The organism is Pseudomonas sp. B10 (genome assembly GCF_900156235.1).
In the GTDB taxonomy this organism is placed as follows: domain Bacteria; phylum Pseudomonadota; class Gammaproteobacteria; order Pseudomonadales; family Pseudomonadaceae; genus Aquipseudomonas; species Aquipseudomonas siliginis.
In genome coordinates this window covers 1,427,844-1,484,341 of record NZ_LT707063.1, presented here as the reverse complement: position 1 = coordinate 1,484,341, position 56,498 = coordinate 1,427,844, and the positions used below count along the sequence as shown (strand labels likewise).

Sequence of the window (56,498 nt, the reverse complement as noted above, 5' to 3'; positions counted from 1 at the left end):
TTGAATCAGCAGTTGGCCGAATTCATTGCCACGCAGCTGGCCGAGGTGGTTCGTTGAAGTTACGTTTTGCAGCTGTGTTGTTATTGCCCTGCGGTCTGGCTCACGCCGAGCCGCGCATCACCCAGAATGACTTCGGTGGCGCCGGTCTGTTGCAGACGCCGACGGCGCGCATGGCTCCGGCGGGGGAGTTGAGCGTCAACGCCAACCGCACCGACCCGTACAGCCGCTACAGCGTGTCGTTGCAACCGCTGGACTGGCTCGAAGGTTCGTTTCGCTACACCGCTATCACCAACCGGCCCTACGGCTCGGAGGCCCTCAGCGGCAGCCAAAGCTACAAGGACAAGGCGGTCGACGCCAAAGTGCGCCTGTGGCAGGAAAGCCACTGGGCACCGGAAGTGGCGCTGGGCTTCCGAGATATCGGTGGTACCGGTTTGTTCTCCAGCGAATTCTTCGTCGCCAACAAGCGCTTCGACAATTTCGATTTCAGTGCCGGCATCGCCTGGGGCTACATCGGTAATCGCGGCGACTTCGACAACCCGCTGGGCTACGTCAGCAATCGCTTCGATACGCGCCCGGCGCTGGAAGGCACCGGTGACGTCAACTCCGGCGCGTACTTTCGCGGCAAGCCTTCACTGTTCGGTGGCGTGAGCTACCAGACGCCGTGGGATCGGCTGAGCCTGAAGCTTGAATTCGAAGGTAACGACTACAAGAACGAGCCGAAGGACAACGAGATCAAACAGGACTCGCCGATCAACCTTGGCGCTGTGTTCAAGGTGACCGATTCGATCGACCTGAGCGCTGCCTGGGAACGGGGCAATACGGCGATGTTCGGCGTGACCTTTCACACCAATTTCGTCAGCCGCAAGGCGCCGGCCAAGACCTACGATCCGACCCCAGAACCGCTGCCGGCGAAGGCGCCGACGACCTCGATGGAACAGGTCAACTGGGCCGATGTGTCGCGGCGTTTGCAGCAGAATGCCGGATACAAGGTCGAGCGCATCAGCCAGCGCGATTCCGAACTGATCGTCTATGGCGAGCAGCAGCGTTATTTCCATTCGTCCAAAGCCGTTGGCCGCGCGAGCCGGATTCTCGACAACAGCGTCAACGACGACATCGACTGGTTCACCGTGGTCAACAAGCGCTATGACTTGCCGCTGGAAGAAACCAGCCTGCCGCGCCAGACCTTTCGCGAAGTGATCAACAACGAAGAACCGTTGGAGGCGCTGCACCGCACCACCGAAATCAACCCGGCGATGCCGCACAACGAGAAAACCCTCTACACCGAAGCGCCGCAGCATTTCAGCTATGGCGTGGGGCTGGGCTTCAAGCAGAACGTCGGCGGCCCGGATGGTTTGCTCTATCAATTCAGTGCTGATGCGGACGCGGAATATCGCTTCAACCGCAACACTTGGTGGAGCGGTTTGCTCAGCGCCAACCTGGTCAACAACTTCGACAAATTCGTCTACGACGCGCCGAGCGGATTGCCCCGCGTGCGCACGGATTTGCGCCAGTACCTGACCACGTCAAACACGACCATGCCGTTGTTTCAGCTCAGCCATGCCGAGCAGCTGGACAAGGATCTGTACGGCATGGTGTACGGCGGCTATCTGGAGTCGATGTTTGCCGGCGTCGGCGCGGAAGTGTTGTTCCGCCCGACCGGCGAACGCTGGTCGCTGGGCGCGGACCTGAACTGGGTGCGCCAACGCGATTTCGATCAGGGTTTTGCCTTGCGCGATTACTCGGTAGTGACCGGGCATATCACCGGCTATACCGACCTGCCGTTCGATACGCTGGCGGCGGTCAGTGTCGGTCGCTATCTGGCCGGGGATTGGGGCACCACCGTGGACATCTCGCGCGAGTTTTTTAACGGCGTGCGCGTCGGTGCCTGGGCGACCATCACCACGGCCAGCAGCGCGGAATATGGCGAAGGTAGTTTCGACAAAGGCCTGTACCTGTCGATCCCGTTCGACGAAATGATGAGCATGTCGACCATGCGCCGCGCCAACCTGGTCTGGGCGCCACTGACCCGAGATGGCGGCGCCAGACTGAGCCGCAGCTATCAACTGCACTCGATGACGGATAGCCGGGAAGGGGACATGTTCTATCGCAACTTCGAGAAGATTACCGAGTAAGCGCCAGGGTCCGGGCGCAACTCGAACCCTGTGGGAGCTGGCTTGCCAGCGATAGGGCCGCTCAATTACAACTCCATTGCCTGGGCTAACGCTATCGCTGGCAAGCCAGCTCCCACATGCGGCTTGTGTTACACCGCAATTATCGACCCAATCCCTAATCCCTGTGGGAGCTGGCTTGCCAGCGATAGGGCCGCTCAATTACAACTCCATTGCCTGGGCTAACGCTATCGCTGGCAAGCCAGCTCCCACAATGATCCTGCGTGGTTGAGCAATACCGGTGTGCCAAATCCCGCCCACAAAAAAGGGGACTTTCGTCCCCTTGTGATCTGCAGCGCTGAGCCTCAGTAAATATCCTTCGACAACAACGTAAACGGCGTCTTCACGAGGATCTTCAGATCCAGCCACAACGACCAGCTGTTGATGTACTGCAGGTCGATCTCGACACGCTTTTGCATCTTGTCGATGGTGTCGGTCTCACCGCGGCAGCCGCTGATCTGTGCCAGGCCAGTGATGCCCGGTTTGATTCGGTGACGCGCCATGTAAGCGAGGATCTTGCCCGAGTAGTAATTGTTGTGCGCCACCGCATGCGGCCGTGGCCCCACCAGCGCCATGTGCCCCTGCAACACGTTGAACAACTGCGGTAGCTCGTCCAGCGAAGTACGGCGAATAAAACGGCCTACTGCGGTGATGCGCGAGTCATTACGGCTGGCCTGTTTCACTTCACGGTCATCGTGCACACGCATCGAGCGGAATTTCCAGACCTTGATCACCTTGCCGTTCCAGCCATGGCGGTCCTGCTTGAAAAACACCGGGCCGGGCGAGTTGATTTTCACCGCCAGAGCGATGATCAACAGCAGCGGACTGAGCGCGATGATTGCCAGGAGTGCCACGGTTTTCTCAACCAGACTCTTGCTCAGGGCAGCGGTGGGGCGGCTGGTCAGCGGACTTTCGTTCAAGTAGATCGCCGGTAGGCCGTCCACGACTTTCACCGAGTGGTTGAGCAGGGTCAGGCTGTTCAAGTCCGGCACCCACACCACATCGACGTTGGCCCCGAGCAAATCGACATACATCGCTTCGATTTTCGCGGCTTCGCAAAGCGGCAGTGTGATGTACAAACGACGGATGTCGTGAGCTTCGATCAGTTCGAGCAACTCGTCCTGAGCGCCAACGACACGCGGTGCGTCGGAAGCGAGAACCGGTTTGTCACCGTTGCTGACCAGACCGATCAGCGGCAGGTTTTCCAGTTGGCTGAGCTTTTTCGCCAAGCCCAACGCCAGTTCGCCGGTGCCGACAATCAGCGTGCGGTGTTCGCTTTTACGCGAACGCTGGTAGTACTTGGAAAACGCATGCAGCGGCGCGTAGAGGAACGCCTGACCGAGGAAGCCATACACCGCCCAGCTGAGAATCACCTGACGGGAAAACAGCTCATCGGCCTGGCAGACAAACGCGATGCACGCCAGCGCGGCCATGGTCATCGACCAGCCCATGAACAAGCGGCCGAGGCCGGTCAGGTAGTTGTCGCGTTTGCGATAAACGCCGCTGAATGTGTAAGCCGGAACCGAGGCCAGGACGGCGAGGGTGGCGCACATTCGGTAGTAGAACGCGACGGTGCCGGTGTGCTGTTCAGCGAGGATGAACAGCAGCGTCACAACGAAAGCCTGTGCCAGCGCCCATTGGCCCCAAAAGGTCAGTCCCTTGAGGCCCGTGCTTCGATTAATACTGAGAGAAAGATCCATACGATATCCCCAAAAGACGTCCATTCAGGTTTCAACAGTTGAAAGCCGAGTTGTTATGCAGACTTATTGTTTTTGTTTTAGCGAGTGTCTTGAGGTAACAACATCGAGAGCCGAACTGTCGTCAGCCAATAGACTAAGTTATTGTCGGGAATGGTGTCTGACGAGTTCTAACAAGATGGCACAATGCCAACTTTTTAATAATTAAATAGATGGCTGTTAGAAAAGGTCGTAGAGAGGGGGATGAAAAAGCGGGGACGTATTTGTTACTGTTGAAGGGTGGAGGCAGGGAAGCTTTTATCGAATCAGGGAGGAAAACCAAACAGAGTGCTCTTCTTGTTGTTGTAGTCGCACTTTATATCTGTTTGTCTCGGTTTGTGTGTCGCTTGTGATTAAGCGACGACTTCCTGGATCAGGCAATATCCGCGATTTCTTACGGCTCGGAACAATCGCTCGCCATTACTCGCACTCTTGAACTTGTCCTGCAATCGGCTCAGGCACATTTCCAGGCCACGGTATTGCTCGGGTTCCCGGCCAATGCTGATGATCAAGTCATCACGACTGACCACGCGCTCTTCATGGCTCAGCATTTTTCTGACCAGAGCGGTTTCCAGGCCAGTCAGGCTGATCGCAACATTGTCCTTGAGCAGAACGCCTTGTTCATCGTCAAGATGCCAAGTGTCGCTGCAAGGCTCAGTGCTCTCGCTGACATTGGAGATATGCGCGCGTTCTGCACTGCGGGTCGGGAAGCTTTGAAACGGATTGTCTGTCTGCGCGGCTCGCCATTCATTTTCGAGAGTGGCCAGTATGCGTTGAGTATCATGCTCGATACTGCGCGCAACATTCTTTCGGCTGAGGCTTGGGTAACTGAACTCCATGACCATCGGGGCGGAAGAGGGCGAAGCAACACCTTCAACAAACATTTGTGCCTGCGACGTGCCAAACGAATTGAAACGCTCACTGGACAAGATGCTTTCCAGTTCACGTTGCGACGTTGTGCTGTGCGTCACAACAACAAAATATTTTCTGGGGAGGGTTGTACTCGTTTCCATGTCTCTCTCCTAAATACACACCAAAATTGGCTAAAAGATAAATCGGCAGGCGAGCAATGACTTCCTCGGAAGTAATCGTAGGCAGGGTTCTGGCCGAAAATGGCCATCGATAAATTCCACTCGATCTGCTGCTATGTTATGGAGTTTTATTGTTATGTGGCGTGATGCCGTGCTCATTCAAGTGCTTGAGTTTTAATAAGTATGAGGCGCAATTGGAACGGTATGGCTGCATCAGACGATCCTTCGTACGTATGCAAAAGGGAAGACTGCCCGAGACTCAGGCAGTCGATATCAGGCCCCGCATCAGGCGATAGCCGTAGCCGCGGATGCTCTGAATCGCGTTTGTACCATACATGTCCTTGATTTTTCCACGCAAGCGACTGATTGATTTTTCCAGTGCCCGAGGGTCGTAGAAATTGGCGTTGAGGCCCATGATGCTGGCGATTTCATCATGACTCAGAATGTGATTGCCGGTGTGCGCAAAGGCCTCGAGAATCTTCATTTCGGCGAAAGAGATATCCAGTTTGCGCCGACTGTCCATCAGGCAGATCCGTGTCGGATCAAGCGTGAGATTGATATCTCGTTGCCAGTCTTCGCTGCTGAAGAACTCCGCCAGCAAGTCTTCGCTGTCATCGCTCAATGTGTTGAGCTTGATACAGGCATCCGCCCCGGCGAGGAAATATTTGATCTTGTTTACGGCGCCGCGGCCGGTGACAATTGCGCAAATAAGCGGCTTCAAGTTGTCATCGCGCAGGTTCTGCACCAGGGCCAGATTTTCTTCGATAGCTTGTGGATTATCGATGATGACGAAAATGGCGCGGTAGGAACCTATGTAGCCGTGCTGTTTATATGAACTAGTGAAAGCACCTGTTTCCAGGGTCATATCGGGCTGCGCGTGCTTTGCGATCAGCGATCTGAAATGATCAGCCACACCCAGTGTACGACCCAGCGCAAGAACACCGGATTCATCATTTGTCGGGCGCGGACTTCTCGTCGCCAAGTTCCCTGAGAGCATCATGCGTTGACTCGAATTAGGTGCTGACATCGGGATGTTAAAGCACCGGTTCTTATCTGTGACTGACAATTGGTAACATTTGCGCGGATTTTAGACGTGTCTCCCGAGATTTCTAACAATAACTAAGCTTTTCAATCTTTTAGTTGATTTTCTCGTGGTTGTGAACTAGCGCGTAGATGATGGCTATATGCAATGGTGCCACTATTTTGAGCTTGTGGCGATGGCTTTGTCTATGTCCTTTTGCCACTGATTGGCCATGTCAACAATGTGTGAGGTTGATCACACTTCATATCTGAACTGAAATATTTGTTGTAATAGATGTAAATTTTTTCCGTTTAGTTCGTCGGCCGACGATTACTAACAGCTCTTGAGTCTAACTCTGCATAAACCCTATTCTTCCGGATCGGCGAATCGCTGTATGCATTACTTCAGATACTCAACCCCTGAGTGTTATTGAACCGGTCGCTCACCCTGAGTGCTCTGACGGAGGATTAATGGATTTCTGGACCCTTTTCCAGGTATTGATATTGGGCGCGGTAGAAGGCTTGACCGAGTTCTTGCCCATCTCGAGTACCGGCCACCAGATTATTGTCGCCGACCTGCTCGAGTTTGGCGGCGAACGCGCCATGGCGTTCAACATCATTATTCAACTGGGGGCCATTCTTGCTGTGGTCTGGGAATTTCGTCCGAAGATCTTCGAAATCGTCAAAGGCCTGCCCACCGAGCGCAACGCGCAACGTTTCACTCTTAATCTGCTGATCGCGTTTTTCCCGGCCGTTATCCTCGGCGTGTTATTCGCCGACGCGATTCATGAATACCTGTTCAACCCGATCACCGTTGCGGTGGCCCTGGTTGTTGGCGGCATCGTCATGTTGTGGGCCGAACAGCGCAGCCATGTAGTCAGCGTCGAACATGTCGACGACATGCGCTGGTCCCACGCGTTGAAGGTCGGTTTCGTACAATGCCTGGCAATGATTCCCGGCACCTCGCGCTCCGGCTCGACCATCATCGGCGGGCTGCTCTTCGGCCTTTCGCGCAAAGCCGCCACCGAGTTCTCGTTCTTCCTCGCCATGCCGACCATGGTTGGTGCCGCCGTTTATTCCGGCTACAAATACCGCGACCTGTTCCAACCCAACGACCTGCCAGTCTTCGCCCTCGGCTTCGTCACCGCGTTCATCTTCGCCATGATCGCCGTGCGTGGCCTGCTGAAATTTATCGCCAACCACAGCTATGCCGCGTTCGCGTGGTACCGGATCGGTTTTGGTTTGTTGATTCTGGCAACCTGGCTGTTTGGCTGGGTCAACTGGACCGCCGCAGCGGCCGCCTGATCACTGCGCGCTGATCAACGCCGCCACGGCAAGATCGTTTAACGTCGAATCCGACGACTCCTGACGAAAGCGCTGCAAGGCCGAGGTAAAATACGCGGCTTGCAGCATGCCGTCGCTGGCCAGATAGAGTCGCGCGTCTTCTTGCTCCTCGGCAGAGTAAACACGCTTGTGACTGTCGGTCGTTTCCTGGCTAGAGGAAATAGGTGCGAGGATCAAAGACACCAAAGTGAAGCCGGAAAGCTGCGTCACCTCCCACGGCGTATCGGTACGGCCCATGCAAAAGCCATCGCAGTGCGCATAAACGTTGGAAGTGAAGCTGAACAAAGCGAGGAGGGTGAAACGCTTGAAACCTGAAAAAATAAACGCGGGCATAAACAAAAGACATCCTGTCAGTACATCAAAATACCGGGCAACGCTCATGCGCCGCCCGCACACTCAAACCATCAATCAACGACCTTCAAGCAACTCAGCCGCCTGATCCAGCAACGCCAACGGATCCTTGGCCTTGTGAATATCCACCGACAACAACTGACGAAACTTGCGCGCCCCCGGGAACCCGGTGCCCAGGCCCAGCACATGCCGCGTGATGTGATGCATCGCACCACCGGCCAGCAGATGTTCGGCGATATACGGCCGCAATTGCGCCAGCGCCTCAGCCCGACTGATCACCGGCGCGGTACTGCCGAACAGTTGCTGATCCACCTCCGCCAGCAAATACGGATTGTGATAAGCCTCACGCCCGAGCATCACGCCATCGAAGGTCTGCAAATGCTCATGGCAGGCCTCCATCGTCTTGATCCCGCCGTTCAGCACAATTTCCAGCTCCGGAAAATCCGCCTTCAGCTGCGCCGCCACGTCATAGCGCAACGGCGGAATGTCACGATTCTCCTTCGGCGACAACCCCTCCAGAATCGCAATTCGCGCATGCACGGTAAAACTCGTGCACCCTGCATCGCGCACGGTGCCGACGAAATCACACAGCTCGGCATAACTGTCGCGCCCGTTAATGCCGATCCGGTGCTTCACCGTCACCGGAATCGACACCGCATCACGCATCGCCTTCACACAATCCGCCACCAACTGCGGATGCCCCATCAGGCAGGCGCCGATCATGTTGTTTTGCACACGATCACTCGGGCAGCCGACGTTGAGGTTCACCTCGTCGTAGCCGTGTTCCTGGGCCATGCGCGCGCAGGCGGCGAGATCGAGCGGAACACTACCACCGAGCTGCAACGCCAGCGGGTGCTCGGCTTCGTTGTGACGCAGGAAACGTTCGTGATCGCCGTTGAGCAGAGCGCCGGTGGTGACCATTTCGGTGTAGAGCAGGGCGTTCTTCGACAGGAGGCGTAGGAAGTACCGGCAGTGGCGGTCCGTCCAATCCATCATCGGGGCGACAGAGAAGCGGCGGGAGAGTGTGACGGGTTGTAGGGACATGTGAGGAATCTGGATCAAGAAGGCGAAGGCGCAAGAGTTTATCAGGTCTGCGAACAGGCAAAGGCTTGCGAGGCGCTGTTTGTGGTTTGAACTGGGCTCCGACGCGCTCGGCCTGATGGGAGGAAGTGTATTTCTGCCTGTTTTCTGTCCTTCAGTATCCGTTTAAACGATTGCGCAGGCGCTTGTTTAAATCTGACTGGTGAAAGTCATCCGAAGCCTACCTTGTCTTGCGCCTCCCCCTACACCTAAGACAGAATCCGCCGGCTTGTGCGTCTAGCCTGCGGGTTTTATCGTCTCCGGGTCACTGAAAACAGTGATCGGGTTTGGTAGCCCGTCTCCGTCAGAAGCACAAGACTACTGTCTTGCGAGGGCGTTTCTCGTCTTCGTTTTATGGTGGTCATGTGCGGGGTGTCTTCGGATGCGCCGGGGTTCCCGACGACCGGTCTACCAAGCTGCGTATGGCCTCCACCCTTCGTTTGGTAGCGAGAGTGATGGCTCCTTTTCGTTCATCCGTCAGGAGTTGTACAGCGTGCAATTGCGCACGACCGGTTATTTTTCCGCTAAATAACCCCCTCTGCATTGCCCGTAGCGCCCTATCGGCTCAATAGGCCGGGCGCTTGATTGTTAGCTATTTACGTGAAGAGAATTTATGTCTACTCCTGATAAGCCGAAGTTGCCGCTGCAAGCATTTGTGATGTCGTGCCTAGTGGCCGGCTGGGGTCTGGTGTATGCCGGTCAGGTGAAGTGGGCGGTGCGTGTTGCCGCTTTGCTCTATCTCGGTGTGATTTTACTTGGTGTCTGCGGGGTGCCTGCCACCCCAATGGGCCTGTATGTCTTCGCTACGTTTATCGTCCTGGTGAAACTCGGCTCGGCCACGGCGGCTGCGATATCGGTGCGTAGAAACGACCGTCCGGTGAACAGCCCCAGCACCCGTTTCCATGTGCTTTACGTGGTGGCGCTGGTCATCTTTACGCTGGTTCTTTTCGGTCCATTGCGAGGCCCGACGCTAGGGTTCAAGACTTACTTGATCCCCTCCGGCTCGATGGTTCCGACCCTTTCGATCGGTGACTATATCGTCACCAACATGCGCATCGACGAGCCGCAGGTGGGCGACATTGTGGTGTATCGCTACAACGGCACGGAGGCGGTCAAACGTGTGGCGGCAGTGGGTGGCGATACCTTGTCGATTGTTGACGGTAAGGTCATTCGCAACGGCGAAAACATGGGGCTGTTCTTTGCGCCGCCAGAGCGCGTGAAGGATCCTCGTTATCTGCAAACGCCGCAGACGGTGGTCGATAAAGATCATGTTTATCTGCTCGGCGATAACCGCGACAGCAGTAACGACAGCCGCTTTATGGGTCAGGTCGCAGTCCAGGACATTACCGGTAAAGTCACCGGTATCTGGTATTCATCCGATCGATCGAGGATTGGCACAGCCTTTCAATGAACACAAAAGCCGTCACCTTAAGGTGACGGCTTACGCTTGCAGATCTAGCCAAACTGACTCGCCGACTCAACCGCAGATTTCGGCTTCCTCAACCGGGTCCGCTGGTAAGCAATCCAAACCATCACTGCATGGCCCTCATGGCAATCTGCGTGCACCCATGCCCACCACACGCGACATACCACACACCGGACGCGTCGAGGCAGTGATTGCGTGGCCAGGCATTTGAATCCGCATTTTCAACCCCATTTTACGCCAATAGCGATGTGCCACAAATCGTGATGGCAATGCGTCATCACGCCACTCAAAAAGTTCAACGTTTATACAAAAATATAAAGTTGTACAAGTTTTCCCAAAATTAATAGCATCCCTCCAGACACCTTTGCTGAAACGATAAATCCAGCGCGTAAATGCTCTGTTTTCGACGTGACGGGTTTGCCTCCCGGTGCTCACATCGGGGATTTATCGACGCGTCCACCAGCATCGGCATTTGCATTGCCGGGACAGCTGGACCGTCCCGTATTACGGCTTGGATGACGACCCCCGAATGTCTGGACGGTGACTGTGGTTACCGGAGATCAATTTTTGTGCCTGGCGTTTCGCGTCAGGACGTTTGAGGCTGAATATGGCAGTAGCATCGAATTTCCTCGGTGACATCAAAGTTTCCCGCAAGCTGGGAACCGGCTTCGGCATTCTTCTGCTGGCCGTTTTGGCGGTTGCCTTCATTGGCTATAACAGCAACAGCGTGCTGGTTGATCGCTTGAGTACGACGCGTCTGATCGGCACGTTGAATGACGCTACGCAAAATATGCGCCTGTCCGAGAAACAGTACGAAGCCGCCGCTGACGCAGCGTTCGCCGAGTCCTATAACGCTCAGTTGAATGTCTTGCAGGGTCTTGTGAGCAAGGCGCTGGACACCTTGACCCGCGCTGAAAACCAGCAAGCTTTGAAGGCTTTGCAAACCACGGTTGTTGCCTACGACCTGAAGGTCAAACGGCTGATCGCTGCCGATCAGTCGACCACGGATGCGCTGAAACCGCTGACGGCGCTGTCGGACAAGTACGCGCAAACTTTTGCCGGCATGCTTGAAGGCACCACGACCAGTGCCTTGGCGTCTGCCGATGGTGAACGCGTTCGGGAGCTGCGCACGGTGGCCGATTTGCGCAATGGCATGACCACTTTTCGCCTGATGTTGCGTCGTTACATTGCGGTGCCCAACGACGTGAACAAAAAACTGCTGATGGAAACCATCGATACCTTCTTGAGTGATATCAGCAAGGCGCGCACCAGCCTGCCGACGGCGCTGTCGAGCCAACTGGAAGAAGCCCACGCCGGCATGCGGCGTTATCGCGAAGTACTGGTGGAAGTGGCCGGGCTGTTTGAGCAGAAGCAGAACATGCGCGAGCAGGTCGACCAGCAAAGCAAGGCGATGGACAAGATCATGAGTGGCCTGATGGACACCCAGCAGCGCCTTGCGCGTGAGGATCAGCATTCGGCTTTTATTCAGATGGCGGTATTGACTGCGCTGGCGCTGGTGATCGGGCTGTTGGCTTCGGTGGTCATCTCGCGCCAGATCACTGCGCCGCTGGCGCTGACGGTTGATCTGGCACGACGCATTGCCAAAGGCGACCTGACGGTCCAGGCCAGGTCTGCGCGCAAAGATGAGTTGGGCGATCTGCAAAATGCGATGCAGGAGATGGCGCAGAACCTGAACACGCTGGTGCAAGGTATCGGCAATGGCGTCACGCAGATTTCCACCTCTGCGGAAAAGCTCTCGGCCATGAGCGAGCAGACCAGCGCAGGTGTACGTCAGCAAAAAAGTGAAGTGGATCAAGTTGCCACGGCGATGCACGAAATGGCTTCGACGGTGCAGGAAGTTGCGCGTAACACCACCGATGCCTCAGCTGCCGCGACCCTCGCCGATCAGCAGGCGCGCCATGGCAGCACGGTGGTGAAGCAGGCGACGGTGCAGATCAGCGAACTTGCCATGGCCATTGAAGAGTTGGGCGGTGCGATGAATGTGCTGACTCAGGACAGCGAGCAGATCGGCAAAGTCATCGATGTGATCAAAGCCGTCGCCGAGCAGACCAATCTGCTCGCGTTGAACGCTGCTATCGAAGCCGCGCGGGCGGGTGAGCAGGGTCGTGGTTTTGCTGTGGTGGCAGACGAAGTGCGCTCGCTGGCGCAGCGCACGCAGGACTCGACCAAGGAAATCGAAGCGCTGATCGTCACCCTGCAACAAGGCACGCAAGCGGCCGCGACGCTGATGACCTCAAGCCGCGAGCGCACCCTCGATACGGTGGTACTGGCGCAGAAAGCCGAATTGGCGATTACCGAGATCAATCAGTCCATCGGTACGATCCAGGAAATGAGTCTGCAGATCTCGGCCGCCGCCGAGCAGCAAAGTGCCGTGGCCGACGAAATCAACCGCAGCATTGTCAGTGTGCGTGATGTGGCTGACCAGTCGGCTGTCGCCAGCGAAGAAAGCGCGGCGGCGACGATCGAATTGGCATCACTGGGGCAGGACCTGCAGCGAATGACCGCGCATTTCCGCACCTGATCTTTTCAACTTGGCGCACGCGGTACCTTCAACTATTCAGGCGCCGCAGGGCTACAGTTATTGCCTTGTTTGCAGATAACTGAGGCCAGCAGCTGTTTTATTTATCGCCATGGAAGGTTGCACGCCGTCATCAGGTGGTTCATGACCGACTTTCCAAAATCAATAGTGTCTCCCGGTGGCTGCCAGGGCTGTAGGAACAAAGGTGTGCCAGAGATGGATTTCGCCTTCGCTTTCCAGCCCATTGTGGACCTGCGCGATCAAACGACGTTTGCCCATGAAGCGTTGGTTCGCGGCGTGAACGGTGAAGGCGCCTTGTCTGTCCTGGAAAAGGTGGACGATCAGAACCGTTATCGATTCGATCAACTGTGTCGTGTGCGGGCGATTTCCACGGCGGCTGACTTGGGCATGACGCAGTACCTGTCGATCAACTTTCTGCCGAATGCCGTTTACCGGCCGGAGATGTGTATTCGCAGCACGCTGGAAGCGGCGCGCACATACGGCTTTCCGCTGGAGCGGCTGATCTTCGAGGCTGTGGAAGGCGAACACGTCGAAAGCAACAAACACTTGATGAATATCTTGCGTGAGTATCGTGAGTTTGGTTTCAAGACGGCCATCGACGACTTTGGCGCAGGCTATTCCGGCCTTAACTTGTTGGCGGATTTTCAACCGGACCTGATCAAGCTGGATATGGCGCTGATCCGCAATATTCACCGTGACCGCGTACGCCAGACCATCGTGCGCAACGTGGTGAACATGTGTAGAGAGTTGGGCGTGGAAGTGATCGCCGAGGGCATAGAAGAGGCCGAGGAAAGAGACTTTCTCGCCGATTGCGGCATCTATCTGATGCAGGGCTACTGGTTCGCCAGGCCCGCCTTCAAATCATTGGCGCAGATCTCGACGAGTGCGTGGCAGGGGAGATCATCCAATCCGCGATCTTGTGCAAAACATTGATCACCACCAACACTGGCTGCCGTGGATGCCCTGCGCCTGAATGCCGGTTGTTCTGCGGTCACGGGTTGCGTCGGGTTTCCAGCAGCGTAAATAGCCCCATGCCTGCGAGCATCGCCAATACGAAAACGATTGCCTGCCAGTGGCCCGTCAACAGGATGGTCACTGCCGGGCCAGGGCAGATGCCGGCTATCCCCCAACCGACCCCGAACAGCAGGCTGCCACCAACCAGTCGTCGGTCCAGCTCTTTTCGGGCGGGTAGTTGCATGGGGTTGCCCAGTACGGATTTGCGTTGCCGGCGTGCCCAGGTCAGCGGGCCGATAGCGATGGCAATGGCGCCCACCATGACCAATGCCAGCGAGGGATCCCAGGCCCCGGCCACGTCGAGGAACGCCAGGACTTTCGTCGGATTGGCCATGCCCGCCAGAAGTAACCCGACGCCGAACAGCAGGCCGGCCAGGAATGCATTCAGTTTGAGCACGTTCAAACTCCCGTCAGATGGCGCAGGACAAACACGGTGAAGAACCCGCTGAGCATAAAGCAGGCAGTGGCGAGCATCGAACGTGGCGAAAGGCGCGATATGCCGCAAACGCCATGGCCGCTGGTGCAACCTGAGCCGTAGCGTGTGCCAAGCCCTACGAGTAACCCTGCGAGAATCAGCCCTGACCAGCCGCTCTGGAACTCGATCGGCGGTAACGCCTTGAACAATCCCCAGAGCAGTGGCGCGGCCAGCAGGCCAAGGATGAACAGCGCCTTCTCACTGGCGCCTTCACGGTTGCGTTGCAGCAGGCTGCCGATCAGGCCGCTGATGCCGGCAATACGCCCATTGCCGACCACGAACAGACTCGCGGCCAGGCCGATCAGCGCGCCGCCGGCAAGGGAAGACCAAGGCGTGAAATTGAGCCAGTCGACATTCATGGGACGCCTCGAGAGCAGTAGCGGTTGATGTGCGGTTTGCCTCTCGGCAGAAGCGAACGTGTCGCTTTGATTTCAGTGTAGGCCTTGCCTGCTTTTTGAATCACGGCTGCCACTTCTCCACCGCGTGCATTGAGCGAACCGTTCCCTCAACGCGCGCGGTGGCCGGGTTCAGTGGCTTATTGCGGCACCGCAATCCACTCACTCAACGTCTGCTGATACTTGCCAGTGACCTTGCTCAAATGCAGCCACTGATCGACATACAGTTTCCAGCTGATGTCGTCGCGCGGCAGCAGGTAAGCCTTCTCGCCGTATTGCATGTATTGATGCGGATTCACCGCGCACAAGCCGGGTTTCAGTTTCTGCTGATACAGCGCTTCCGAGGCGTCGGTGATCATCACGTCGGCTTTGTTGTCGAGCAGTTGCTGGAAGATCGTCACGTTGTCGTGCAGGGCCAGTTGCGCTTTGGGCAGGAAGGCGTGGACGAAGGCTTCGTTGGTGCCGCCGGCAGGTTCGACCAAGCGCACGTTGGGCTGGTTGATCTGGTCGATGGTCTGGTATTTGGACTGGTCGGCGCAGCGCACCAGCGGGATCTTGCCGTCGGTGTCGAGGGTGTTGCTGAAGTAGGCTTTTTTCTGCCGTTCGAGGGTGACCGAGATGCCGCCCATGCCGATGTCGCACTTGCCGGCCTGCATGTCGGGCATCAGGGTTTTCCAAGTGGTCTGCACCCATTGCACCTTGACGCCGAGACTGTCGGCCAGTGAGCGGGCCATGCTGATGTCGATGCCTTCGAAGTCGCCGTCGCTGCGCTTGAAGGTGTAGGGCTTGTAGTCGCCGGTGGTGCAGACGCGCAACTGGCCTTGTTGATGAATGCTGTCGAGGTGGGACGAGGCCGGGTCGGCGTGAGCGCCAGTCGCCAGGGTCAGCAGGCCGCCGAGGATCATCGTGCTTTTTAGTGTTGTCATTGAGATCGGGCTTTTGAAAGGGAAGGTGGTCCAGTGTAGTGAAAGCCTTCCACGGGTGTCATCCCGGGTCCGGACTCAATGTGCCCAGCCACGCCACCAGCGCCACGATCAGCAGGGCAAGGGCCAGCTCCATCGCCACACTGCGCCGCAGCGCGTTCGCGGCGATGAGGTACTGGCCGTCGCGCAGCGATTGTTGCAGTGACGGTCCAAGATGAAAGCGGTTCAACGCAGCCAGCACCAGCATCACGGCAAACGCCAGCACCTTGATCGTAAGCAGCTGCCCGTAGGTGCCGAACAGCACTCCGTCGAGCCTTGGGCCGACGATGAAGAGATAATTCATCACGCCGGTGACCGACACCGTCAGCACGATCAACGCGCCCACCCATTCGAAGCGTTTCACTGCATCGGCGAGCAGGCGAAGGCGTGTGTCACCGATCCGCCCGCTCGCCATCAACACCAGCGCCAGCAAGGCACCCAACCAGGCTCCCGCCGCAAGCAAGTGCAAGATGTCGCTGAGAAAGTGCCAGAATCGCAGCCATCCTTCGTCCATCGCTCCGTGCCCGCTCCATGCCAGCGAAGCGAGGGCAATGGCGCCTGCCAACGACGCTGGCCACAGACTCGGCCGGATCACTACGATGGCCAGCGCTGTCATCCGCAGCGCCCACGCCAGGCCAACGTCCGTTTCCAGCAGCATCATCTGCAGGTGCGGCCACAACGCCGCGAGCTGGGTTTCGCCACTCATGGCGCGGGTCATCAGCACCAGCCCGGCCATTGACAGCAATGCCCCTGTGACTGCCATGCCACGCAATAACCGACGGAACGGCAGCAACGTGTTGAAGCTGTACAAGCCAAACAACGCCAGCCCGAACAACAGCAGCAAATCCACATACAAGGCGAACCGCAGGATGATGTTGAGCAGGTCCGCCATTGTTCACTTCACTTTGAACGTGACGTTACCGGTGATCGGGTGCGTGTCGGCGGACACCGCGCGCCACTGCACCTGATAGGTGCCGGCAGGCAGCGGGGCGAGCGGGGTGATCAGCATGGTTTTCGGATCGCTGCTGGCGCTGACTTTGGCTTTCATCGGCATCGGCGAGTGAGCCATGCCACCCATTTCGGTCATTACCAGTTTGGCCCCGGAGAATTGCGTGACCAGATTCTCGGAAAAGTGCAGCTCGATCCTGTTCGGCGCGGCACCTTCCGCGCCTTCGGCTGGCGTCGACGAGAGCAGTTTCGGATGGGCCTGGGCGAGGGCGCTCAGGAGCAATCCGCTGGCGAATACGAGGGGCAGGGTTAATGTGCGCATGCAAGGTCTCCGGTTTGTTTTTTTAGAAGAATTCAGAACCACAGCCTGACCCCGAGGACCAGGCGCGCCTCACTGCGATCCTCGTCTTCTTCGCGGGCGTAGTCGGCGGTGTTGCCGTAAGTGCGATTCCACGTCACGCCGATATAAGGCGCAAATTCGCGGCGGATTTCATAACGCAACCGCAGGCCCGCCTCGGTATTGGACAACCCTGAGCCGATGCCTCGCTGCGGATCGTTTTTGCCGTAGATATTCAGTTCAGCGGTCGGCTGCAGGATCAGTCGATTGGTCAGCAGGATGTCGTAGTCGCCCTCCAGCCGTACCGCGCTCTGGCCGCCCTCGCCGAGGAAAGCCGTGGCTTCGGCCTCGAAGTTGTACAGCGCCATGCCCTGCACGCCGAACGCGGCCCAGGATTGCGGTGCGCCGGGTTTGAAGTCCTGACGCACGCCGCCGACCACGTCCCACCACGGTGAAATGGCGTGGCCCCACAGCGCTTGAATTTCCGCGTCTTCGGTCTTGCCGTTGTTGCGCTCGCCTTCAGAGCGCAGCCACAACCGATCGGTATCCCCGCCGATCCAGCCGGACAGATCCCAGGCCACAGCGCTGCCGTCATCGGCGTTCTGCCATTCGAGTTTGTCGGCAAGAAAGTAGCTGTTTATAACGCTGTCATGCACCTGATGACCGCCGGGGCTGGTGAACACCGCAGCGCGGTCGGCGTCGGTCACGGGCGGAATCGGCGTGCGGCTTTCGCTGGGCGCGGCGGGCTGCATCATGCCGTCGTCCATGCTTTGCATTGCCGAATGATCCATCCCGGGCATCTGGCTGTGGTCCATGCCGTGCATGGCGTCGGCGGCCATGGCGGAGGTGCCGGCTAGCAGCAGCGGAAACACGCTGAGTCGAGTCATGATGGACCTCTTCATTCTTCCACCCGCACTTCGCGGAACATGCCCGTTTCCATGTGATAAAGCAGATGACAGTGATAGGCCCAGCGGCCGAGGGCGTCGGCGGTGACGCGATAGCTGCGGCGGCTGCCGGGCGGCATGTCGATGGTGTGTTTGCGCACCTGAAAGTTGCCGTTTTCGTCTTCCAGATCGCTCCACATCCCGTGAAGGTGGATCGGGTGGGTCATCATGGTGTCGTTGACCAGCACCAGGCGGATGCGCTCGCCGTATTTCAGCCGTAAAGGCTCGGCATCGGAGAATTTGATGCCGTTGAACGACCAGGCGAATTTCTCCATGTGGCCGGTCAGGTGCAGCTCTATCGTGCGGCTCGGATCGCGGCCGTCCGGGTCTTCGAAGGTGCTGCGCAGGTCGGCGTAGGTCAGCACTCGGCGGCCGTTGTTGCGCAGGCCGAGGCCTGGGTCGTCGAGCTTTGGCGCGGTGACCATGGCCTGCATGTCCACCAGCGGATTGTTGTTTTCACTGTCGGGATGGGCTTGCATCGGGCCCATGCTGGAGTGATCCATGGCGCTCATGTCCATGCTGCCGTGGTCCATGCCGCCCATGCCCATGTCGTCCATGCTCACCAATGGACGCGGATCCAGCGCCGGCACTGCTGCCGACATGCCGGCGCGTGTGGCGACAGTGCCACGGGCGTAACCGCTGCGATCCATCGCCTGGGCGAAGAGGGTATAGGCCTCGGTTTCAGGTTCAACGATCACGTCATAGGTCTCGGCCACTGCGATGCGCAGTTCATCGACGCTGACCGGTTTGACGTGCAGGCCATCGGCAGCCACCACTGTCATTTTCAATCCCGGAATGCGCACATCGAAATAGGTCATGGCCGAGCCGTTGATCAGGCGCAGACGCAGTTTTTCGCCGGGACGGAACAGCCAGGTGAAGTTGTCATCGGGGGCCTGGCCGTTGATCAAAAAGGTATACGTGGCGCCACTGACGTCGGCGATGTCGGTGGGGTTCATGTTCATTTGCGCCCACATCGTGCGATCGGCAACCGTGGCGCCCCAGCCTTTTTCGCTGACATCGTTGATGAAGTCGCCAACGGTGCGTTTGTGGAAGTTGTAGTAGTCGGACTGTTTTTTCAGGGTCTTCATCAGGCTGGCCGGGTCTTCGTCGGTCCAGTCGCTGAGCATCACCACGTAGTCGCGATCGTAATGGAAGGGCTCTGGCTCCTTGGCCTCGATGACAAGCGGCCCATAGACGCCGGCCTGCTCCTGTAAGCCGGAATGGCTGTGATACCAGTAGGTGCCGTGTTGCCGAACCTTGAACTGGTAAACGTACACGCCCCCCGGTTCGATGCCATGGAAACTCAGACCCGGTACGCCGTCCATGTTCGCCGGCAGCAGAATGCCGTGCCAGTGAATCGAGGTGTCGGCGGTGAGCCGGTTACGCACCCGCAGCGTCACGGTATCGCCTTCGCGCCAGCGCAACAGCGGGCCGGGCAGGCTGCCGTTGATGGTCATCGCTGTGCGTGCGGAACCCGTGAAATTGACCGGAGTTTCGCCGATGAACAACTCGAATTCGTTGCCGCTCAGTTCGTTGACGGGCGCGGCGCCGTTCAGCGCCCAGACCGGTGTCCGCCAGAGCCCGAGGCCACCGAGCAAGCTACCGGCGGCCAGGCCTTTGACAAAAGTGCGTCTTGTGAGAATGGAAGGCATGCGCTGGAAATCCCCGTCTGGCTCATGACAGAGAGACTAGCCAGCCCCGGCTTTCAGTTGGCTGAGGCAAACATTACAGTTTTGTCAGTTAACCCGGGCGGCTTACAGGCCCAGCCCTTGCTGCACTACTTGCAGCAGATTGTTTTCCGTCAGCGCAATCGCATCCAGCTCCTGGCCGGTCTCGATAGTCTGCAACCACCAGTGGCTCTCGCCATGCTCGTCGACCGTGCGCAGCAACGACTGATCGCGCCCCGGCACCTTGATCTCGACACGTCCGCAACCGTCCTCGGTAAACCGCGCAATCGGATCGAACATCAAACTGTGATGGTTGGCTTCGATCATCAACTGGTCGATCGCGTAGTCGTGGCTTTCGCCGTCCGGCGAACTTTCGCAAACGTGCGTAGGATTTCGCCGAATCTTCAGTCCTACTTCGGTGACTGGCTGCAGCCAGCCCTCGATGCGGTGGTACAAGTCGTACACCTGAGCAGGCCAGCAATCGATTTCCAGCGCCGCATCAGCCTGGGTATGCCGTGTCTGCTTGAGTCTGGCGGCGAGTTCGTCTGCTTTACTCATGTCGGTTCCCTTGTTGGATGTCTGCCTGTTCAGCGTAGACCTTTGCACGGCGCAGGGCCTTGCCTTGCGTCATGCGCTTGCAATACAAGCGTGTCGAAATCAGCACTGGCCAGGTCTGGCCAACAACGAAAACCACGGACGCAGGCGTCCCAAGGAACGGGTTAATGAAAAAGCTGTTTACAATTCTGGCGCTGATCGCGCTGACGGCCGGTAGCATCGGCACGAGTTCGGCGCGTCAGCCGGCATCGATGAAAGCGCAGGCCGAATCGGTGGCGGGGGTGTTCGACTACTACCTGCTGGCGCTGTCCTGGTCGCCGACCTTTTGTCTGACGCACAAGGACGATGCGCAGTGCACCGGCAAGGGTTACGGTTTTGTCCTGCACGGTTTGTGGCCGCAATACGCCAAGGGCGGCTGGCCGCAATCCTGTCCGCCGCTGACCAGGCTATCGGCGGCAGAAACCAGCAAGGGCCTGACGATGTACCCGACGAAAAAACTCCTTGATCACGAATGGTCCAAGCACGGCACCTGCAGCGGTCTGGGCGCGGAGGGCTATCTGGACAAGTCCGATCAGGCCCTCGGCGCGGTGAAGATTCCGCAGGCGTTACAGCCGTTCGGCTCGACGTCGTACTACTTCGAAGCGCAAGAGATTGTCGATCTGTTTCGCAAGGCCAATCCGGGTATTCCCGAGGATGGAATTGCGGTGATTTGCAGCGGCCCGCAGCTGTCGGAAGTGCGGGTGTGCATGGACAAGGATCTGCAATTCGGCGCGTGTGGCAAAGGGGTGAAGACGCAGTGTCGGGCGGGAGATATTCGGGTGCCGCCGGTACGGTGAACCATCCGTAATGAGCCAGGGAAAAAAGGCGCTCCCGTGAGCGCCTGTTTTTTTGGCCTGAGGATTTGGAAATGTGAATATGAATACGAACCACGCTACTACTCAAACACCATGAACATCCCCACCGCCGACCTGCTCCGCGAAATCAACAAACCCGAATAAGGATCCTCGGGGGATTCAGGCAAATCCCCCCGCATCCACCCCCAATTCCCCACGCAAAAAACCCACCAACCCACGCTGCATCCCGCTCAACACTCCCTCGCGGCTGACCAGCGCCAGTTCCGTCGGCGCCAACTCCGGCAGATCCCTACACACCTCGTGCTCTGGCAATACCGCCGAAACCGGCAACACCGAAATCCCTAGCCCAGACGCCACTGCGGCTTGAATTCCGGTCAGGCTGTGGCTGCCGAACGCCACTCGCCATGGTCGCTGCGCCACATCGAGCAGGCGAATCGCCCGTTGTCGGTACAGGCAGCCCTGCGGAAACAGCGCCAGCGGTAGCACACCGCTGGAGGTGTCGAAGTCGGTGCCTTTGACCCAGACCAGCCGCTCCGGCCAGGTGGCCCATGCCGGGCCGCTGTCGGGTTCGCGTTTGATCAGGGCAATGTCGATGTCGCCGGCGTCGAGGCGTTGGCGCAGGTCGAGGCTCATGCCGCTGATGGTTTCCAGGCGCGCTTGCGGATGGTTGCGGGTGAAGCCGGCGAGGATCAGGGCCATGCGCCGGGCGTCGAAGTCTTCCGGCATGCCGATGCGCAGTACTTCCAGGTTGACGTCACTGGCCAGCGCTTGCGTGGCTTCGGCGGACAGCGCCAGCAACCGGCGCGCATAGTGGATCAGCAGTTCGCCGTGTTCGGTGACCGCGACGTTCACTCCGGTGCGGTCGCGCAGGAGTAGCGGGTGGCCGACCAGATCTTCGAGTTTGCGCACCTGCTGGCTGACCGTCGATTGGGTGCGGTGCACACGTTCGGCAGCACGGGTGAAGCTGCCTTCGTCGACCACGCAGACAAAGGTTTTCAGCAATTCCAGATCCAGCATGGCGGCGTTCCTGATAGTTGATTTGCGAATGACGATGGCGTGTTTATTTAATTTCACACTATCACTGCGCGCTCATAAGCTGAAGTCCTCACTCTGGAGGAATTGACCAATGACCTTGAACACCACTCCGCGCCCGCACTGGCTGACCTTCGATTGCTACGGCACGCTGATTCAGTGGGATGAAGGGCTGAAAGCCGTGGTCGAGAAAATGCTCAGCGACAAGGGCGAGCACGCAGTCGACGCCACTAAGTTGATCGAAGTCTACGACCGTCACGAGCACCGTCTCGAACAAACGCCGCCGCACCGTTCCTTTCGCGAACTGAGCACCCTCGGCCTGCAACTGGCGCTGGCAGAATTGGGCTTGCCGAGCCAGCCCGAGGACAGTCAACGCCTGGCGGCGGCCATCCCCAACATGCCGCCATTTGCCGAAGTGGTCGACACCCTCGCGCAACTCAAAGCCATGGGCTTCAAGCTGTGCATTGTCTCCAACACCGACGACGAGATCATTGCCGGCAACGTTGCGCAGCTCGGCGGCCATATCGACCGGGTGATCACCGCGCAACAGGCCGGTGCCTACAAACCGGCGCCGCGTCTGTTCGACTACGCTCATGAGCAATTGGGCGTGACCCGGGATGAAGTGGTGCACATCTGCGCCAGCCCCATGCTCGATCACACGGCGGCGCGGGACATGGGTTTTCGTTGCGTGTGGATCGATCGCGGCACGGGTCGTCAGTTGTTGCCGGACTATCGCCCCGACGCGATCCTCTCCAGCCTCGATCAAGTGCTGCCGCTGTTCAAATCCCTCGGCTGGACCTAAGGAGGATTGCCATGGCTCATATCTTGAGCGGCACTGGCAAAGCCAGACCAACCGCAACGTTGAACCTGGACACCGAGGCGATCATCACCGCCCGCGACGAACTCGCTGCGTGCTTTCAACTGGCCGCGCTGCATGGGCTGGAGGAGGGCATCTGCAATCACTTTTCGGCGATGCTGCCGGGGCATGATGATCTGTTTCTGGTCAATCCATACGGCTACGCTTTTTCGGAAGTGACCGCGCAAAATCTGCTGGTCTGTGACTTCGCCGGCAACGTGGTCGATGGCGAAGGCGAGCCCGAGGCGACCGCGTTTTACATCCACGCGCGCCTGCACAAACAACTGCCACGAGTAAAAGTCGCGTTCCACACGCACATGCCGCACGCCACCGCGTTGTGCCTGTTGCAAGGCCCGCCGCTGCTGTGGCTGGGGCAGACTGCGCTGAAGTTTTACGGGCGTACAGCGGTGGACGAGGATTACACCGGCCTCGCGCTGGACGCATCCGAAGGCGACCGCATCGCCAGCGTCATGGGCGATGCCGACATTCTCTTTCTGAAAAACCACGGTGTGATTGTCGCTGCGCCGAGCATTGCTGAAGCCTGGGACGATCTCTATTACCTGGAACGCGCCGCGCAGGTGCAACTGCTGGCGATGGCCACTCAGCGCGAATTGAAACCGGTGCCCCATGCGATTGCGCAGCGCGCCTATGAACAAATGCGCGACGGCGATGCGCAAAGTGCCCGCGCGCATCTCACCAGCGCGATGCGGCGGCTGGCCCTGCACAACTGATTAACCGTAAAGAAGCAATCGTAAATAAATCGACGAAAAGCGATCATCCAAACTCGCGAGGCGCCGATAACTGGGCGGGAGGCGGGCGTTTGCCCGGTACATCCCGGTGGGCTACGCTCACATATACAAGGGTTTCGGGCTCGCGCCCCTGTCGTACCTGCCCAGGACATGCTTTTGCCAATCCCCAATCACGATCCGCATCAGGCCCCCGGCACGCTCAAGCGCCTGCCGCTACGCAAAGCGGCGGTGCTGTTTATCGTTGCGGTGAGCCTGTGCCTGTGTGGTCTGCTGTACCTGCAACTGGAGCAGTCGCGGCGTCAGGATCTGGCAGTGGCGAAGATGGCTTCGGGCAACCTGACCCGGGCCATGGCGCAGCAGGCCGAGGACACTGTGCGGGCGGCGGATCTGGTGATGACCAGCCTGGTCGACTGGATTCAGGACGATGGTTATGGAGCGGCGCAGCGCCCTCGGTTACAGCGGATCTTCGCCCGCCGCGCGCAGCAACTGGATCAGTTGCATGGCATCTTTCTCTTCGATCGCGAAGGGCAGTGGGTCATTACTTCGTTCGCCGATCTGCCTCGCGGCAATGGCGTGGCCGATCGCGACTATTTCAAGTTCCATCAGCAGAATGCGTCGACCGTTGCGCGCATTGGTCCGGCGATTCGCAGCCGCGAAAACGGCGAGTGGATCATTCCGATTTCCAGACGCGTCAACGACCAGCTCGGCAATTTTCAGGGCGTGCTGATGGCCGGCATCCGCATGTCGTACTTCGATCAGTTCTTCAAAAGCTTCAGCCTCGATGACAGCGGCATCATGTTTCTGGCGCTGACCGACGGCACCTTGCTGGCGCGACGGCCCTTTGATGAGTCGCTGATCAACACCTCGGTGGCCCACGGCGAGATCTATCAAACCTTGCTGCCGAACGCTAACGCGGGCACGGCGATGCTCAATTCCGTGGTCGACGGTGTGACCCGCTTGTATGGCTATCGCCAGCTGGCCTCGTATCCGCTGGTGGTCTCTGCGGCGACGTCGCAAGACACGATTCTGCAGGGCTGGTATGACCGCGCCTTTCAGTCCAGCGTGATTGTCGCGCTTGTGATTCTCGGGGTTGGCCTGTTCGGCTGGGTGTTCATTCATCAGGTGCGCGACGGCGAACGTATCGAGAAAAACCTGCGCAAGGCGCAACTGGCGCTGGAGCAGATCGCCACCCACGACAGCCTCACCGGATTGGCCAATCGACGCTTGTTCGAGCGCTCGCTGGACATCGAATTTGCCCGTGGCGCGCGCCAGGTCAGCCCGGTCAGCCTGATCATGCTCGATATCGATTTCTTCAAGCGCTACAACGACGCTTACGGACATGTCGCCGGCGATCAATGCCTGGCGCAGGTGGCCCAAGTGGTGAAGGCCTGCTGCCAGCGCAAGTCGGATCTGGCGGTGCGTTACGGTGGTGAAGAGTTCGCTGTGCTGTTGCCGGATACGGACATCAACGGCGCGCTGGCGATAGCCGGGCAGATTCGCCGCAGCGTGATCGACAAGCACATCATTCACAGCGGCTCGCCGACCGGTTATCTGACCGTGAGCCTGGGCTGTTATTCATTTATTCCGCATGGCAACGATAGCCCGCAGGTGTTTATCCAGCGCGCGGACGCGGCTTTGTATGAGGCGAAAAATGCCGGGCGCAATCGCGCGGCGGTGTTTACAGCTGAAGAGGGTTTTGCCGAGCTGATGCGTTCGGATCGCTGATTCTTTCAATCAACAGAAATCAGAAGTGGGAGCGAGCCTGCTCGCGAATCGGTGTGTCAGCTTGCATCAAGGTTGGCTGACAGACCGCTTTCGCGAGCAGGCTCGCTCCCACATTGGTCCGTGATGGACTCAGTACTATCTGGGATGGCTCTTGTTCGTTCAGCTGCCCGTGCCACCGCCCGCACCACCCGTGCCGCCGCCGGCCGAACCGGTCCCGCCACCCGCGCCGGAACCCGAACCGCTGGCGCCGCCATTGGTGCCCGTTCCAGTGCCCATGCCCGAACCAGTTCCTGTCCCTGTCCCGGTTCCTGTGCCAGTTCCGTTATTGGTTCCCCCAGAATTGCTGTCAACGGAAGGCGAGCCCGGCGTGCTGTCTGGCGGCATGGTTGAACTGCTGGCGCCGCCGGACTTGGTGCCCGTCGCATCGGTGCTGTCATTGGCCGCGAAGCTGGCGGCGGACGCCGTGGCGAGCAGGCCGGCCAACAATAACGAAGTGAATTTGCGCGTCATCATGGTACGTCTCCTGATAAAGGGGATTACCTGATATTGGTCTTGCGCACTGAAACCTTGGTGCCCGTCGAGTGACGAGCGGTCAGTCGCCGCGCCGAGTGGCCTACCGTTCTTCCGCAATATTGGCTATTTGCCGAACCACCCCCGGGGACTAACGTAGCCACACATTCAATCGCTACCCCGGAGCCCACCATGCAATCTCGTGCCGATTTCTACACCGCTTCCCCCGATGCCATGAAAGCGATGATGGCGCTGGAAAATGCCGTCTCGAAACTGTCGCTGGAAAAGAGCCTGCTCGAACTGGTCAAGCTGCGCTCTTCACAGATCAACGGCTGCGCATTCTGCATCGACATGCACACCGCCGACGCCATCAAGGACGGCGAAACCCCGCGCCGCCTGTTCGCCGTAACAGCATGGCGGGAAGCGCCGTTCTTCAGCGAGCGTGAGCGTGCCGCACTGCTGTGGACCGAGTCGCTGACACAACTGAGCCTGACCCACGCGCCGGACGAAGACTATGAAGTCGTCGCTGCGCAGTTTTCGCCGAAGGAACTGGTTGACCTGACGGTGGCGATCAACACCATCAACGGCTGGAATCGCCTGGCAGTGGGCTTCCGCAAACTGCCGCAGGCCTAAGCTGCCCACAATCCTCTGAAGGAGCTGCGGAAGGCTGCGATAATTTGATCTTGTCTTTAAAAAGCAAAGTCAAAAGCTCGCAGCCTGCGGCAGCTCCCGCAGGCGGGGCATCAATGCCCGTACGCTCGGCGCTCTTGCGCATCAAGGGCGCCATCGCTGTGGCGATGATGAAGCAGACCGTGATCATCACCGGCCAGCATGGCGCCGGTGCCTTGGAACCGGTCAGTCATCACGGCTGCGCTTTGGCGATCGCTTGGGTACGGCAGGCGCGTTGCTGGGCTTGATGTATGCCTGGTTGATCGGCATGGGTCTGATGCACGCCGGCCGGTTTCAGGGTTTGGGAGAAACACTGATGGTCTGTAGCGCTTGGGCGTTGGCGCTGACCATTCAGACCACAGAACTTTGATTGCTCCAGGATATTTTCAGTGTTGTCAATTTGATTATCAGGTGTTGACATATTCTGAAACAAGTGTGAGATTAGTCGCCGTGAGTAAGGATGTACTCATCGCTATAGATCAGACTATGAACGGCTCAAGGGATTGGCATGTTTCATCTCATCGCATTACTTATCTGTTCGCCTCCGCATGCCTTTACCGTCAAGGCAGTCAATCGTTGCTCTGTTTTTCTTCTGCGCTGTAGCAATAGTTATTCTTCAACCCTCGGCGCGGGAAAATTTCTTACCGACCGGTAATTCCGGAAAATAACCAGATCCTGGAACTCGTTCGTTTCTTTTTGGAAGCGCGCGATACGTTTTGGTAACCGGAATAAAAGAAGCGACCAACAAGTTATCGTGGGCCGCCTGCATGTCGAATGAAGTCTTTCGTCTGGTTTTTGACAAGCCTTGATTACGCTGGAACAAGGTCGTTCATATCCATCGGTACAAATAGGCAGCATCAAAAATATGAGTAAGAAAGTCACTGTGTTGCTGAGTTTGGTATTGGCTGCGCAAACATCCGTGTCCATCGCGGATAACGCTAACGGGAAAAAACTGTATCTGCAGCGATGCGCAGTTTGCCACGGAGCAGACATCAGAGGGACAGGTCCCTTGGCGAACAAAAGCAATCCGGCGACTCCTGATCTTACTCTGCCAGGTTTCAGAAAAAGACTTGATGAATATCCGGGGGTTATCGTTTCGTCGGTGATACTTCGGCCCAGCGGGAATTTGATCCCGAAAACATTGCGAGAAAACGGCGTAAAGATACCGCCACATGCGTGGAGTATTAACGACCTTCGTGATTTGCATCAGTACATGAGCAGTGTGATTTTCAGGAAGAACTGATTTCGACATGGATGGCGAAGGCAGCGTCCCGGCCATTTGAATTGTGTTTGCTTTAAGCCTTATTACTCAGAGGGACAACCCCATGCGGACAAAGGTTGCAATCGTTGGAGCAGGGCCGGCTGGATTAATGTTGGGGCAACTGCTTTCGCAGATGAATATCAGCAATATCATTGTTGAAAGCCGATCCAGGGAATACGTCGAGGGACGCAGTCGTGCGGGCCAGATTACACCCGCGACTGTCCGCATCCTGACACAAAGTGGTGTGGGTGAAAGAGTTCATGCTGAAGGGATGAAACATTCCACCCTGCAGTTCCATTACGACGGATCTACCCGTGAACTGGATTTCGAGGCACTCACCGGGCAAACCGTAATGATTTACGGGCAACAGGAAATCATCAAGGATCTCGTCGCAGCACGGTTGCGGACAGAGTATCCGCTGCTGTTTGGCGCTGCCGATGTCCAAGTGCATGGCACTGATGGTAACTCGCCTTCGGTGACGTTCCGACATGACGGCAGGCAGCAGAGTGTTGAATGTGATTTTGTTGTCGGCTGCGACGGCTTTCATGGCATTTGCCGGCCGCAAATCGCTGACGCACTAACTTGTTATTCTCATGCTTACCCGTTTGCATGGCTGGCGGTACTCGCCGAAATGACGCCAATTGCCAAGGATGTCATCTTTTCCAGCCACGAAACCGGGCTGGCATTGTTCACCATGCGCTCGGCGAAGGTTTCAAGAATTTATCTGCAATGTTCTCCGGACGAAGATCCCAATGAGTGGTCTGCCGCGCGCATCTGGGATCTCTTGCAATCGCGGATTGAAGGGCGGCCGGAGAAAGTTGACGGCGGGGCCATTATTGAAAAAAGTATTGTGCAACTGAGAAGTTTCGTTGCCGAAAAAATGCAAAAGGGCAGGTTGTTCCTCGCGGGTGATGCCGCGCACATCGTGCCGCCTACTGCTGCCAAGGGGCTTAACCTGGCTGTCTCCGATGCCAATATTCTGGCTCGTGGCTTCGAGCATTTTTATGCCAGCGACAAGGACGATCTGTTGCTGTCGTATTCCGGCATTGCGTTGAAACAGGTGTGGCGGGATGTGCAATTTTCCCATTCGATGGCGATGTTGCTGCATCGTTATGACGACAATGCTCAATTCCACAGACGACTTCAAATAGCTGAACTTGATCGCATTCTCGGCACTGGCCCGGCGGCGCAGAATTTCGCCGAACTGTGGGTGGGCAGTCCTCCCTTCACCGCGTCGATTTAAATCAGGCCTGGATCAAGTTGATCAGTGAACACATGGAGTTGTGCAATGGGTCAAACACGCAAGGTCTTGATTATTTTGCATCAGGGACACTCGACGCCCGGCCGCGTAGGCGTCCTCCTGAATCAAATGGGATTTGAGCTGGATGTCCGCCGACCACGATTCGGTGATCGGCTTCCGCAGTGCATGGCAGAGCACGCGGGCGTGGCCGTTTACGGCGGCCCGATGAGCGCTAATGATAACGACGCTTATATTCGCGACGAGATCGACTGGTTGGCCAAGCCGTTGAAGGAAGGCAAGCCTTTGCTGGGTCTTTGTCTGGGCGGGCAAATGCTGACTCGGCACTTGGGATCGCGCGTCTACCGACTGGATAGTGGGATAACCGAGGCCGGTTATTACCCGATAACACCGCTGGCTGCTGCTCACGAGATAACGGCTGACGCCTGCGCTCCTTTTCCAGACCATGTCTATCAATGGCACAGCGAAGGCTTCGATCTGCCGCCAGGCGCTACGCAGCTAGCCGAAGGTTCGACCTTTCCGGTTCAAGCCTATCGATATGCAACTAACGCCTACGCTCTGCAGTTTCACCCGGAAGTGACTTACGAGACGATCGACCGTTGGGCAATGCTCGGTGGCGAACGACTCAAAGCGCCGGGTACCCGGCCTGCAGCCGAACATACTGCCGGTTGGCATCAATATGATTGCGCGGTGGCGACCTGGATCAAAGCGTTTCTTCCCAAATGGATCGGATCGCCTGTTTGAGAACTGAAAGTCCGAGTATCAAAACCTGACTGAACAACTTCAATAAATATTGTCTTGAATTCGCGACTTATGCGGGGATTGCGCGGTATGGATTTTCAACTTTGGATACTGTTTTGCGTAGTATTTCTATCGGCCGCGATACTTCCCGGGCCGAATGTTGCCTTTTCCATGGCACAAGCCCTGGATCATGGTTTCAAGGAATCGTTTCCAGCTGCCATTGGTTTCGGCCTGGCCAGTGGCGGGCACGCCGTTATTGTTTTGTCCGGTCTGGGGATATTGGTAAGAGATAACCCCGGTATTTTGTTCTGGCTGAAATGGGTGGGCGTTGTTTACCTGCTCTATCTCGCTGTTAAAGCGCTGCGTTCGCATACCCAGGTTGCAGTTGCCACTTCGCGCAAGCGAACCCCTCTGCAAATGTTTACCGGAGCGATGATCGTTTCGTTTACAAATCCCAAGGGGATATTGACCAACATCATCTTGTTTCCAACGTTCATCGATAACGCCTTGCCGTATATTCCGCAGTGCATTGCATTGGTGTCGACGGCAATATTCATCTCTACCACAGTATATGCACTGTATATGCTCATGGCGGGGCATGCGGCGAAGATTCTTCGCACAAAACGCCAAATGAGTGTGGTAACAGGGGTTTTATATATCGGCGTCGCTGCGGCCATTGCGACAACTATCTGAAAACTTACGGGTATTCAAGGAGGGATTCGGATTGATTGGCGTATTTGATTTCGGCAGCGGTGGTTTAACGGTAATGCGCGCGTTTGAGTCGGTCCTGCCCGATGAGCAGTTCGTCTATTTGGGTGATCATGGAAACGCACCTTATGGCAATGATGCAGTCGACGATATCCATGATCTTACCCAGGCCGCCATTACTCGCCTTTTCAAGTATGGCTGCTCATTAGTTGTCATCGCCTGTAACACGGCGGTTGCCACCAGTCTGCAAAGATTGCAGCAGACGTGGCTTGCTGAGGTTCATCCCGGTCGCAGGGTGATCGGCGTTGTTGCACCTGTCGCCGACAGGATCGCGAACTCTGCTTGTGATTATCCAGTGCAAAGCGTCGCGGTCTTCGCGACTCAGCACACGGTTCAGTCAAATATCTTTGCGTCGCAAATCAATAATCGGCGTGCCGATATAAAGGTGTACCAACAAGCCTGTCAGGGCCTGGCGTTGCTCATTGAACAAGGTGTGCCTGAGGACATGCTGCGCACTGAGATTCGTAAACATGTCAATGCGCTCCTGAGTGCTGCTCCACAGGTGCCAGATGTTTGCATACTGGGCTGTACGCATTATCCGATTATTGAACACCTCTGGCGCCTCGAGCTGCCGGATTCCATGCGGCTGATTTCCCAGTCCGACGCCGCCGCTGAGAGTCTGGTGGAGTATCTGAAAAGTAATCCTCATCTCTCAAGTGCAAGAGCAGGCGACAACAGGTTCTTGACGACTGGCGATAGTGCAACGGTTTCACAACGAGCCTCGTTGTTCTACGGGGCGAGGGTGGCGTTTGCACCAATTGATGCATAGCCGATTACAACAAGTTTCGCCCTTTGTTCACCAGTGTCACACGGAGTGGAGGGGGCGATGAAACGGATAGTCAATATTTCAGGAGAAAGCGATGAAACTGGTTGGCATGATGGGATCACCCTATGTTCGGCGCGTGGCCGTTTCTATGCGGCTGATGGGGCTGGAACATGAACATCGGCAGATCTCGGTGTTTCGCGATACGGATGAATTTCGAACCATCAATTCGGTGGTCAAGGCGCCGACGCTGATTTGCGAAAACGGCGAAATGATCATGGACTCATCGATGATCCTTGATTATCTGGAGGCGCAGGTCGCACCGGACCGCAGTTTGATGCCGAAGGATTCGGCGGAGCATCAAAAGGTGCTGTCGCTCATCGGGCTCGGCCTCGCGGTTTGCGAAAAAGCGGTCCAGCTAGAGTATGAATACAACAAACCGGTCGCGTTTCACTATGAGCCTTGGCAAACGCGCGTCACCGAGCAATTGCATGCCGCGTTGGCGCTTCTGGAAAAGGCTGCAGCCACCGCCAATCCTTGGCTTGCAACGGCGCAGTTGTCTCAGGCCGATGTAACCGTGGCCGCCGCCTGGCGCTTCACCCAGTTCAGGGTCTCCCACTTGGTCGAGGTCCAGAACTACACAGCGCTTGCCGCTTACGCTAACCGGGTGGAGCAACTGCCCGAGTTTATTGCTACGCCGCTGAAATAAGCGCTGTGCCTGCCCCGGTATCGGGGCAGGCCGCAACCGTCCGATTCGCAGCACCACACCCTACAAGATCCCTCTCAATCGCAATGGCAAATCTGATCGCAGGGCTTTGACGCTGTTGGCCGATCTGTTACTGCGTGATCAACCGGAGACACAAGGATGTTGAGCCTAGAAGATTTTTTTGCCTACGGCGAGGCGGGGTATACCCATGTGCCGCTTTGGCAAACCTTGTCATTGCCGCCAGAGGTGGAAGCCGTTGCGCTGTACCAGGCTCTAGCCAACTGCGGGCAAGACTATCTGTTCGAAACCGGCCACTGGCACGAGGGTATGTTCGCGCCGGCGTACTCGGTGATTGGCCTGCCTTGCAGTCAGCGCGTCGAACTCGATGAGGGTGTCTTGCGCCTGTACCGTGACGGACAGATTTCGGTGACGATTGACTGTATTGATCCGTTGGCAGAACTGGGCAAGTTGCAGAAGGGCTTTCGTATACCGCAATGCCCGGGCCTGCCATGTTTCAGCGGTGGGTTCTTTGGCTATTTCGGTTTCGAAACGACTCGGCTCATTGAGTCGCGTCTGCGTCGAGTGCCGCGCAAGCCCTCTGGGTTTCAGCTGCCTGATGTATTGCAATTGATCAGCATGGATCTCGTCGTGCTGGATCACCGCGAGCATCTGGCTTATTGCATCGTGCATGAACCCCCGAAGGCGCTGGGCGATTACCAGTGTGGGCAGGATCGGCTCAACCGACTGATCGCAAATGTGCGCCCGTTGCTCGTACCGCGCGCCTCTGGCGGGCATGTGGTCGAGGTGACAACGCCGGTCGTCGAATCGGCCTTCCCGAAGTCAGCGTTCATTGAGGCCGTAGCAAGGATCAAGGACTACATCGCTGCGGGCGATGTGATGCAGGTGGTTTTATCCCAACGCATGAGCCTGCCTTTCGACGAGGACGCCGTCGCGCTGTACCGATCCCTGTCCGATCTGGGCCACACGCCTTATCGCTACTTGTTGAACCTGGGCGACTGCCAGGTGGTTGGCGCCTCTCCGGAAATGTTGTTTCGTCAGGAGCAACAAACGGTGGCCACCCGGCCAATGGCTGGTACACGCCGGCGGGGCAGTGGGGCAGTCGAAGACCACCGACTCAGGGATGAACTGCTCGCTGATCCGAAGGAAATTGCCGAGCATATGATGCTCGTTGACCTGTCGCGCAATGACCTCGGCCGATTGGCTCGCGTCGGCAGTGTGCAGGTGACGCAGTTGCTGAATGTGGAATATTTCTCCCATGTCATGCACATCGTCTCAACCGTGACCGGGCATGTGCCGGACCACGTGACCGGGCTGGACCTGCTCAAAAGCATTTTCCCCGCAGGCACGCTGAGCGGGGCCTCGAAGGTGCGGGCGCTGGAGATCATTGCCGAACTGGAACCGCATTCTCGCGGGGTGTATGGCGGCGCGATCGGTTATCTCGACTGGAGCGGCCGTGCCGACCTGGCGATCGCCATTCGAACCGCACTGCTGCAAGACGCCCGTCTCTACGTTCAGGCCGGCGCCGGCGTGGTGCAGGATTCGGTAGCCGATCGTGAGTGGCAGGAAACGCTGGAGAAAAGCCAGTTGCTGCGGGTCGCCGCCGGCCGCTGTCAATCGATCGCCCAACGCCAGGAATTGCCATATGCACTTAATGATCGATAACTACGACTCCTTCACCTACAACATCGTGCAGTACCTGGGCATGCTCGGGGCTGAGGTTGAAGTGCGTCGTAATGACGAAATGACCTTGGCTGACATCGAAGCGCTGGCGCCAGAGTCTTTGATTGTCTCGCCTGGGCCGTGCTCTCCAACAGAAGCGGGCATTTCCCTTGCGGCCATCCATCATTTCGCAGGCCGTTTGCCGATATTGGGCATCTGTCTGGGGCATCAATGCGTTACCGCTGCTTTCGGCGGCGAGGTGCGCAGGGCGAGGCAGGTGCTGCACGGCAAGGTTTCCCGTATCAGTCACGACAGTCGTGACCTGTTCGACGGCTTGCCTGACGGCTTGCAAGTCGCGCGGTACCACTCTCTGGTGGCGGGTGTCTTGCCCGGCGAATTGGTGGCTACTGCGCACGTGCTGGATGACGACGGCATGCCGGGTGAGATCATGGCGCTTCGGCACCGCGACCTGCCGATCTATGGCGTGCAGTTTCACCCGGAGTCATTGATGACGCCGCAAGGTCTGGCGATGTTGGCAAACTACCTGCAACTGGTTGAGCGAACCCGGCTGACCAGGTACGCGCCCTGAGCGCTCTGTTCGAGGAATCGATTGCCTCGCCTTAATAGGAAGCATTACTATTCACGCCCTTTTCTCACCACGCCGCCCATCCCCCATGCGCTCCCGCAGATCCGGCTTTTTCGAGCATTACGAAGAGTTGATCGGCACCTGGACTCGGCGCCTGCGCAATCGCGCGCAGGCCGAGGATCTGGCGCACGACACCTTTGTGCGGGTGCTCGAGGCGGATTCGGCGGCGGTGCAGCAGCCGCGTGCGTATTTGCATCAGACCGCACGCAATATCGCCGTTGACGGTTATCGGCGGGAGGACCGGCGGGGCGCCATGGAGTCGGAGGCGGTCGAGGACAGTGCGTCGTCGGCGGGCGATCCGGAGCATTACATGCACGCGATCCAGTTGGCCGATTCCATCGAACGCGCGCTCACCGAGCTGCCGCTCAACTGCCGCAAGATCTTTGTCTGGCAGAAGATCGAAGGCCTGACGCAGGCAGAAATCGCCGAACGCCTGGGGCTGTCCAAGAACATGGTCGAAAAGTATATGATCCGCACCCTGCGCCATCTGCGTGAGCGGCTGGATGGCTTGCAATCATGAGCGTTCGCACCTTTTCATTCTCAGCCGGACAGGACATTCCATGATGGAAACGGGTGATTGCGCCTGTGGGCAAACGGCGGTGCGGGAAGAGGCGGCGGGCTGGTTCGTGCGTCTGCAGGAGCCGAATGTCAGCGTCGAGCAACAGCAGCGCTTCGAGGCCTGGCTGAACGAGCATCCGCAGCACCGTGCAGAATTCCGGCTGCTCCAGGACTTGTGGGCGGCTGCTGATCTGCTGCCGACGTCGCGTCTTCAGGCGCTTGCGCAAACTCCCCGCCGCGAACGCCGGCCGATGCTGCGTTATGCCGTCGCCGCGAGTGTCCTCGCCGTGGCGCTGGGACTTGGCCTGTTCAGCGGGCTGAATCATCCGGGCGGTTACCGCGCTGAATTCGCCACGGCGCCGGGCGAGCGCAAGCATGTGGCGTTGCCGGACGGTTCGCTGATCGATCTGAACAGTCGCAGCCGCTTGCAGGTGCGTTATGAGAAGGATCGACGGGTGATCGAATTGAGCGCGGGCGAGGCGATGTTCAGCGTTGAACACGACGCCTCGCGTCCGTTTATTGTCGAAGCCGGCAGCGGCAGGGTCACGGTCACCGGAACGCGTTTCGATGTGCGCCGCGATGCTACGCAAACCCGCGTGGCGGTGGAGCAGGGCACGGTGAAGGTGCAGGGAAGTGCTGCCCCGGACAACCAATTCATCAACCTCACCGCAGGCCTCGGCACGGCGGTCGATGCCCAGGGCAAGGTCCTGCCGGCCTACGCGGTCAACCCGGCGGAACTGACCGCATGGCGCAACGGCAAACTGGTGTTCAACAACGCCAGCCTCGGCGAAGTAGCGGCGGAAGTATCGCGCTATCGCGACAAACCGCTGACCGTATCCCAGCCGAACGTGGCCAGCCTGCGCCTGACCAGCGTGTTCAAATCCGACGACACCGATGCCTTGCTCAAAGCCTTGCCGAGCATCCTGCCGGTGACGGTGCGCACCCTTGCCGATGGCAGTCAGGAAATAATTTCCAGATAGCATTCAGGTTTTTTCGCCGTTCATCGTCTTCCTGTTCAACTGCAACTGGTTTGCATTAACAGCCGCACACTCTTGCGATCCATAGGACTCCGTACGACGTGAACATCACCACAACCCACAATAAAAAATCCCCTTGGTTGCCACTGGCCTTGGCGCTCGCGGTCAGTGCCGCGATGCCGTTGGCGTTTGCCGCTGAAGCCATTCATATCCGCGCGCAACCGCTGGGCCAGGCGTTGAGCGAATTGGGCCAGCAAACCTCGCTGCAGGTGTTTTTCAGCCCCGAGCTGGTGGCCGGCAAACAGGCGCCAGCGGTGGACGGCGACCTTTCGCCAGAGCAGGCTTTGCGGCAGCTGTTGCAGGGCAGCGGTCTCGATTATCAGATCAATGAAGGCTCGGTGACGCTCGCCCCGGCCGCCACCTCCGCAGCCAGCAACGGCCCGCTGGAACTGGGTGTGACCGACATCAAAGTGGTCGGCGACTGGCTCGGTGACGCGGACGCTGCGGTGGTGCAGAACCACCCCGGCGCACGTACGGTGATTCGCCGCGAAGCGATGGTCGAGCAGGGCGCGATGAACGTCAGCGACGTGCTCAAACGCGTGCCCGGTGTGCAGGTCCAGGACTCCAATGGCACCGGCGGCAGTGATATTTCCCTCAACGTCGGCGTACGCGGTCTGACTTCGCGCCTGTCGCCACGCTCGACTGTTTTGATCGATGGCGTACCAGCGGCGTTCGCGCCTTACGGCCAGCCGCAACTGTCGATGGCGCCGATTTCCTCAGGCAACCTCGACAGCATCGACGTCGTGCGTGGCGCCGGTTCCGTGCGCTACGGGCCGCAGAACGTCGGCGGCGTGATCAACTTCGTGACCCGCGCGATTCCGGAGAAAACCACCGGCGAAATCGGCACCACCCTGGAAACCACGCAGTACGGCGGCTGGAAACACATTGACACCGCGTTCGTCGGTGGCACCGCCGACAACGGCATGGGCGTCGCGCTGTTGTATTCCGGCGTCAACGGCCACGGCTATCGCGAGCGCAACAACGGTAACGACATCGACGACGTGCTGCTCAAGACGCACTGGGCGCCGACCGATCAGGACGACTTCAGCCTCAACTTCCACTACTACGACGCCAGCGCCGACATGCCCGGCGGCCTGACCCAGCGTCAGTACGACGACAAACCGTACGAATCGGTGCGTGATTACGACCAGTTCACAGGCCGGCGCAAAGACGTGTCGTTCAAGTGGATTCGCCAGATCGACGAGCGCACCCAGGCAGAAATTCTCACCTACTACACCGACAGCTTTCGCGGCAGTACCATCGCCGCGCGCGATCAGCGCACCCTCAGCTCGTACCCGCGTTCCTACTACACCCTGGGCATCGAGCCGCGCGTGTCGCGGGTGTTCGATGTCGGTCCGACCACTCAGGAAGTCAGCGTCGGTTATCGCTATCTGAAAGAGGCGATGCACGAAGAGTCGAGTCGTCTGGCGCTGGTCAACAATCAGCCGGTGGTCACGCCAACCTCCGACGGCCATGTGTTCCAGGATCGCACCGGCGGCACCGAGGCCAATTCGGTGTATGTCGACAACAAGATCGACGTCGGCAACTGGACCATCACCCCGGGCATTCGCTTCGAACACATCAGCACCGATTGGCACGACCGCGCCGTGCTCGACACCGCTGGCCGGCCGGTCCAGGAGAAAAACCGCAGCATCGAAAGCAACGAACCGCTGCCAGCGCTGAGCGTGATGTATCACCTGTCCGATGCCTGGAAGCTGTTCGCCAACTACGAAACCTCATTCGGCAGCCTGCAATATTTCCAGCTCGGCCAGGGCGGTTCGGGTGACAGCACCGCCAACGGTCTGGAGCCGGAAAAGGCCAAGACCTACGAGATCGGCACGCGTTACAACGATGATGTCTGGGGCGGCGAGGTGACGTTGTTCTACATCGACTTCGATGACGAACTGCAATACATCAGCAACGACGTCGGCTGGACCAACCTCGGCGCGACCAAGCACCAGGGCATCGAAGCCTCGGCGCACTACGACATGGCCGCCCTCGATCCGCGCCTCGATGGTTTGACCGCCAACGCCGGTTTCACCTACACCCGCGCCACCTATGAAGGCGAGATCCCCGGCTTCAAGGGCCGCGATCTGCCGTTCTATTCGCGGCAGGTGGCCACGGTCGGTTTGCGTTACGAGATCAACCGCTGGACGTACAACATCGATGGCTTCGCCCAATCGAAACAGCGTTCGCCGGGCACCGGTGTGAATGCGGATGGCAGCTTCAATGGCAACTACATCACTGAAAGCACGGCGGACGGGCAGTACGGCGACATCCCGGGTTACGTGACCTGGAACGTGCGCGGCGGCTACGACTTCGGTCCGCAGGTGTCGAACCTCAAGCTCGGTGCCGGGGTGAAGAACGTCTTCGACAAGCAATACTTCACCCGCTCCAGCGACAACAACTCGGGGATGTATGTCGGCGCACCGCGCACGTTCTTCGTGCAGGCCAGCGTAGGCTTCTAAGGCTTGATCGTTCCCACGCTCTGCGTGGGAATGCAGCCCGGGACGCTCCGCGTCCCTTGCAAAGCCGAACGCGGAGCGTCCGTTGAGGCATTCCCACGCAGAGCGTGGGGAACGATCTGGCTACGCCCTGCGAGCCTGCTCGCGAAGCTTTTAGACCTTGAGGACTTTACCGCCAATCGCCACGGCCACCAGCAACACCGCCATCAATCCAAAGGCAAAACTCAGGCTGCTGGCATGGGCGACAAAACCGATCACCGCTGGCCCGGCGAGAATCCCGGCATAACCGAGCGTGGTAATCGCCGGTACCGCGATGCTTTCCGGCATCACCGTTTGTTTGCCCACCGCCGTGTACAGCACCGGCACGATGTTCGAGCAACCGGCGCCGACCAGCGCATAACCCACCAGCGCCGCTTGCCAGCTCGGCGCGAAGGTGGCGAGAAACAACCCCGCCGCCGCCAACAGCCCGCCGAACAGAATGATCCGCGTCGCACCGAGCTTACGCACGATGCGGTCACCGAGCAGACGGCCGACGGTCATGGTCAGGGCAAACGCTGCGTAACCCATTCCCGCGTAAGCCGTGTCGATCCCGCGTTCCTGAGCGAGGAACACTGCGCTCCAGTCCAGCGCCGCGCCTTCGGTAAGGAAAACGATGAAGCACATGCCGCCGATAAACAGCACGATGCCATGGGGAATGGCGAACGCCGGGCCGGAGCTTTCGCTGCCGTAGGGCAACATGTGCGGCACGCATTTGAGCAAGGCGCCGATCAGCAACACGACGACGACCAGCATCGCCGCCAGCGGTGTCAGGCCGAGGCCGAGCAGGGCGCTGACACCCGCCGCACCGACGATGCCGCCGAGGCTGAACAAGCCGTGGAAACCCGACATCATGTGCTTGCCGCTGGCGCGTTCAACGATCACTGCTTGCAGGTTCACCGTCGAATCCACCGTGCCGAGGCCGGCGCCGAACATGAACAGCGTGGCGATCAGCGCCGGGATCGACGACACCGTCGCCAGCAACGGCAGCGCCGCGCAGATCAGCAAGGTGCCACCGGTGGCTACGCGTCGGCAACCAAAACGCGTGGCCAGAATCCCCGCCAACGGCATCGCCAGAATCGAGCCGACGCCCAGGCACAGCAGCAATAACCCCAGCGTGCCCTCATCCAGCCCGGCCCGCGCCTTGGCGTACGGCACCAGCGGCGCCCAGGCGGCGATGCCGAGGCCAGCAATGAAAAAAGCGATGCGGGTGGACATCTGTTGCAGACGTCCGGGGACGAACGTGTCTTGGGGGTTGAGGCTGGTCATATCGATCCTTGGCAAAAAAACAACTGCATCCCGAGTGACATTCTGACGGCGTTGAGGTTCGATCTCAGGCCTTTCGGGGCATAACGGTGAACATCCTACCCTGTGGGAGCGAGCCTGATCGCGAAAGCGGTGGGTCAAATATGGAATTGTCGACTGACGCACCGCCTTCGCGAGCAGGCTCGCTCCCACACTGGTTTGCGGTTTACAGTCGGATTTTCGCCAGCATGGAATACGGGAACAAGGCATGACGAAGTTCTACGACGCACGCGGCAATATCTACGCTGTGGTCTCACCCGAAACCTTGCGCGAGGCCGGAATCGCTTTGCCAGCGAGGGCCGCAGAGTGCGCCGTATCCAGGCAGCACTGGAGCGAAGCCGCCATCGCCCTGTGCTGCCATTGGCCCGACGGCCAACGCCCGGCCAACAGCAAACCCCACCGCAGCGACGGCCTGCTGATCGGCCCGTTCCAGGCATCTGCGCCGTTCGATGTGCTGATCGTTAACACCGACGGCAGCCTCGCCGAGCGCAGCGGTAACGGCCTGACGATTTTTTCTCAGGCATTGACCGAGCAAGGCTTGATGGCGGAGCAGGGCGCAGTATTGCGCGTTCATCATGACAAGGGCGAAGCGCTGGAAACCGGGGTGACACCGGCCGAAGTCGGAGGCGTGCGCGGTTTCTGGCTCGACCTCGGCCGGCCCGGATTCGGCCCGCGAGCCGTTGGGGCGCAGGCAGTCGAGAGCGTTCAAATCAATAATCGCGACGTCAGCCATGTCCAGCCCTTGGCGCAACTCAATCCTGACTGGGCACACAGCCAATTCGTCCGTATCGGCAATCCGCACTGTGTAACGCTGCTCAGCGATGCAAGCGCTTTGCCGAGCAACGAACAGATGCGTGAACCCACCCTGAACCAACGGCTTACAGCAATCGCCTATGCCATGCCCACCGGTGCCGGCAATCCCTGCCCGGCGGGCGTTAATCTGCAATGGGCCGTGCTGGTGTCGCCGCAGAAAATCGCTGCGCGGGTATTCGAGCGTGGCGAAGGTCCAACCGCGTCATCCGGCACCAGCGCCAGCGCGGTCGCGTGTGCAGCGTGGCGGGTGGGTTGGGTCGAGGCAGGGGAGGTGCGGGTGGTCATGCCGGGTGGCACCGCACCGGTTTTGCTTGAGGTTTCGCAAGGGGAGTTGCTGCGCGTCAGATTGTTTGGCACGGCGCGGTTGACCGCTTGATTCGGCGACTAGCGATGCTTTTGTAGGAGTGAGCCTGCTCGCGATGGCGGTGTGTCAGCCACATTTCTATCGACTGAAAGAACGCTTTCGCGAGCAGGCTCGCTCCCACAGGTTTTGCTTTCGGCCCATCAGGTTCAGCGTACTTCTCAGCTGAACTCCACCACCGGCATCTGCCGCTTCATTAGCACCTTGCCGCCGCGAATCGAATACAGCGGCAGGCCCTGGCTGCGGATCACTTCGTAGTCGCTGTCTGCCGAGAGAATCAGCAGGTTCGCCGGGCGGCCCTGTTCCAGTCCGTAACGTTCGCCCAGGTGCATGGCTTTGGCGCTGTTGTCGGTGACCAGATCCAGCGCGCTTTGCAGGTTGCGATAACCGAGCATGTGGCAGATGTGCAGACCGGCTTCGAGCACGCGCAGGATGTTGCCGTTACCCAGCGGATACCACGGGTCGACGATCGAGTCCTGACCGAAACACACGTTCATGCCGGCTTCGAGCAGTTCGTTGACGCGGGTCACGCCCCGGCGCTTCGGGAAGTTGTCGAAGCGCCCTTGCAGGTGAATGCTTTCGGTCGGGCAGGAAACAAAACTGATCCCGGAATGGCCGAGCAGGCGGAACAGTTTGGCGCAGTAGGCATTGTCATAAGAACCCATCGCCGTGGTGTGGCTGGCGGTGACGCGGGCGCCCATGTCGCGGCTGCGTGCTTCTTCGGCAAGCACTTCAAGGAAGCGTGAATGCGGATCGTCGGTCTCGTCGCAATGCACATCGACCAGGCAGCCGGTGCGCTCGGCCAGGTCCATCAGAAACTTCACCGAGCTGACGCCCTGATCGCGGGTGTATTCGAAATGCGGAATGCCGCCGACCACGTCAGCGCCCATGCGGATCGCTTCTTCCATCAGCTCGCGACCGTTGCGGAACGACTCGATGCCTTCCTGCGGGAACGCGACGATTTGCAGATCGATCAGGTGACGGCTTTCCTCGCGAACTTCGAGCATGGCCTTGAGCGCGGTGAGTTGCGGGTCGGTGACGTCGACGTGGGTGCGCACGTGCTGAATACCGTGGGCGGCCAGGGCCTGAATGGTCTTCTTGGCACGGGTCTTGGTGTCTTCTTCGGTGATGGTGACTTTGCGCTCGCCCCAGCATTCGATGCCCTCGAACAACGTACCGCTCATGTTCCAGCGCGGCTCGCCGGCGGTGAGGGTGGCGTCGAGGTGGATGTGCGGCTCGACGAAGGGCGGCACCACCAGATTGCCGCCGGCATCGAGGTCATCCGGGCCGAGGGTCGGCGCTTCGGTCTGACGGGCGATGCTGTGGATCAGGCCGTCTTCAAGGTGCAATTCGTGCAGGCCTTCCTGGTTGCGCAGGCGGGCGTTGATGATGTGCATCAGGCAAATCCTTTTATAGGTCTTGTAGTGGTGCGCTGACGCGACGGGCGCCGAGCATACCGGTGACGATGACATACGTTAGCGCGGCAGCGGCGATCCCTACCAGCGGCGCGACCCAGGGCGAACTGAACGCAGCGACGGTGCCCACCCCGTAGGCCCCGAGCCCCGGCCAGTTGAACGCCGGCAACCGTGCGTCGGCCAGGCGCGGATAGTGCCCGCGCCAGCGGTAGAAGAAGTCAGCCATGATCACCCCGCCAATCGGCGGAATCACCGTGCCGAGCAGAATCAGATACGGCACCAGCATGTCGTACATGCCGAGCAGGGCGAGCAGGGTGCCGATCACCGCGCCACCGAGGGTCACGGTCTTGCGCCGCCCGGTCCGCAGCAGGTTGCAGCCGGCCACGGCGAAGTTGTAGATGGTGTTGTCCTGCGTACTCCAGATGTTCAGCAAGAGCATGGCCATCGCGGCCATGGCGAAACCTTGCAACAGCAGCACTTCAACCACATCCGGCTGTTGATAGACGATCGCGCCATATGCGCCGATCAGCACCATCAGGCCGTTGCCGATGAAAAAACCGATCAGGCTTGCCAGCACTGCCACTTTTGCCGAGCGCGAAAATCGCGTCCAGTTGGTGGCTTGCGTTGCGCCGCTGACGAAGGTGCCGAACACCAGGGTGATCGCTGTCGACCAGTCCAGAGAGCCCGTCGGCACCACGCTGAGCAATCCCTCGAAACCGCCGACTTTCACGGTCGCTGCCCACATCGACAGCATCAGCAGCAACATCATCGCCGGCACCGCGATGTACGAGAGAATTTCCAGTCCGCGATAACCGATGTACGCCGTAGCGCAGAAACCCAGACCGAACAGCACCATCAGGACCAGCACGGTGGTTTCATCGAGATTGAAATACTTGCCGATCACCACCGCTGCCGTCGCCGTGCCCCACGCGTACCAGCCGATCTGGGTGAAGCCGAGAATCAGATCGCTGAGCTTGCTGCCGACTTCGCCAAAACAGAAGCGGCCCATCAGCACCGAATTGAGGCCGCTCTTGAAGGCGATGTAACCCAAGCCTGCCGCGTACAGACCGAGCAGCAAGTTGCCGACAATGATCACCACCATCATCTCGGCGAAACCGAACGCGACCCCGAGCTTGCCGCCGGCAAACATGGTCGCAGTGAAAAACGTGAAGCCCAGTAACACCATCGCCGTCGAGGCCAGGCCTTTGCGCGCGTGCATGGGGACTTCACTGAGCGGGTAATCGTTGCCGGAGGCGTTCTGCGTCATGGGGCAGTCCTTGCTGGAAGGGGAAGACGCAGAAGGGTTGCAGCGGTCGTGCCAAGCGGAGCAAGTGACCGAATGTGTAGACGCGACTGGGATTTTCAGCGCGAAAGCAGTGCACTGAATGCAGCAGGAGCCCAATGTGGGAGCGAGCCGTCATGGGGCTGCCCTCTTGGCGGGGAGCGGACAGCATAGGCATAAAAAAACAGCCGTGGAGGCTGTTTCTGAACTCAATCCGGCACTGACCCCTGTGGGAGCGGGCTTGCCCGCGATGGCGTCGGAACATCCAACATTGATGTGTCCGACACTCCGCTATCGCGGGCAAGCCCGCTCCCACAGGGTTTTGCAGTGGTCTTCGGATCGGCTTATTCGCCGCGATAGATGCAGCCGCTGGTGCACGTCTCATGAATGCGGATCGCGCTGAGTTCCGGCAGCAATGGCTTCATCTCATTCCAGATGAATTTGGCCAGCACTTCGCTGGTCGGGTTTTCCAGGCCTGGAATGTCGTTCAGGTAGTTGTGGTCGAGGCGTTCGTACAGCGGCTTGAAAATCGCTTTGATCTCGGAGAAATCGCGAATCCAGCCAGTGTGCGGATCGAGGTCGCCGCTCAGGTGCAGCGCGACCTTGAATGAGTGGCCGTGCAGGCGTCCGCACTTGTGGCCGTCCGGGACGTGCGGCAGGCGGTGGGCGGATTCGAAAGTAAACTCTTTGAAGATTTCCACGGTATTTTCGGCTCTGTTCAGATGGCGTTCGCCGCAGCGATTCGGGCAGGCGGCGAGTTTATCAGCTTGTCTTTGGCCGTGCTGACTAAAGGGTCAGCAAGCGCTCGGCGAGGCGACCGTTGGCCGTCAGTTCGAGAAATTCGTTGCCCAGCCGCCGGCTCTCGTCCATCGCCGCGTGCCAGTATTTCTGCCGGCTCGGCGCATCGCCCATAAAGCGTTTGAAGTCATTTCGATCGGGCAGTTTGCCGTAGGGCAGGCGCGCCAGATATTCCTTCGATGGCGCGACCAGCAGCACATCCTGCAGACGCTGCACCGAAGCGCGGCGCCATGGCAGGGTCTTGTCGAACCAGCCGGGAATCACTCGATCGGTGAAGTGCGGATAGAGCACGATACCGTCGCCGCTGTAGGGCAGGTCGAGGTGGTAGTCGAGCAAACCGCCGTCACGGAACGTACCCGCGCCGGCCCCGGGCAGGTCGCGTACGCCTTCCATGACCATTGGAATCGACCCGGAAGCGAGCAGGGCCTGGCGCAGGTTGCCGGTGTTGAGGGCAACGAAGCGCGAGGGGAAATCGGTCAAGGCATCAAGCGGCGGCGCCAGGCGTGGATCGTGGATGATCAGCCGTTCGAAGTGCCGCGACAGCCGTGCACGACCGCGCAGGTTGTCGGCGATCACTGAACCCAGTGCCAGACCGAGGCGCCCGCGATGGTCTTCAGCGAGGCGGCCTTGGCTTTTCACCACCATGATGTTTAGTCGGTAATCGGCGTTTTCGAGGATGCTCGCATCGCGGCCGTCGAGCAGATCATTGAGCATGCGCTGCGAGCTCTGGCTGATCTCGGCCATGCTCACGCCTTTGTTGAAATGCTGCTCGGCGTACAGCTCACCGAGGCGGCGAATGCCTTGGGCGGCGTCCGGCAGGCAGGCGCTGGCGAAGCGCCAGGAACCTACCGACGCGCCGATCAGCGAACGCTCACGCGGCGCACTCGGCAGCCACTCGCCGAACAACGCCAGATCGAGCCCCTGAATCCCCAACGCCTTCGGCCCACCGGCCGCACCGGGCAGGGTGCCGACGTCAGCGGCGTGCAAACCTTGCGCACGAATCCGCGCCATGGCCCGTGGGCCGGCCTTGAGGGTGAGAGCAGGAAACTTGATGTGGATGGCGGTCATACCGGTCTCGATCGTTAGCAAGCTGGCGATTATAAGCACATGTTGCAGGCCCATGTAGGAGTGAGCCTGCCCCACAAGGGGGGCAGACGCAAACCAGTGTGGGAGCGAGCCTGCTCGCGAAGGCGGCGGGTCAGAAACATCGCTGCAGCTGACACTCCGTCTTCGCGAGCAGGCTCGCTCCCACAGGGGACCTTGCCAGCAATGGGGCACAATGATGGCCATTCAGTTTCAGTTAAGTTGACCCCGCTATCGTGCCCACCTTAAGCAACATATAAGAATTCGGAGACACCCATGAAAACCCTGACTGCCCTGACCACTGCCTCGATCCTCGGCCTTGGCGCCAACACTGCGCTGGCGCGCGATCTCGGACCTGACGAGGCGCTTCGTTTGCGCGACGCTGGTACTATCGTCTCCTTCGAGAAGCTCAACGCCATCGCGCTGGAAAAACACCCCGGTTCGGAAATCACCGAGACCGAGCTGGAGGAAGAGTACGGCAAGTTCATTTACCAGATCGAACTGCGCGACCCGAAAGGGCTGAAGTGGGATCTGGAGTTGAACGCGGTCGATGGTGAAGTGCTCAGGGATCATCAGGATACGTAATGAAGCTGAATAGTCGCGCCACCCGCCTGACGGCGCTGGCGCTGGTGTTGTTGTGCAGTACGGCCATGGCTCGCGACCTCGATCAGGACGAGGCGCTGGCCCTGCGTCGCGATGGCGTGATCCTGCCGCTGGAGCAAGTGCTGCAGCAGGCCATGGATCGCTACCCCGGCGCCAAACTGCTGGAAGTCGAGCTGGAAGAAAAACACGACGTGTACATTTACGAAGTCGAATTGCTGACGGTCGAAGGCGTGGCGCGCGAGCTGCACCTGAAAGCCGATACCGGCGAGTTAGTCAAAGACAAGGAAGATTGATCGATGCGTTTGCTTCTGGTGGAAGACCACGTACCGCTGGCCGACGAACTGCTCGCCGGCCTGCAACGCCAAGGCTACGCAGTGGATTGGCTGGCCGATGGCCGCGATGCGGTGTATCAGGGCAGCAGCGAGCCCTATGACCTGATCATTCTCGACCTCGGCCTGCCCGGCGTACCGGGGCTGGACGTGCTGGCGCAGTGGCGCGCCGCCGGCCTGGCGATTCCGGTGCTGATCCTCACCGCGCGTGATTCCTGGGCCGAGCGCATCGAAGGGCTGAAGGCCGGCGCTGACGATTACCTGACCAAACCGTTCCATCCGGAAGAGCTGTACCTGCGGATTCAGTCACTGTTGCGCCGCTCCAAGGGCCAGGCCAACCAGCCGACTTTGCAAGCCGCCGGCCTGCATCTGGACGAAGGCCGCCAGTGCGTGGTTCGCGACGGCGCCGACATTCAGCTGACCGCCGCTGAATTCCGTCTGCTGCGCTATTTCATGCTGCACCCCGAACAGATCCTCTCGAAAAGCCACCTCGCCGAACACCTCTACGACGGTGAAACCGAGCGTGACTCCAACGTCCTCGAAGTCCACGTCAATCACCTGCGGCGCAAGCTCGGCAAAAGCGTGATCGAAACCCGTCGCGGCCAGGGTTACCTGTTCGGCGGGCAAGCTTCATGAGATCAATCCAGCGCCGTTTGAGCCTGGGTTTGATCAGTGTGATGGTGGTCGTCGGTCTGGTACTGGCGCAAACCAGCCTGTGGTTGTTCGAAGTCGGTTTGCAGCGCTACCTCGAAGCCGGCCTGCGCAACGACAGCGAGAGCCTGCTGGTAGCGCTGGTGCGCGGCCCGCAAGGTCTGCAACTCGATGAGCGGCATCTGTCGCCGGCCTATCAGCGGCCATTTTCCGGGCATTACTTTCGCATCGATTTTTCCGACAGCCACTGGCGTTCGCGCTCGCTGTGGGATCAGGAACTGCCGCTGCTGCAACATCCGGGGCTACACAGCAACCTGCAACTGGGCCCGGGCGGGCAACGCTTGCTGATACTGCGCTCGGACTATCGACGCCTGGGTCAATCGATCTCGATCAGCGTCGCCCAGGATTACACGCCGGTCAGCGACAGCTTCCAGCGCATGCGCCAGATCGGCCTCGGCCTGGGGCTGGCGGCGTTGCTGCTGATCCTGTTCCTGCAACGCCTGACCGTACGCCGCGCGCTGAAACCGCTGGAACGCGCGCGCGAGCAGATCGCTCAGTTGCAACAGGGCCAGCGCTCGCAACTCGACGATCAGGTGCCGGTGGAACTGGAGCCGCTGGTGGCGCAGATCAACCATTTGCTCGCCCACACCGAAGACAGCCTCAAGCGCTCGCGCAATGCCTTGGGCAACCTTGGCCACGCGCTGAAGACCCCGTTGGCGGTGCTGCTCAGCCTGGCCTCCAGCGACAAGCTCGATGACCATCCCGAGCTGCGCAGGATTCTCAAGGAACAACTGGAGCAGGTGCAGCAGCGCCTCAATCGCGAACTCAATCGCGCGCGGTTATCCGGGGATGCGCTGCCCGGTGCGTTGTTCGATTGCGATGCCGAGTTGCCGGGGTTGCTGGCGACGCTGAACATGATTCACGGCGAGCATCTGGCCTTGAGTTACGTCGCACCGCCGGGCTTGCAACTGCCGTGGGACCGCGAGGACTTGCTCGAACTGCTCGGCAACCTGCTCGACAACGCCTGCAAATGGGCAGATGCCGAGGTGCGCTTGAGTGTGATCGAACGGTCTGACGGCTTCGCCCTGAGCGTGGAAGATGACGGCCCGGGGATTCCCGAAGAGCAGCGGTCTCAGGTGTTCAGCCGTGGCACGCGGCTGGATGAGCAGACCCACGGGCATGGGCTCGGCCTTGGGATCGTGCGGGATATCGTCGATACCTGGGGTGGCTTGCTGGTGCTGGGCGAAAGCGAGTGGGGCGGGTTGAAAGTGGTGATTGAACTGCCTCGGCGGTGAGCCCCTGAAAAGCCCCTCACCCTAACCCTCTCCCAGAGGGAGAGGGGACTGATTGTGTTGTTCTTGAGAGATTCACCCACTTGAAATCCGAGTCGAACTCAGGACTTGAATGGCATGAAGATCGGCTCCCTTTCCCCCTCGCCCCCCTTGGGGGGAGAGGGCTGGGGTGAGGGGGGATTGGAACTGACACCCCGCACTTGTGCATCAAACGCGAAACTGATCCATCAACCGCTGTTGCTGATTCGCCAGGCTGTTGAGCGACTGACTCACCCGAGCCGATTCATTCGCCTGTCCGGACAGCGATTCCGTCACATCGCGAATCGTCGCCACGTTGTTATTGATCTCTTCAGCCACCGCGCTTTGCTCTTCGGCAGCACTGGCGATTTGCAGGTTCATGTCGCTGATCACCGTCACCGCATCGCCGATCTGCCGCAACGCCGTGACAGCCTGTTCCACCTGCTCAACACTGCCTTGGGCCTGACGATGGCTGTTGCCCATCGAGCCGACCACTTCGTGCGTGCCGTTCTGTAATTGCTCGATGACCTGGCGGGTTTCCTCCACCGACTCCTGAGTGCGGCGCGCGAGGTTGCGCACTTCGTCGGCGACCACGGCAAAACCGCGTCCGGCTTCACCGGCACGGGCGGCTTCGATGGCGGCGTTGAGTGCCAGGAGGTTGGTCTGCTCGGCGATGGCGCGGATGGTTTCCAGCACCGTGCCGATCTTCTCACTGTTGGCGGCCAGCCCTTCGACCTGAACCATCGCTGCGCTCATGTCGGCGGCGAGGGTGTCGATGCTTGCGGTGGTGCGGTCGATCACGGTCAGGCCCTGACGGGTGGCGCGGTCGGCGTCCTTGGCAGCTTCGGCGGCCTGCGCGGCGCTGCGTGCAACGTCTTGCGCGGTGGCGCTCATTTCGTGGGACGCGGTGGCGACCTGATCGACCTGACGGTATTGCTGCTCCATGCCGGCGCTGGTCTGGGTGGCGATGGCCGAGGACTGGTCAGCGGTGTTGCGCGCGTCCTGCACCGAGCGTTTAACCTCGGCAATGATCGGCTGCAACTTGTCGAGGAACTTGTTGAACCAACCGGCCAACTGGCCGAGCTCGTCCTGCTTGTCGTAGGCCAGACGCCGGGTCAGATCGCCTTCGCCGCTGGCGATGTCTTCAAGCATGTGCGCCACACCGAGGATCGGCTTGGTCACGCTGCGCGCCATCAGCCACACCAGCAACAGACCGATCAGCGCGGCGAGCAGGCCCAGGCTCAATTCAATCAGCGTGCCTGAGGTATTGCTCGCATCCAGTTGCTGCTTGAGCGCTTCGGCACGGCTGACCAGGACTTGCTCTGGCACATCGAGCAACACGCCCCACGCCGGTCCGTCGGGAATCGGCTGGAACGGCGACAGCACTTTCAACTGGCCGTTGCTGTGCAGGCTGCTCACGCCAGTGCTCGCGGCGAGCAGGCGCAGCAACTCGCTGCCGCTGGCCTGATCCACCGCATCCAGGCGCTGGCTGAGTTTGCCGGCATCCGGGCTGTAACCGGCGAGCAGGCCGGCGGGGCTGACGATACTCACGGCGGTCTGACCGTCGTAAAGCTTGCGGCTGGCGTTCTGGCTGATCGCTTGCAGGCTGTTGAGGTTGATGTCGACCGACAGCGAGGCGATGACTTTGCCGTTTACTTGCAGCGGGAAGACGATGCTGGTCATCAGCACTTTGTGGCCGTCGATGACATAGAAGTACGGCTCGATCACGCAGGGTTTGAGCGTGGTGCGCGGGCAGGTGAACCAGGCGTTGGCGGCCTGACCGCTGGGGCCGGTGCTGGTGTCGCTCATGTCGCTTTCCGGCAGCGCCATCGAAGTGACTTTGCCCGGGGTCGGCTGCGACCAGTACAGGGCAAAACGGCCCTTGTCGTTGCTGCCCAGCTCAGCCTGATCGGCGAACAGTTCGTCCTTGCCGTCCAGCGCATTGGCTTCGAACACCAGCGACAGGCCGAGCAGATCCGGGTTGGCTTGCAGCGCGGATTTGACCTGACGGGTCATGTCCTCGCGCAGATCGAAGGCATCGAGAAAGCGCTTCTCGGCCTGCTCACGCAAAAACAGTACCTGCCGCGAGAAACCGTGGCCGTACTGATAGGCGTCCATGAACTGCTGACGAATGCCGGCGGCCTGCACTTCACCTTGCGACTCGATCCGCGCCTGCGCCGACTCGGTGAGCATCTCCATGCTCGAGGCCTTGACCAGCGCCGAGCTGTGTTCCATGCGATACAGCGAAAGACCGACCAACAGGGTCACGATACCGGCCAGGCAGAGGCCGGCGAGCAGGGTGATTTTCCATTGGATGGAAAGTTGTCTGAGCGACATGGAAAACATCCTTATCCGATAAATATCTGAGACTTTGCACTGTAGCGGCCGCGTTTCGGCTTTCTTTATGCCGTGAGCGCAATATGACCGATTGCCGCATGCTGGTCCTGTGATCCTGTGATCCTGTAGTCCTGTAGTCCTGTAGTCCTGTAGTCCTGTGGTCCTGTGGCGAGGGGATTTATCCCCGTTCGGCTGCGAAGCAGTCGTGACCCCTGCGTATAGGGTTGTTTTGAAGTTTGCCGGGGGCGGCTTCGCCACCCAACGGGGATAAATCCCCTCGCCACAGGGCTTTGACACCGCCGCCACTCTGCGGCACAGTGCGCGCCCTCTAACAAGACCCTCTGTACACCTCCGCCGGCCAACCCGGGCGGACTCATCCTGTCTGGCGGTGTGTTTTCACCCGCAGTGTTTTTTGAGGTAGTGAAATGAATGCAGTCATAGCAGCCGTCGGCGTCATGCTGATCCTCAGCCTGTCGCGCGTGCATGTGGTGATCGCGCTGATCGTCGGGGCGCTGGTCGGTGGCCTGACCGGCGGTCTGGGCATCGACGCAACACTCAAGGCGTTCAACAGCGGCTTGGGCGGCGGCGCGACCGTGGCGTTGTCCTACGCCTTGCTCGGCGCGTTCGCCGTGGCGATTGCCAAATCTGGCCTGGCCCATGCGCTGGCCGACAAGGCCCTGGCCATGGTGGATCGGCAGCATGCAACCGGCGGCGGTAACGTCAAATGGCTGCTGATCGGCCTGCTGTGGGTGGTGGCGATTGCCTCGCAGAACATCCTGCCGATTCACATCGCCTTCATTCCGCTGCTGGTGCCGCCACTTCTATATGTACTGACCAAGCTGCAACTCGATCGCCGTTTGATCGCCTGTGTCATGACCTTCGGCCTGATCACCCCTTACATGTTCCTGCCGGTGGGCTTCGGCAACATTTTCCTCAACGAAATCCTGCTGGCCAACGTCGCCCGCAGCGGCGTCGACATCAGCGGCATCAATGTCACCCACGCCATGGGTATCCCGGCACTGGGCATGGTTTTCGGCCTGGCGATGGCGTTTATCAGCTATCGCAAGAAGCGCGTTTATGACCTGGCGAAGATCGAACAGGTCGAGCAGACGGCGGTGCACTACAACCCGCTGAGCCTGATGATTGCCGGTGTGGCCATTGCTTCGGCGTTTGTCGTGCAATTGCTGCTGGACTCGATGATTATCGGCGCTCTGGTCGGGTTCCTGATTTTCTCGGTGTCGGGCATCGTCAAATGGCGCGAGACCGATGATCTGTTCACCGAAGGCATGAAGATGATGGCGATGATCGGCTTCATCATGATCGCCGCCTCAGGCTTTGCCGAAGTGATGAAGGCCACCGGGCAGGTGCAGACGCTGGTCGAATCGTCGGCGGCCTGGATCAATCACAGCAAAGGCGTCGGGGCTTTGTTGATGCTGCTGGTGGGCTTGCTGGTGACCATGGGCATCGGTTCGTCGTTTTCCACCGTGCCGATTCTGGCGGCGATCTTCGTGCCGCTGTGCGTGCAGCTGGGCTTCAGCCCGATCGCCATCGTCTGCATCGTTGGCACTGCCGGTGCGCTGGGCGATGCCGGTTCACCGGCCTCGGACTCGACCCTCGGCCCGACCTCCGGCCTGAACATCGACGGCCAGCATCACCACATCTGGGACACCGTCGTACCGACCTTCCTGCACTACAACCTGCCGCTGCTGGTGTTTGGCTGGGTGGCGGCGATGGTTCTCTAAACCACTGAACCCTGTGGGAGCTGGCTTGCCAGCGATGGCGTCGGCACATTCGTTATTTGTCTTTCAGACACACCGCCATCGCGGGCAAGCCCGCTCCCACAGGGACACGCAGTGCCTGCGGACTCAACTTTTGCTCCGGCGTGCCGTTAAAGCCTTTAACCACGCCAACAAAATCAAAAGAGTGAGTCCCCCGATGCGCCTGAGTCTCAAGGCTAAAGTCCTGTCCCTTGCCGTTCTGCCGGTGCTGCTCTTTGCGCTGGTCATCAGCGTGACCACGCTGTTCATCCTCCAGGAACAGGCGCGCAAGGAGGTCGAACAGACCCGCGAGCGGCTGCTCAGCGACGCCAAGGCCACCCTGCAAAGTTACGTCGCCGTGGCCATGACCACGATCAAACCGCTGTACGACGCCGCCGCACCGGGCGACGACGCGGCGCGGGCGCAGGCGATCAAGTTGCTCTCGGGCATCCGCTACGGCAAGGACGGCTATTTCTTCGGCTACGACTCCGAAACCGTGCGTCTGTTCAAGGCCAACGACCCCGACGGCGTGGGCAAAAGCTTCAAGGACAACCGCGATCCGAACGGCGTCTACGTCAACCTCGGCCTGGTCAAAGTGGCCAAGGACGGCACCCACTATCTGCAATACAGCTCGCCGCTGCCGGGCAACGCCAAGGTGCTGGTGCCGAAACTCGGCTACACCGAATACCTGCCGAAGTGGGACATGGCGGTCGGTACCTCGGTCAACCTCGACGGCATCGAAGCGCAAGTGGCGCAGGTCGAGGCGCAAGTGCAGGAGCGCGTGCAAGGCGTGGTGCTGAGCATTGTCGGCGTTGCGGTGCTGGTGCTGTTGGTGATCGCGGCGGCGGGCATGCTGCTGGCCAACACCATTCTGCGCCCGCTGACCCTGATGAAAGCCAACCTCGACGACATCGCGGCAGGCGAGGGCGACCTGACCCGGCGCCTGAACATCACCAGCCAGGACGAACTCGGCGAACTGGCCGGCTCGTTCAACCGCTTCGTCGACAAGATCCACGGCCTGGTGCGGCAGATCACCGAGATGACCACGCAACTCACCGGGCTGGTCACCCAGGTCTCGGAACAGGCGCAGCGTTCCGATCAGGCCATGGAGCGTCAGCGCCACGAAACCGATCAGGTCGCCACGGCGATCAACGAAATGTCCGCCGCCGCCCAGGAAGTCGCCAAGAGCGCACAGAACGCCGCCGTCGCCGCTCAGCAGACCGATGAAGAAGGCCAGAGCGCCAAGCGCGTAGTGGCGGGCAGCATCAAACAGATTCATGCATTGGTCGACGATATCCGCAACAGCGGCGTATCGCTGGACAGCTTGCAGCAGGACGTCAGTTCCATCGTCGGCGTGCTTGGGGTGATTCGTTCGATTGCCGAGCAGACCAACCTGCTCGCGCTCAATGCGGCGATCGAAGCGGCACGTGCCGGTGAGGCCGGGCGTGGCTTTGCGGTGGTTGCGGACGAAGTACGCGCGCTGGCCAGCCGCACGCAGATCAGCACCCAGGAAATCCAGGGCATGATCGACCGCTTGCAAGCGGGCACGCAGCAAGCGGTCGAAGCGATGCGCCGTTCCAGCGAGGCCGGCGACGGCACTTCGCAGCAAGCCAATCAGGCCGGAGCATCGCTTGATGCCATGGCGCAGTTGATCGCGACGATCAACTCGATGAACGCGCAGATCGCCAGCGCAGCGGAAGAGCAGACGGCGGTGGCCGAAGAGATCAACCGCAGCGTGCATCAGATTGCCGTGGCGGTGGACAGCGTCGCCGATGAAACCCAACTGGGCGCGCAAACGTCGCGCAGTCTGGCGGAGCTCGGGCAGCGGTTGGGCAAGCTGGTCGGGCAGTTCCGTATCTGACGCAATTCTGGAGCCCTGCATAAACCCTGTGGGAGCGAGCCTGCTCGCGAAAGCTGTGTATCAGACGCTGCTCTGATATCAGACGGACCGTATTCGCGAGCAGGCTCGCTCCCACAATTGGATTTGTGTGGGGCTTAAGGTCTGTCCCAATAGGGAATCTCGCCAAAGCACTCGACAAAAAAATCAATCACCGTCCTCACCTTCACCGACAACCGTCGGCTCCCCGGCCACAGCACGGCGATCTGCTGCGGTTCCAGGCTGTTCGACACCTGATATTCCTCCAGCACCGGCACCAGTGTGCCCTCGCGTACCGCTTCGCCAATCAGCCACGACGGAAACATCACCAGCCCCAGCCCCTGCTGAGCGGCCTGGGTCAGGGTGTCGGCGTGGTTGCCGGTGATCGGGCCTCTGACCGTGTACGGCGTCCAGTCCTCGCCATCACGGCGGAAAAACCAGCGCTGCTGACCGGCCGCGCCTTTGTAGGCCAGGCACTGATGCTGCGCGAGTTCGTCCGGGTGCTGCGGCGTGCCGTGGCGTTTGAGATAGTCCGGGCTGGCGGCGACCTGAAAGCGGTGCGGCGCCACAATGCGTGCCTGCATGCTCGAGTCGTGCAGCGCGCCGATGCGAAACAGCAGGTCGGCGCCTTCCTGTAGCGGGTCGACGTAATGGTCGGTTTGCTGGATATCCAGTTGCAGCTTCGGATAGCGCGCGCAGAGCTCGCCCAGCCAGGGCGTCAGATGGCGTTGGCCAAACACCACCGGGGCGTTGATGCGCACCAGTCCGGTGGGTTCGCTTTGCTGTTCCTGCAACGCCTGTTCGGCTTCCTCCAGTTGCACCAATAGCAGCCGCGCATGGTGGCCGAGCGTGCGCCCGGCTTCGGTCGGGGTGACGGCGCGAGTGTGGCGGTAGAGCAATTGCTGGTTCAGCGCCTGTTCCATCAACTGGATCTGCCGCGAAATCGAGGAGGGCGCGACCCCTTCGCGGCGGGCGACTTCGGAAAAACTGCCGTGGTCGAGGACCGCCACAAACAGCCTTAACGCTTTGAATCCGAGTTCGTTGAGCCCGTGCATGCCGTGTCTCGCTGTGCGTGTTGCGCAAAAGTGTTGTCCGGATGCTCCCATTTATCGCACAGCGGCGCCAGCCGATAATCCGCGCCATTGTTTTTGAGCGTGGAAGGTTATGTATGCAGACGTTGGATGAAGGGGTGGTTGCTGCACCGGTAAAAAGATCGGTGTTGCGTCTGCTGTTGCTGCCACTGGTGATTCTCGCTGGCATGGGCTTGTCGGTAGAAGCCGGATTACTCGGGCCGCTGGGTGAGCAGGTCGGGCATTTGTGGGCGACGTTGAGCATCTTCGGTGTGGGTTCGGCGATTCTGTTTTTGCTCTTGCTGTTCGCCGGCCCACAGAAAGGCCCGGCGCTGACCGAGTTGCCGCGCTGGCAGTTGATCGGCGGTTTTCTCGGGCCGATCTACGTGGTGGTGCTGACGCTGGCGACGCCGCATATCGGCATTGCCATGACGATGATTGCGATTTTGTCCGGTCAGGTCGGCAAGAGTGTGCTGATCGACCATTTCGGCTGGTTCGGCGCGACGCGCAAGAAGGTCAACGGCGAGCGCTGGCTGGCGTTGGGCTTGATTGTGGTGGCTTTGGTTCTGATTGCGCGGGGGTGAGTGATGGGTCTGGTGATTTTGTTGGCGGTGGTGGTATTGGCCGGTGCGGTGTTGAGTGTGCAGGCCGCGATCAATGGGCGTCTGGGTGAGACGGTGGGGGTGCTGCGTAGCAGTCTGCTGACCTTTGCGGTGGGCGCGGTGGTGACCGGGTTGTTGATTCTGTTTTTCGAGCCGGCGCAGGCGGTGAGTCTGCTTGAGGTGCCGAAATGGCAGTTGACCGGGGCGCTGTTCGGCGTGGTGTATATGATGGTGATGGTCGGCGCGGTGCCGGTGGTCGGGACGGCTGTGGCGACCGTGGCGGTGATTGTCGGGCAGTTGGGCATGGGGATGTTGATCGACAATTTTGGCTGGTTGGGGAATCCGGCGATCGGCTTGTCTTCGAGCCGGATGTTGGCGATGGTGTGTCTGGCGGTGGCTTTGGTGTTTATGTATCGGAGTTCGCGGCAGGCGCAGTGATTTTTGAGTACATATCCGGTGCTGCGGGTGTTGCCCTCCGCTCAGCCTGCCGACAGGCTCTGAGATCAAGATCAAAAGCTATTCGAGCTAACGCTCATTGCTTTGTGCGGCGAACACCTGTGGGAGCGAGCCTGCTCGCGA

The 56,498-nt window shown here is 59.4% G+C and carries 54 protein-coding genes and 3 pseudogenes (1 of these 57 only partly in view); 34 read left to right on the top strand and 23 right to left on the bottom strand.

All coding sequences use genetic code 11. From position 1 onward, the window contains the following. Both BXA01_RS06600 and BXA01_RS06595 read left to right on the top strand, forming a co-directional pair. Positions 1-57, top strand: partial view of a capsule biosynthesis GfcC family protein gene (locus BXA01_RS06600; RefSeq protein ID WP_076563640.1) — the final stretch only. It extends 705 nt beyond the left edge of the window; the window shows 57 of its 762 coding nt (coding positions 706-762); its start codon lies off the left edge, out of view; the stop codon is at positions 55-57. Further along, positions 54-2,132 carry a YjbH domain-containing protein gene (locus BXA01_RS06595; protein ID WP_024013608.1) on the top strand — a complete coding sequence of 693 codons (2,079 nt, stop codon included), beginning with the start codon at positions 54-56 and terminating at the stop codon, positions 2,130-2,132. Before BXA01_RS06600 ends, BXA01_RS06595 begins: the two co-directional genes overlap by 4 nt. Before the next feature lie 341 nt (positions 2,133-2,473). On the opposite strand, the gene BXA01_RS06590 is transcribed toward BXA01_RS06595, so the two are convergent. The 3 genes from BXA01_RS06590 to BXA01_RS06580 all read right to left on the bottom strand — a co-directional run bounded on the left by BXA01_RS06590 (position 2,474) and on the right by BXA01_RS06580 (position 5,935). Further along, a complete protein-coding gene (locus tag BXA01_RS06590) occupies positions 2,474-3,868 on the bottom strand; it encodes an undecaprenyl-phosphate glucose phosphotransferase (RefSeq protein WP_076563639.1) in 1,395 nt (464 codons plus the stop codon). Between the two features lie 389 nt (positions 3,869-4,257). Next, positions 4,258-4,917 (bottom strand): winged helix-turn-helix domain-containing protein, encoded by a 660-nt coding sequence (locus tag BXA01_RS06585; RefSeq protein WP_041477289.1) that lies wholly within the window; start codon positions 4,915-4,917, stop codon positions 4,258-4,260. A gap of 277 nt (positions 4,918-5,194) precedes the next feature. Continuing rightward, the gene (locus BXA01_RS06580) at positions 5,195-5,935 is read right to left on the bottom strand and encodes a winged helix-turn-helix domain-containing protein (RefSeq protein ID WP_076563638.1); all 741 of its coding nucleotides are present in this window, start codon (positions 5,933-5,935) and stop codon (positions 5,195-5,197) included. 491 nt (positions 5,936-6,426) lie between these two features. On the opposite strand from BXA01_RS06580, the gene BXA01_RS06575 reads away from it, so the two are divergent. Further along, complete coding sequence (locus tag BXA01_RS06575; protein WP_016775449.1) at positions 6,427-7,260, top strand: undecaprenyl-diphosphate phosphatase; 834 nt, start codon at positions 6,427-6,429, stop codon at positions 7,258-7,260. Here BXA01_RS06575 and BXA01_RS06570 read toward each other — a convergent pair whose 3' ends face one another. After that, positions 7,261-7,680 (bottom strand): DUF2388 domain-containing protein, encoded by a 420-nt coding sequence (locus BXA01_RS06570; RefSeq protein WP_225930939.1) that lies wholly within the window; start codon positions 7,678-7,680, stop codon positions 7,261-7,263. 27 nt (positions 7,681-7,707) lie between these two features. Further along, complete coding sequence (dusA, locus tag BXA01_RS06565) at positions 7,708-8,694, bottom strand: tRNA dihydrouridine(20/20a) synthase DusA (protein ID WP_076563636.1); 987 nt, start codon at positions 8,692-8,694, stop codon at positions 7,708-7,710. A 649-nt stretch (positions 8,695-9,343) separates the two neighbouring features. Here dusA and lepB point away from each other — a divergent pair. The 4 genes and pseudogenes from lepB (at position 9,344) to rimA (ending at position 13,649) form a co-directional block, all read left to right on the top strand. After that, complete coding sequence (gene lepB / locus BXA01_RS06560; protein WP_076563635.1) at positions 9,344-10,141, top strand: signal peptidase I; 798 nt, start codon at positions 9,344-9,346, stop codon at positions 10,139-10,141. 622 nt (positions 10,142-10,763) lie between these two features. Further along, positions 10,764-11,792: pseudogene (locus BXA01_RS27615) on the top strand (methyl-accepting chemotaxis protein); the annotation flags it as partial. A gap of 33 nt (positions 11,793-11,825) precedes the next feature. Beyond that, complete coding sequence (locus BXA01_RS27610) at positions 11,826-12,698, top strand: methyl-accepting chemotaxis protein (RefSeq protein ID WP_370695147.1); 873 nt, start codon at positions 11,826-11,828, stop codon at positions 12,696-12,698. Positions 12,699-12,839: 141 nt separating this feature from the next. Then, positions 12,840-13,649 carry a S6 modification regulatory phosphodiesterase RimA gene (gene rimA, locus BXA01_RS06550; protein ID WP_076563633.1) on the top strand — a complete coding sequence of 270 codons (810 nt, stop codon included), beginning with the start codon at positions 12,840-12,842 and terminating at the stop codon, positions 13,647-13,649. A gap of 58 nt (positions 13,650-13,707) precedes the next feature. Here rimA and BXA01_RS06545 read toward each other — a convergent pair whose 3' ends face one another. The 8 genes from BXA01_RS06545 to BXA01_RS06510 form a co-directional block, all read right to left on the bottom strand. After that, positions 13,708-14,127, bottom strand: coding sequence for a DUF6691 family protein (locus tag BXA01_RS06545; RefSeq protein WP_076563632.1), 420 nt, complete (start codon positions 14,125-14,127; stop codon positions 13,708-13,710). A gap of 2 nt (positions 14,128-14,129) precedes the next feature. Further along, positions 14,130-14,564 (bottom strand): YeeE/YedE family protein, encoded by a 435-nt coding sequence (locus tag BXA01_RS06540; RefSeq protein WP_076563631.1) that lies wholly within the window; start codon positions 14,562-14,564, stop codon positions 14,130-14,132. A gap of 176 nt (positions 14,565-14,740) precedes the next feature. Continuing rightward, positions 14,741-15,526, bottom strand: coding sequence for a transporter substrate-binding domain-containing protein (locus BXA01_RS06535; protein WP_076563630.1), 786 nt, complete (start codon positions 15,524-15,526; stop codon positions 14,741-14,743). Positions 15,527-15,584: 58 nt separating this feature from the next. Beyond that, on the bottom strand, positions 15,585-16,454 hold the full coding sequence (copD, locus tag BXA01_RS06530; protein WP_076563629.1) for a copper homeostasis membrane protein CopD: 870 nt from the start codon (positions 16,452-16,454) through the stop codon (positions 15,585-15,587). Between the two features lie 3 nt (positions 16,455-16,457). After that, positions 16,458-16,832 (bottom strand): copper homeostasis periplasmic binding protein CopC, encoded by a 375-nt coding sequence (gene copC, locus BXA01_RS06525; protein WP_076563628.1) that lies wholly within the window; start codon positions 16,830-16,832, stop codon positions 16,458-16,460. Positions 16,833-16,864: 32 nt separating this feature from the next. Next, positions 16,865-17,734 carry a copper resistance protein B gene (locus BXA01_RS06520; RefSeq protein ID WP_076563627.1) on the bottom strand — a complete coding sequence of 290 codons (870 nt, stop codon included), beginning with the start codon at positions 17,732-17,734 and terminating at the stop codon, positions 16,865-16,867. An 11-nt stretch (positions 17,735-17,745) separates the two neighbouring features. Then, positions 17,746-19,443: a copper resistance system multicopper oxidase gene (locus BXA01_RS06515; protein WP_076563626.1), complete on the bottom strand. Its 1,698-nt coding sequence runs from the start codon at positions 19,441-19,443 to the stop codon at positions 17,746-17,748. Between the two features lie 102 nt (positions 19,444-19,545). Continuing rightward, positions 19,546-20,016: a hypothetical protein gene (locus BXA01_RS06510; RefSeq protein ID WP_076563625.1), complete on the bottom strand. Its 471-nt coding sequence runs from the start codon at positions 20,014-20,016 to the stop codon at positions 19,546-19,548. A gap of 164 nt (positions 20,017-20,180) precedes the next feature. Here BXA01_RS06510 and BXA01_RS06505 point away from each other — a divergent pair, with 164 nt between their 5' ends. Next, positions 20,181-20,849 carry a ribonuclease T2 family protein gene (locus BXA01_RS06505; RefSeq protein ID WP_076563624.1) on the top strand — a complete coding sequence of 223 codons (669 nt, stop codon included), beginning with the start codon at positions 20,181-20,183 and terminating at the stop codon, positions 20,847-20,849. A gap of 177 nt (positions 20,850-21,026) precedes the next feature. On the opposite strand, the gene BXA01_RS06500 is transcribed toward BXA01_RS06505, so the two are convergent. Further along, positions 21,027-21,884: a LysR substrate-binding domain-containing protein gene (locus tag BXA01_RS06500; RefSeq protein ID WP_076563623.1), complete on the bottom strand. Its 858-nt coding sequence runs from the start codon at positions 21,882-21,884 to the stop codon at positions 21,027-21,029. Between the two features lie 109 nt (positions 21,885-21,993). On the opposite strand from BXA01_RS06500, the gene BXA01_RS06495 reads away from it, so the two are divergent. The 3 genes from BXA01_RS06495 (at position 21,994) to BXA01_RS06485 (ending at position 25,229) form a co-directional block, all read left to right on the top strand. After that, the gene (locus BXA01_RS06495; RefSeq protein ID WP_076563622.1) at positions 21,994-22,701 is read left to right on the top strand and encodes a haloacid dehalogenase type II; all 708 of its coding nucleotides are present in this window, start codon (positions 21,994-21,996) and stop codon (positions 22,699-22,701) included. 11 nt (positions 22,702-22,712) lie between these two features. Further along, positions 22,713-23,486 carry an aldolase gene (locus tag BXA01_RS06490; protein WP_076563621.1) on the top strand — a complete coding sequence of 258 codons (774 nt, stop codon included), beginning with the start codon at positions 22,713-22,715 and terminating at the stop codon, positions 23,484-23,486. 174 nt (positions 23,487-23,660) lie between these two features. Further along, a complete protein-coding gene (locus BXA01_RS06485; protein WP_076567680.1) occupies positions 23,661-25,229 on the top strand; it encodes a sensor domain-containing diguanylate cyclase in 1,569 nt (522 codons plus the stop codon). A 159-nt stretch (positions 25,230-25,388) separates the two neighbouring features. Here the strand turns inward: BXA01_RS06485 and BXA01_RS06480 are convergent, their stop codons facing one another. Further along, a complete protein-coding gene (locus BXA01_RS06480; RefSeq protein WP_041477257.1) occupies positions 25,389-25,742 on the bottom strand; it encodes a hypothetical protein in 354 nt (117 codons plus the stop codon). Positions 25,743-25,931: 189 nt separating this feature from the next. Here BXA01_RS06480 and BXA01_RS06475 point away from each other — a divergent pair, with 189 nt between their 5' ends. The 13 genes from BXA01_RS06475 to BXA01_RS06420 all read left to right on the top strand — a co-directional run bounded on the left by BXA01_RS06475 (position 25,932) and on the right by BXA01_RS06420 (position 38,294). After that, on the top strand, positions 25,932-26,372 hold the full coding sequence (locus tag BXA01_RS06475) for a carboxymuconolactone decarboxylase family protein (protein WP_024013585.1): 441 nt from the start codon (positions 25,932-25,934) through the stop codon (positions 26,370-26,372). A 113-nt stretch (positions 26,373-26,485) separates the two neighbouring features. Then, a complete protein-coding gene (locus BXA01_RS26935) occupies positions 26,486-26,656 on the top strand; it encodes a hypothetical protein (protein WP_157115956.1) in 171 nt (56 codons plus the stop codon). Between the two features lie 617 nt (positions 26,657-27,273). After that, positions 27,274-27,651 carry a c-type cytochrome gene (locus BXA01_RS06470; protein WP_076563620.1) on the top strand — a complete coding sequence of 126 codons (378 nt, stop codon included), beginning with the start codon at positions 27,274-27,276 and terminating at the stop codon, positions 27,649-27,651. Positions 27,652-27,733: 82 nt separating this feature from the next. Next, the gene (locus BXA01_RS06465) at positions 27,734-28,912 is read left to right on the top strand and encodes a 4-hydroxybenzoate 3-monooxygenase (RefSeq protein WP_076563619.1); all 1,179 of its coding nucleotides are present in this window, start codon (positions 27,734-27,736) and stop codon (positions 28,910-28,912) included. 45 nt (positions 28,913-28,957) lie between these two features. Then, complete coding sequence (locus tag BXA01_RS06460) at positions 28,958-29,671, top strand: glutamine amidotransferase-related protein (RefSeq protein WP_076563618.1); 714 nt, start codon at positions 28,958-28,960, stop codon at positions 29,669-29,671. An 87-nt stretch (positions 29,672-29,758) separates the two neighbouring features. Beyond that, complete coding sequence (locus tag BXA01_RS06455) at positions 29,759-30,361, top strand: LysE family translocator (protein WP_076567678.1); 603 nt, start codon at positions 29,759-29,761, stop codon at positions 30,359-30,361. A 31-nt stretch (positions 30,362-30,392) separates the two neighbouring features. Further along, entirely contained in the window at positions 30,393-31,205 is an 813-nt protein-coding gene (murI, locus tag BXA01_RS06450; protein WP_076563617.1) for a glutamate racemase, read from the top strand. Positions 31,206-31,296: 91 nt separating this feature from the next. Next, positions 31,297-31,908 (top strand): glutathione S-transferase family protein, encoded by a 612-nt coding sequence (locus BXA01_RS06445; protein WP_076563616.1) that lies wholly within the window; start codon positions 31,297-31,299, stop codon positions 31,906-31,908. 156 nt (positions 31,909-32,064) lie between these two features. Next, on the top strand, positions 32,065-33,588 hold the full coding sequence (locus BXA01_RS06440; RefSeq protein WP_076563615.1) for an anthranilate synthase component I family protein: 1,524 nt from the start codon (positions 32,065-32,067) through the stop codon (positions 33,586-33,588). After that, positions 33,569-34,174, top strand: a complete 606-nt coding sequence (locus BXA01_RS06435) for an anthranilate synthase component II (RefSeq protein WP_076563614.1) — start codon at positions 33,569-33,571, stop codon at positions 34,172-34,174. Before BXA01_RS06440 ends, BXA01_RS06435 begins: the two co-directional genes overlap by 20 nt. 85 nt (positions 34,175-34,259) lie before the next feature. Further along, entirely contained in the window at positions 34,260-34,751 is a 492-nt protein-coding gene (locus BXA01_RS06430) for a sigma-70 family RNA polymerase sigma factor (protein WP_076563613.1), read from the top strand. Between the two features lie 40 nt (positions 34,752-34,791). After that, positions 34,792-35,769: a FecR family protein gene (locus tag BXA01_RS06425; RefSeq protein WP_076563612.1), complete on the top strand. Its 978-nt coding sequence runs from the start codon at positions 34,792-34,794 to the stop codon at positions 35,767-35,769. Between the two features lie 98 nt (positions 35,770-35,867). After that, positions 35,868-38,294, top strand: a complete 2,427-nt coding sequence (locus BXA01_RS06420) for a TonB-dependent siderophore receptor (RefSeq protein WP_076563611.1) — start codon at positions 35,868-35,870, stop codon at positions 38,292-38,294. Positions 38,295-38,444: 150 nt separating this feature from the next. Here BXA01_RS06420 and BXA01_RS06415 read toward each other — a convergent pair whose 3' ends face one another. Then, on the bottom strand, positions 38,445-39,596 hold the full coding sequence (locus BXA01_RS06415; protein ID WP_076563610.1) for an MFS transporter: 1,152 nt from the start codon (positions 39,594-39,596) through the stop codon (positions 38,445-38,447). Positions 39,597-39,840: 244 nt separating this feature from the next. Here BXA01_RS06415 and BXA01_RS06410 point away from each other — a divergent pair, with 244 nt between their 5' ends. Then, on the top strand, positions 39,841-40,821 hold the full coding sequence (locus BXA01_RS06410) for a diaminopimelate epimerase (protein WP_076563609.1): 981 nt from the start codon (positions 39,841-39,843) through the stop codon (positions 40,819-40,821). Positions 40,822-40,967: 146 nt separating this feature from the next. Here the strand turns inward: BXA01_RS06410 and codA are convergent, their stop codons facing one another. The 4 genes from codA to BXA01_RS06390 form a co-directional block, all read right to left on the bottom strand. Beyond that, positions 40,968-42,203, bottom strand: coding sequence for a cytosine deaminase (gene codA / locus BXA01_RS06405; RefSeq protein ID WP_071172997.1), 1,236 nt, complete (start codon positions 42,201-42,203; stop codon positions 40,968-40,970). 13 nt (positions 42,204-42,216) lie between these two features. Next, positions 42,217-43,488, bottom strand: a complete 1,272-nt coding sequence (gene codB, locus BXA01_RS06400; RefSeq protein ID WP_076563608.1) for a cytosine permease — start codon at positions 43,486-43,488, stop codon at positions 42,217-42,219. Between the two features lie 359 nt (positions 43,489-43,847). Then, the gene (gene queD, locus BXA01_RS06395; RefSeq protein WP_007915588.1) at positions 43,848-44,204 is read right to left on the bottom strand and encodes a 6-carboxytetrahydropterin synthase QueD; all 357 of its coding nucleotides are present in this window, start codon (positions 44,202-44,204) and stop codon (positions 43,848-43,850) included. An 85-nt stretch (positions 44,205-44,289) separates the two neighbouring features. Next, positions 44,290-45,369, bottom strand: coding sequence for a hypothetical protein (locus tag BXA01_RS06390; RefSeq protein ID WP_076563607.1), 1,080 nt, complete (start codon positions 45,367-45,369; stop codon positions 44,290-44,292). Between the two features lie 291 nt (positions 45,370-45,660). Between BXA01_RS06390 and BXA01_RS06385 the strand changes: the two genes are divergently transcribed. Genes BXA01_RS06385 through BXA01_RS06370 form a run of 4 tightly spaced genes read left to right on the top strand, consistent with a single transcriptional unit; the run spans position 45,661 to position 48,262 of the window. Then, complete coding sequence (locus tag BXA01_RS06385) at positions 45,661-45,969, top strand: PepSY domain-containing protein (RefSeq protein WP_016775414.1); 309 nt, start codon at positions 45,661-45,663, stop codon at positions 45,967-45,969. Further along, positions 45,969-46,280: a PepSY domain-containing protein gene (locus BXA01_RS06380; protein ID WP_016775413.1), complete on the top strand. Its 312-nt coding sequence runs from the start codon at positions 45,969-45,971 to the stop codon at positions 46,278-46,280. Before BXA01_RS06385 ends, BXA01_RS06380 begins: the two co-directional genes overlap by 1 nt. Before the next feature lie 3 nt (positions 46,281-46,283). Then, positions 46,284-46,952, top strand: coding sequence for a response regulator transcription factor (locus BXA01_RS06375; RefSeq protein ID WP_016775412.1), 669 nt, complete (start codon positions 46,284-46,286; stop codon positions 46,950-46,952). After that, positions 46,949-48,262 carry a sensor histidine kinase gene (locus BXA01_RS06370; protein ID WP_076563606.1) on the top strand — a complete coding sequence of 438 codons (1,314 nt, stop codon included), beginning with the start codon at positions 46,949-46,951 and terminating at the stop codon, positions 48,260-48,262. Before BXA01_RS06375 ends, BXA01_RS06370 begins: the two co-directional genes overlap by 4 nt. A gap of 204 nt (positions 48,263-48,466) precedes the next feature. Here BXA01_RS06370 and BXA01_RS27605 read toward each other — a convergent pair whose 3' ends face one another. Both BXA01_RS27605 and BXA01_RS27600 read right to left on the bottom strand, forming a co-directional pair. Continuing rightward, positions 48,467-49,171, bottom strand: coding sequence for a methyl-accepting chemotaxis protein (locus tag BXA01_RS27605; RefSeq protein ID WP_442961914.1), 705 nt, complete (start codon positions 49,169-49,171; stop codon positions 48,467-48,469). A 201-nt stretch (positions 49,172-49,372) separates the two neighbouring features. Further along, a pseudogene (locus BXA01_RS27600) lies at positions 49,373-49,429 on the bottom strand (hypothetical protein); the annotation flags it as partial. 1,610 nt (positions 49,430-51,039) lie between these two features. Between BXA01_RS27600 and BXA01_RS06360 the strand changes: the two are divergent. The 3 genes and pseudogenes from BXA01_RS06360 to BXA01_RS27590 all read left to right on the top strand — a co-directional run bounded on the left by BXA01_RS06360 (position 51,040) and on the right by BXA01_RS27590 (position 54,232). Beyond that, on the top strand, positions 51,040-52,356 hold the full coding sequence (locus BXA01_RS06360; protein ID WP_024013513.1) for a Na+/H+ antiporter family protein: 1,317 nt from the start codon (positions 51,040-51,042) through the stop codon (positions 52,354-52,356). Positions 52,357-52,390: 34 nt separating this feature from the next. Continuing rightward, a pseudogene (locus tag BXA01_RS27595) lies at positions 52,391-53,326 on the top strand (cache domain-containing protein); the annotation flags it as partial. An 84-nt stretch (positions 53,327-53,410) separates the two neighbouring features. Continuing rightward, positions 53,411-54,232 carry a methyl-accepting chemotaxis protein gene (locus tag BXA01_RS27590; protein ID WP_370695145.1) on the top strand — a complete coding sequence of 274 codons (822 nt, stop codon included), beginning with the start codon at positions 53,411-53,413 and terminating at the stop codon, positions 54,230-54,232. A gap of 134 nt (positions 54,233-54,366) precedes the next feature. On the opposite strand, the gene BXA01_RS06350 is transcribed toward BXA01_RS27590, so the two are convergent. Then, a complete protein-coding gene (locus BXA01_RS06350) occupies positions 54,367-55,302 on the bottom strand; it encodes a LysR family transcriptional regulator (RefSeq protein WP_076563604.1) in 936 nt (311 codons plus the stop codon). 113 nt (positions 55,303-55,415) lie between these two features. On the opposite strand from BXA01_RS06350, the gene BXA01_RS06345 reads away from it, so the two are divergent. Both BXA01_RS06345 and BXA01_RS06340 read left to right on the top strand, forming a co-directional pair. Beyond that, positions 55,416-55,901 (top strand): DMT family transporter, encoded by a 486-nt coding sequence (locus tag BXA01_RS06345; RefSeq protein ID WP_016775407.1) that lies wholly within the window; start codon positions 55,416-55,418, stop codon positions 55,899-55,901. A gap of 3 nt (positions 55,902-55,904) precedes the next feature. Then, complete coding sequence (locus tag BXA01_RS06340) at positions 55,905-56,357, top strand: DMT family transporter (protein WP_039763438.1); 453 nt, start codon at positions 55,905-55,907, stop codon at positions 56,355-56,357. The last annotated feature ends 141 nt before the right edge of the window (positions 56,358-56,498 follow it).

Bases quoted from the DNA above. Each gene is read 5' to 3' on its own strand.
- BXA01_RS06495 (WP_076563622.1), top strand. From the start codon at position 21,994: ATGACCTTGAACACCACTCCGCGCCCGCACTGGCTGACCTTCGATTGC.
- BXA01_RS06580 (WP_076563638.1), bottom strand. From the start codon at position 5,935: ATGATGCTCTCAGGGAACTTGGCGACGAGAAGTCCGCGCCCGACAAAT.
- lepB (WP_076563635.1), top strand. From the start codon at position 9,344: ATGTCTACTCCTGATAAGCCGAAGTTGCCGCTGCAAGCATTTGTGATG.
- BXA01_RS06340 (WP_039763438.1), top strand. From the start codon at position 55,905: ATGGGTCTGGTGATTTTGTTGGCGGTGGTGGTATTGGCCGGTGCGGTG.
- BXA01_RS06445 (WP_076563616.1), top strand. From the start codon at position 31,297: ATGAAACTGGTTGGCATGATGGGATCACCCTATGTTCGGCGCGTGGCC.
- BXA01_RS26935 (WP_157115956.1), top strand. From the start codon at position 26,486: ATGCCCGTACGCTCGGCGCTCTTGCGCATCAAGGGCGCCATCGCTGTG.
- rimA (WP_076563633.1), top strand. From the start codon at position 12,840: ATGACCGACTTTCCAAAATCAATAGTGTCTCCCGGTGGCTGCCAGGGC.
- BXA01_RS06370 (WP_076563606.1), top strand. From the start codon at position 46,949: ATGAGATCAATCCAGCGCCGTTTGAGCCTGGGTTTGATCAGTGTGATG.
- BXA01_RS06515 (WP_076563626.1), bottom strand. From the start codon at position 19,443: ATGCCTTCCATTCTCACAAGACGCACTTTTGTCAAAGGCCTGGCCGCC.
- BXA01_RS06475 (WP_024013585.1), top strand. From the start codon at position 25,932: ATGCAATCTCGTGCCGATTTCTACACCGCTTCCCCCGATGCCATGAAA.
- BXA01_RS06480 (WP_041477257.1), bottom strand. From the start codon at position 25,742: ATGATGACGCGCAAATTCACTTCGTTATTGTTGGCCGGCCTGCTCGCC.
- BXA01_RS06455 (WP_076567678.1), top strand. From the start codon at position 29,759: ATGGATTTTCAACTTTGGATACTGTTTTGCGTAGTATTTCTATCGGCC.
- BXA01_RS06490 (WP_076563621.1), top strand. From the start codon at position 22,713: ATGGCTCATATCTTGAGCGGCACTGGCAAAGCCAGACCAACCGCAACG.
- copD (WP_076563629.1), bottom strand. From the start codon at position 16,454: ATGGCGGACCTGCTCAACATCATCCTGCGGTTCGCCTTGTATGTGGAT.
- codB (WP_076563608.1), bottom strand. From the start codon at position 43,488: ATGACGCAGAACGCCTCCGGCAACGATTACCCGCTCAGTGAAGTCCCC.
- BXA01_RS06410 (WP_076563609.1), top strand. From the start codon at position 39,841: ATGACGAAGTTCTACGACGCACGCGGCAATATCTACGCTGTGGTCTCA.
- BXA01_RS06350 (WP_076563604.1), bottom strand. From the start codon at position 55,302: ATGCACGGGCTCAACGAACTCGGATTCAAAGCGTTAAGGCTGTTTGTG.
- BXA01_RS06520 (WP_076563627.1), bottom strand. From the start codon at position 17,734: ATGACTCGACTCAGCGTGTTTCCGCTGCTGCTAGCCGGCACCTCCGCC.
- BXA01_RS06465 (WP_076563619.1), top strand. From the start codon at position 27,734: ATGCGGACAAAGGTTGCAATCGTTGGAGCAGGGCCGGCTGGATTAATG.
- BXA01_RS06345 (WP_016775407.1), top strand. From the start codon at position 55,416: ATGCAGACGTTGGATGAAGGGGTGGTTGCTGCACCGGTAAAAAGATCG.
- BXA01_RS06575 (WP_016775449.1), top strand. From the start codon at position 6,427: ATGGATTTCTGGACCCTTTTCCAGGTATTGATATTGGGCGCGGTAGAA.
- BXA01_RS06375 (WP_016775412.1), top strand. From the start codon at position 46,284: ATGCGTTTGCTTCTGGTGGAAGACCACGTACCGCTGGCCGACGAACTG.
- BXA01_RS06570 (WP_225930939.1), bottom strand. From the start codon at position 7,680: ATGAGCGTTGCCCGGTATTTTGATGTACTGACAGGATGTCTTTTGTTT.
- BXA01_RS06505 (WP_076563624.1), top strand. From the start codon at position 20,181: ATGAAAAAGCTGTTTACAATTCTGGCGCTGATCGCGCTGACGGCCGGT.
- BXA01_RS06435 (WP_076563614.1), top strand. From the start codon at position 33,569: ATGCACTTAATGATCGATAACTACGACTCCTTCACCTACAACATCGTG.
- BXA01_RS06460 (WP_076563618.1), top strand. From the start codon at position 28,958: ATGGGTCAAACACGCAAGGTCTTGATTATTTTGCATCAGGGACACTCG.
- dusA (WP_076563636.1), bottom strand. From the start codon at position 8,694: ATGTCCCTACAACCCGTCACACTCTCCCGCCGCTTCTCTGTCGCCCCG.
- BXA01_RS27590 (WP_370695145.1), top strand. From the start codon at position 53,411: ATGACCACGCAACTCACCGGGCTGGTCACCCAGGTCTCGGAACAGGCG.
- BXA01_RS06500 (WP_076563623.1), bottom strand. From the start codon at position 21,884: ATGCTGGATCTGGAATTGCTGAAAACCTTTGTCTGCGTGGTCGACGAA.
- BXA01_RS06535 (WP_076563630.1), bottom strand. From the start codon at position 15,526: ATGACAACACTAAAAAGCACGATGATCCTCGGCGGCCTGCTGACCCTG.
- BXA01_RS06510 (WP_076563625.1), bottom strand. From the start codon at position 20,016: ATGAGTAAAGCAGACGAACTCGCCGCCAGACTCAAGCAGACACGGCAT.
- BXA01_RS06390 (WP_076563607.1), bottom strand. From the start codon at position 45,369: ATGACCGCCATCCACATCAAGTTTCCTGCTCTCACCCTCAAGGCCGGC.
- BXA01_RS06440 (WP_076563615.1), top strand. From the start codon at position 32,065: ATGTTGAGCCTAGAAGATTTTTTTGCCTACGGCGAGGCGGGGTATACC.
- BXA01_RS06585 (WP_041477289.1), bottom strand. From the start codon at position 4,917: ATGGAAACGAGTACAACCCTCCCCAGAAAATATTTTGTTGTTGTGACG.
- BXA01_RS06415 (WP_076563610.1), bottom strand. From the start codon at position 39,596: ATGACCAGCCTCAACCCCCAAGACACGTTCGTCCCCGGACGTCTGCAA.
- copC (WP_076563628.1), bottom strand. From the start codon at position 16,832: ATGCGCACATTAACCCTGCCCCTCGTATTCGCCAGCGGATTGCTCCTG.
- BXA01_RS06380 (WP_016775413.1), top strand. From the start codon at position 45,969: ATGAAGCTGAATAGTCGCGCCACCCGCCTGACGGCGCTGGCGCTGGTG.
- BXA01_RS06540 (WP_076563631.1), bottom strand. From the start codon at position 14,564: ATGAATGTCGACTGGCTCAATTTCACGCCTTGGTCTTCCCTTGCCGGC.
- BXA01_RS06425 (WP_076563612.1), top strand. From the start codon at position 34,792: ATGATGGAAACGGGTGATTGCGCCTGTGGGCAAACGGCGGTGCGGGAA.
- BXA01_RS27610 (WP_370695147.1), top strand. From the start codon at position 11,826: ATGCAGGAGATGGCGCAGAACCTGAACACGCTGGTGCAAGGTATCGGC.
- BXA01_RS06430 (WP_076563613.1), top strand. From the start codon at position 34,260: ATGCGCTCCCGCAGATCCGGCTTTTTCGAGCATTACGAAGAGTTGATC.
- BXA01_RS27605 (WP_442961914.1), bottom strand. From the start codon at position 49,171: ATGAGCGCCACCGCGCAAGACGTTGCACGCAGCGCCGCGCAGGCCGCC.
- BXA01_RS06470 (WP_076563620.1), top strand. From the start codon at position 27,274: ATGAGTAAGAAAGTCACTGTGTTGCTGAGTTTGGTATTGGCTGCGCAA.
- codA (WP_071172997.1), bottom strand. From the start codon at position 42,203: ATGCACATCATCAACGCCCGCCTGCGCAACCAGGAAGGCCTGCACGAA.
- BXA01_RS06360 (WP_024013513.1), top strand. From the start codon at position 51,040: ATGAATGCAGTCATAGCAGCCGTCGGCGTCATGCTGATCCTCAGCCTG.
- BXA01_RS06385 (WP_016775414.1), top strand. From the start codon at position 45,661: ATGAAAACCCTGACTGCCCTGACCACTGCCTCGATCCTCGGCCTTGGC.
- BXA01_RS06590 (WP_076563639.1), bottom strand. From the start codon at position 3,868: ATGGATCTTTCTCTCAGTATTAATCGAAGCACGGGCCTCAAGGGACTG.